Here is a 53,880-nt window from a genome sequence, read left to right on the forward strand (position 1 = left end):
CTTCCTGCTCGCCTTCACCTTTTCCTTCGACGATTTCATCGTCGCCTTCTTCGTCGCCGGTGCGCAGACGACGCTGCCGATCTACGTCTTCGCGTCGATCCGGCGTGGTGTGACGCCGGAAATCAATGCCATCGCGACGATCGTGCTCGTCGCCTCTGTCGTGCTTGTGGTGCTTGCCCAATGGCAGCTGCGCCAACGCAAACCGCCAAACTGAAAGTCGCATCATGATCCTCAAAGACCGCATCGCCGTGGTGACGGGCGCCGGCTCCGGCATCGGGCGCGCTGGCGCCATGATCATGGGCGGGCAAGGCGCGATGGTCGTCATCGCCGACAGGGACCGGGCCAGCGGGGAGGCAACAGCTTGCGACATCCGTGCGGCGGGCGGCCGGGCCGAGGCGATCGCCACCGATGTCGCGGATGATGCGGCAGTCGAGCAGCTAATTGCCGGTACGCTCGACAGGCACGGGCGCATCGACATCCTGCACAATCACGCCGGCATCCAGGTCGGAGGTACGCTGACCGAAGTCGAGGTCGACGGCATGGACGCTTCCTGGCGGGTCAACGTCCGGGCGCAGTTCCTGGCGGCCAGGCTGGTGATGCCGTCGATGATCGCACAGGGCGGCGGCGTCATCCTCAACACGGCCTCCAATTCCGGCGTGTTCTACGACCGCGAAATGATTGCCTATGCCACCTCCAAACATGCCGTGGTGGCGATGACGCGGCAGATGTCGCTCGACTATGCCCGGCACAATGTCCGCGTCAACGCCCTCTGCCCGGGCTGGGTCGATACGCCGTTCAACGAACCGTTCATCGCCCAGATGGGCGGGCGCGAGGCGATCGAAAACTATGTCCGCACCAAGATCCCGATGGGGCGCTGGGCGAGCGCCGAAGAGATCGCCGAGGCGATCCTGTTCCTCGTCTCCGACCGGTCATCCTTCATGACCGGCCAGGCGCTGGTGATCGACGGCGGTGAAAGCATCGGCTGAGCCGATTTGTTTGTCAGCGCAATTCGGAACGGAAAACCGCTAAGCACTTTTTCTGGAACTGCACTCCGTCTCGGCCTTCAGCCAGTCGGCGAAGATCGTCATTGCCTGCGAGTTCTGGCGCCTGCGCCGCACTGAGAGCCAGTATCGGCCGACATCGACCGTGCAGTCGAAGGGCTGCACCAGCTCAGCCGAGCGGAGTTCGCGGCTGAACATTGAAACCGGCAACAGCGCCACGCCGGCGCCCTGGACGGCAGCGTTAGCCATGGTGACCGATGAGTCGAAGACGATGCCTTTGATCGGCGGGCAATGGCGCCCTGCCGCCTCGAACCAGCGCAACCATTCGTCTTCCCGGTAGGAACACAGCAGCGTTTCGCGCGCCAGGTCCGAGGGGTCGCGCAGACGCGCCGCGATGTCGGGCGTGCAGGCCGGCGAGAAGCCGCCGGGCAGCAGCGGCGTGTTCTCGGTGCCTTGCCAGGAGCCGTCGCCGAAGCGGATGGCGAAGTCGAGACCGTCGGCTGCGAGATTGACCCGGTTGTTGTTGGTCGAGATGCGCAGTTCGATGTCCGGATAGGCCTGGTGAAATGCCGGCAATCTGGCGATCAGCCAGCCCGAGGCGAAAGTGCCGACGACACCGACGGTGACGATGTCGTTGAAGCGGCCGCCCTCGAAGCGGTCGAGCGTGACGCTGATTCTGTTGAAGGCATCGCTCAGCACGGGCAGCAGGGCTTCGCCTTCCTCGCTCAAGGCGAGGCCGTGCGGCAATCGGCGAAAAAGCCTGACGCCAAGGACCTCTTCAAGGCCCTTGATCTGATGGCTGACGGCGGCCTGGGTGACGCGCAGCTCGAGGCCGGCGCCGGTGAAGCTGAGATGCCTTGCGGAGGCCTCGAAGGCGCGCAAGCCATTCAGCGGGAGGTGCGATCGCTTCATCAATCCCAGCCCTAGTTTTTCTTATGTCGGGGGCGATGTTTACTCGTTTGCGACGGCGTCGGATCCGGTCCAGTTCTGCCGTGCGGGGCAACAGAGAGTGTGGACATGACAAGCAGACGCAGTTTCATCAGTGGTCTCGCGGTGGTCTTGACGGCCCCCGTCACCCTTGGCGCAATCGCGAAGGCGGCAACGAGCCCGACAAAATTTGATGAGGTCTTGCCGAAAATAAGGCGGATCGAGGCGAAAAGCGGTGGTCGGCTCGGCGTGGCCTGCCGGATCTCCGGAACGACGGCACAATTCGGCTATCGCGAGAACGAGCTGTTTCCAATGTGCAGCACCTTCAAGGCCCTCGCAGCGGCGTTCGTGTTGCATCGCGTCGATGGCGGCATCGAGCAGCTCGACCGCAACGTCAAGATCCCGCACGACGCTGTCATCGCGAATTCTCCGACGACCAAGAAACATGCTGGCAGCGAAATGACGGTAGCACAGCTCTGCGAGGCCGCCGTGACAGTCAGCGACAACGGGGCGGCCAATCTCTTGCTGGAGTCCTTTGGCGGGCCGGCGCAACTGACGTCCTATCTGCGTTCGATCGGCGACAAGGTGGCCAGGCTGGACCGGATCGAGCCGGAGCTGAACGAGTCGCTGCCGGGCGACGCGCGCGACACGACCTCACCGCTGGCCATGGCCAACAATTTCGAACGGCTGACGATCGGCAATAGCCTGTCGGAGAAGAGCCGGGCGCAGCTTGTCGAGTGGCTGGTGGCCAACAAGACCGGCGACGAGCGCATCCGGGCAGCGCTGCCGAAAGGCTGGACATCCGGCGACAAGACCGGAACCGGCGCGCGCGGCAGCACCAATGATGCGGCCGTGATCTGGCCGACCCTAGGCAATCCGATCCTGATGTCGGTTTATCTGACCGGCACGAAACAGGGCCTGGCCAAGCGCAACGCGGTGATTGCTTCTGTCTCGCGGGCATTGGTCGAAGCGATCGAAGTGTAAATCATTGTGTCGAGCGGCGCGGCGTTGTCGCGCGCTCATCTCAGACGTGCTTGCGGCCGCCGGTTTCGCGGAACCAGCTGTCGGGATAGGGATACCACCAGTCCTGGATAGCCGGCTTGTGGTCGATGATGACCATCTTCGAGCGGCGGAAGGCGTCGAGCCCCTGGCGTCCAAGCTCGCGGCCGAGGCCCGACGCCTTCCAGCCGCCGAAGGGCAGGGCGTCATTGTCGATCAGCGGGTTGTTGACCCAGACCATGCCGGCCTCGAGCCTCTCCGCCGCCTCATGCGCCTCGGCCAGATCGGTGGTGAACACCGAGGCGCCGAGCCCGAATGGGCTGTCATTGGCAAGCCGGATCGCCTCGTCGAAATCCTTGACCCGGCAGATGGCGGCGACCGGGCCAAAGCACTCCTCACGCACGATCGCCATGTCAGGGGTGACGCCGGTGAGGATGGTCGGCTCGTAGAACCAGCCGGTGTTGTGCGCTGGCGGAATGCGGCCGCCGGTGACTGCAACGGCGCCGTTGGCAATAGCGTCGTCCACCAAGCGCATGACCTTGGCCCTCGCACCTTCGCTGACCAGCGGGCCGATCTCGGTCTTGTCCAGCCCGTTGCCGATGCGCAGCGCGCGTGTCCTTTCGGCGAACAGGTCGACAAACCGGTCATGCACGGCGTCGACGACGAAGAAGCGCTCGGCCGAGGTGCAGACCTGGCCGGTGAGATGGAAGGCGGCGGTGACGCTGCCGGCCGCCGCGATCTCGAGCGGGGCGTGTTGGCTGATGATCAGCGGATCGCTGCCGCCGGCCTCGATGACGCATGGCTTCATGCGTTCGGCGCAGGCTACGGCCACCGCCTTGCCGGCAGCGACCGATCCGGTGAAGGCGACGGCATGGGTGCGCTCCGAGGCGATCAGCGCCTGCGCGGTTGCCGCGCCGCCGGGCAGGCAGGAGACCAGCCCTTCCGGCAAGGAGCGGAACACGGTCATGTAGTCCAGTGTCGACAGCGTCGTCGCTTCGGCCGGCTTGATGACGCAGGCATTGCCGGCGGCCAGCGAGGCGGCGACGGTCCAGCACATCAGCAGGATCGGGAAATTGTAGGGCATGATGTGCACCGACACGCCATAGGGCTCGTAGCGCGCATACTGGAACGAACCGGCCTGCGTCGTGCCGGCGATCTTGCCGGCGTCGTCGCGCGCCATCTCGGCATAGTAGCGGAAGATCGGCGCGCAGTTGGCGATCTCGCCGATCGCTTCCGGATAAGGCTTACCCATCTCACGCACCATCAGTTCGGCGCAGCGCGTGAAGTCGGCCGCCTCGATGGCGTTGGCGACGGCATGCAGATGCTTGGCCCGGCTCTTGGCGTCGAGCTTTTTCCAGGCGGCCTGCGCCTTGGTGGCCGCGGTGAGCACGGCATCGATCTCGCTGTCGCCGGCGGGCGCGATGACGCCGACCGTTTCCAGCGTCGCCGGATCGATCACCGGTTTATTCGCGCCGGCCATCGGCCGGTAATCCGGGTTGATGAAGAAAGCCGGCCGGTCAGGGGAGAAATGCATGGACATCCTCTCGGACCCGCTCAGCGGATCATGTAGACCTTCTTGATCGTCTCATGGACGGTGCAGACGCCTTTCCAGTCCTGCGGAAAAAACGCTGCTGTGTCCGGCTCGATCTCGATGATTTCGCCCGACTGATGGACGTAGGTGCAGCGGCCTTCGAGGAAGTGGCAGAACTCGTCGCGGGTGACGTGGCAATGCCATTTGCCCGGCGTGCAGACCCATAGGCCGCACTCGGAGCGACCTTCCGGCCCCTTGTACAGAAGCTTGCCCGAGGTGCGGGATTCGCCCTCGATCATTGTCGGGATAACGCCCCAGTCGACGAGGTCGGTAATAGTGAGTGGGGATTTCATGATGGGCGTGGTCATGTCGATTTCCTTGGAATGGGTGCTCACCGGCACATGAAGGCCTTGGTCAGCGTTTCGGTGATGATGGAGATGCCGGTCCAGCCGGCGGGGAAGAACACAAGCGTGCCGGCCTCGATCGGAATCTGCTCGCCATTCTCATGGACATAGCTGCCGCGTCCCGACAGGAAATGACAGAACTCGTCGGCAGGGAAGGTGACTTTTCGGGTGCCTGACGTGCACGACCACAGGCCGCATTCACTCGATCCGTCCGGGTTCTGTGACAGGATCTTGCCAGAGGCACGTGGCGAGCCGGCAAGCGTGTTGCTGCCCGCCCCCCAGTCCTCCAGGTTCACGGTCGAGGCCTTCGGCCAATGCGGTGTCGGCATGTCGTCAAACTCCCGTGTACCTTTGCTTGAGCATGATCTCTGGACAAACAGTTTCCGTTTGTCCGAGAAAACCGGCTCCCACTTTTCGGGATCATGCTTTCAGGCCAGCATGTAGACGTTGCGCATTGTCTCATGGACCGTGCACTCACCCGCCCAGCCGGCCGGGAACATGACCACGGTTCCCGCGGAGACTTCTATCACTTCGCCGACATTCGACCGGTAGGTCGCGCGGCCGGCGACAAAATGGCACAATTCGTCGCGCGGGATCGCCAACCGCCAGCGCCCGGGCGTGCAGACCCAGATGCCGCATTCCGGCTGGTTGTTCGGCCCCTTGTGCACCAGCCGGCCGGTGGAATGCGAAGCGCCCTCCAGCGCATCCGGCTGAGCGCCCCAGTCGACGAGATCGGTGCGGGTCGAGGCCTGGTGGAGATGTGGGGCGGAGGAGGTCACAGCAATCTCTCCAACAACCCAGCAGCCTTTTCCGGACCGTTCTGCGCGTGCATCTGTGCCGAGGTCTTCGCCAGTTTGGCCTTCATTTTCGGATCCGTCAGGCAGGTTTCGATCTTCGCGATCAGATCGGCATCGCTCCAGTCGTAGCGCGGCATGCCGAAGCCGTGGCCGGTTTCCTCGACGCGGGTGGCGTTGTCGTGGCCGTCCCAGACATAGGGCATGATGATCGCCGGCTTGCCGAAATAGAGGCACTCGGTGAACGAGTTGTTGCCGCCATGGTGGATCACCGCATCGACCTGCGGGATGACCGAGGGCTGCGGGAACCAGCTCTCGACAATGATGTTGCCGGGCACGTCCGTGTACTGGTCCTTGTAGCCGCCGACATTGACCAGCGCGCGGTAGCGCGTCTTGCCCAATGTCGCGATGATGCGCTTCAACAGGTCGACATCGCCGGCGCCCAGGCTGCCGAAGGAAACATAGAGCAGCGGCCCGTCATTGTTCTCAGCGAAGGTCGGCACCGTGTAGGGCTTTTCCTGACGCACGCAGCCTTCGAGATACTGGAACTTTGCCGGGTCGAGCGGATGGCCGCGCTTGAACTTCGCCGCCTCGGGATAAAGCAGCAGGTTGAGATAAGGCGAGGCCTCGAAGAACTGGCCGATTGGATAGGGCGCCTCGCTGTTGGCGGTGAGGAAGGTGTTGAAGTCGTCATGGATCGGCTTGATCACCGCGTTGAAATGGTCGCGGTAGCGCTGGTGCCCGGCATGGTCGTTCTCGCCGCAGCCGGAGAGATGCGGCGGGATGTCCTCATCCTCGATCTCGTTTTCCGAGCAGGAGATGACGCGCACCCACGGCTTGCCGAACTGCTTGATCGCCGGAAACAGGATGACGTTGTCGACGCAGATCACGTCCGGCTTGATGGCGGCGAGAACGCTCGGCAGATCCTTCTGCGCCCATTTGGCGCTGTCGACGATCGCCGTCCAGCAATCCTTGACGTAATTGCCGACCTGGTCGTAGGGCGATTTGCGGAAGTTCGGGATGTGGCCGTTGATGAAATCCTCCCAGAACTTGGCCATCTGCTCCGGCGGCATCGGCTCGGACAGGTTCACCGGATGGGCCTCGAAGCCGTAGCCCTTGTAGACATCGACGAAGCCGGGATCGGACAGGAACACGGCCTTGTGTCCACGCGCCTCGATCGCCTGGGCGATGCCGACGGAATTGAGCGCCGGGCCGTAGGCCGCTTCGGGAAAAAACGCGATCGTCTTCTGCGCCATCAGGCTTCTCCTTCAATCTGCGAAAATTCTGACATCGGCGGCGTCCCAGCCGAGTTCGACCTGGTCGCCCGACGAGACCGGTCGGCGGTCGGCGGCATCAGCGGTGACCCGAACCAGGAACGGCTTTGGCGACAGCGGGGTGCGGACATGCAGCTGCAGGTCGAGCCCCTGATAGGCCATCGCCTCGATAGTGCCGGTGGTTTGATTGGCGGTCTCACCCGAGGGGAACAGCCGGATGCGCTCGGGCCGCACCGACGCGACAGCGGACGCACCGGGCGAAAGCGAGGCCGGAACCTTGCCGGCGATCCGAGTGCCATTGCCTGCCATGACGCCATCGGCGGCGGCCTTGCCCGGCACGAAGTTCATCACGCCGATGAAGTCGGCGACGAAACGGTCGGCGGGATGCTCGTAGACCGCGTGCGGGGTGTCGCATTGCAGCAGCTTGCCGTCCTTGAGCACCGCCATGCGGTCGGCCATGACAAGCGATTCCTCCTGGTCGTGGGTGACGATGACGAAGGTGATGCCAACCTCGTGCTGCAGGCGTTTCAATTCCAATTGCATGGCGCCGCGCAGCTTCTTGTCGAGCGCGCCGAGCGGCTCGTCGAGCAACAGCAACCGGGGCCGCTTGACCAGCGCCCGGGCGAGCGCGACGCGCTGCTTCTGGCCGCCCGACAATTGCTCCGGCTTGCGGTCGGCGAAGGGGACGAGCTCGGTTGTCGACAGGATGGCATCGACGCGGGAGCGGATTTCGCTAGCCGGCAAACGCTCCATCTCCAGCCCATAGGACACATTGGCCCGGACGCTCATATGCGGAAACAGCGCGTAGGACTGGAACATCAGATTGACCGGCCGTTTGTTGGGCGGGGTCCTGGCGATATCGTGCCCATCGAGCAGGATGCGGCCGCCACTGGGCGTCTCGAAGCCGGCCAGCATGCGCAGCAGCGTGGTCTTGCCGCAGCCGGAAGGGCCAAGCAGGGCGAAGAACTCGTTCTCGCGGATGTCGAGGGAAATGCCGTCGACGGCGCTCACCCGGCCGAAATTCTTCGACACCTTGTCGATGGCCAGCAGCGTGCGCGGTTCGCTCATTGGCCGATAATCCCGCGGTTGAGCCGCTGCGACAGGGTCAGCGCGGTGATGCTGACCGCCATGACGATGGTCGCCAGGGCGTTGATCTCCGGTGTGATGCCGAAACGGATCATCGCATAGATCTGCATCGGCAGCGTCGTCGAGGCGCGGCCGGCGCCGGCGGTGAAAAAGGCGATGATGAACTCGTCGACCGACAGCGTGAAGGCAAGCAACGCGCCGGCGATCACCGCCGGCAGGATGACCGGCAACGTCACCCGCCGGAAAGTGGTGATGGCGGAGGCGCCAAGGTCGGCCGAGGCCTCGACGATCGACCAGTCGAAGCTCTTCAACCTCGCGCGCACCACCGAGCAGACGAAGGCGAGGTTGAAGACGACATGAGCCAGGATGATGGTGTGCAGGCCCATGGTCAGGTTGAGCATGGAGAAGAACGAGAGCAGCGCGATCGCCAGCACGATGTCGGGGATGATCATCGGCGCGAAGATCAGCGCTTCGAGGCCCTTGCCGTACTGCCGGCGCATCTCGACGCCGATCGCCAGCAGGGTGCCGAGCAGAGTGGCGATGGCGGTCGAGACCAGCGCCACGATCAGCGTGTTGAGCGCGGCGGAGAGGATGGCGGAATTGCCGGCCAGCGAGGCATACCATTTCAGCGAAAAGCCGGACCATGCCGTCGGCAGTCCGCCTTCGTTGAAGGACAGCGCCACCAGCACGGCAATCGGAATGTAGAGGAAGGCGAAGACCAGGCTCAGCACGAGCCAGAGCGTGCGCCGCGTGGCGGGAGAGCGCTCAGCCATCGGCGCCTCCGCTCACTTGCGCGGCTCGGCCCGAGACGCGGTCGGCGGCCAAGGCCTGTGCCATCAGCACCAGGAGCATGATGGCGATCAGCGCCATGGCCAGTGCAGCGCCGAATGGCCAGTCATTGGCGGTCAGGAACTGGTCGTAGACGAGATTGCCGATCATCTGGAAGCGGCCGCCACCGAGCAGCGCCGGCGTGACGAAATTGCCGATCGACAGTACGAAGACGAAGACGGCGCCGGCGGCGATGCCGGGCACGGTCAGCGGCAGGATGACCCGGCGAAAAGTGGTCATGGCCGATGCGCCGAGGTCACGCGAGGCTTCGGCAAGCTCCGGGTTGAGCCGCGACAGCGGCGCGTAGCAGGCGAGGATGTCGAACGGCAGGTAGTTGTAGACCAGGCCAGCGATGACGGCGCCCTCGGTATAGAGCATCGATGGCGGCTCGCCGGTGTAGCCGAACCAGCGCAGCAACTGGGTGATGAGGCCCTCGCGGTTGAGCAGCACGATCCAGGCATAGGTGCGGATCAGGTAGTTGGACCAGAACGGCAATACGGCGAAGAACAGGAACACCGGCTGCAGCCGGCGCGGTGCGGCTGATAAGGCGTAGGCGGCGGCATAGCCGATCACCACCGCAATCAGCGTCGCCGTGCCGGCGATGCGCGCCGAGTTGAGGAAGATGCCGGCATAGAGCGGGTCGAAGACCAGCCCGAAATTCTCCAGCGTGAAGGTGTATTCGATGCCCCCATAGATGCCGCGCCGGAAGAAGGCGAGCGCCAGCACCAGCGCGCACGGCACCACCATCAGCGCGGTCAGCCAGACCAGCGCAGGGGCCATCAGCAAGGAGGAGCGAAGTCGGGTCTGGGACAATTTTCGGGTACCGCTCAGGGCCAGCGGCAGAAGCGCCGCCAGCCGTGATGTCTGATTTGAGGCCGTTTACTGCGCGGCCTTGATCTCGCTGACGATCTTCGAATAGTCGCGCTGGGCGTCGCCGACATCCCGCAGCTGCTCGAACTTGACGAGGTCGGCCACCGGCATCGCCATGTTGGGGAATTTTGCCAGGAAATCGGCCGGCAGGCTTTCCATGGCCGGCTTGTTCGGCACCTTGTAGTCGATGTTTTGCGCCGCCCAGGCGTGGTTCTTGGCGTCGAGCATGAAATTGATGAACTGGAAGGCGGCGTCCTTGTTGGCGGAGGCCTTCATCACCACCATGGTGTCGACCCACAGGTCGGAGCCTTCCTTGGGGATGACGTACTTGATCTCGGGCTTTTCGGCGATGCCGTAATTGCACCAGCCGTCCCATGCCTGCACCATCAGCGCCTCGCCGGAAACCAGCTTCGAATAGAAGGTGGTGTCGTCATAGGCGAGCAGGGTCTTCTTGGCCGAGATCAGCAGGTCCTTGACCTCGGCCATCTTGGCCGGATCGGTCTCATTGACGGAAAAGCCCTTGTCGAGCTGGCCGGCGGCCAGCAGCCAGCGATCGGTCGCCAGCATGGTGGTCTTGCCCTTCAGCTCATCGGACGGGGCGAGCAGGTCGCTCCAGCTGGTCGGCGCGACCTTAACCAGGTCCGAGCGATAGCAGAGGCCTGTCGTGCCCCAGGTGTAAGGCACGGAAAATGTGTTGCCGACATCGTGCGGAAGGTTTGTCGCTTCCGGATAGAGATTGGCGAGGTTGGGAACCTTGGCGTGGTCGATCGGCTCGGTCAGGCCGAGCTTGCTCAACACTTCGGCGAAGGGCGAGGAGACGAAGACCACGTCATAGCCCTTGCCGCCGGCGGCGATGAGCTTGCCCATGATCTCCTCATTGGTGGCATGAACAACCACCTCGCCGGAAACCCCGGTCGCGGTCTTGAAGGCGGCCATGGCGTCGGGCGCCATGTAGCCGTCCCAGTTGGAAATGACGAGGTCGGCAGCCATCGCCGGCGCCGACAGCGCCAGGGCAAGGCCGAGTGCGATTGACGGCATCTTCAGCGAACGGTGCCGCAGGAAGGTCGTGGCGGTCATGACAGGTTCCCCATTCTGGTTGATCGTCGAGTTCATTCGCCGGACCAACGCTGCGACCTGTGCCGCCGCCTCGATCCTGTTCCCTCGGTCTTTTTTTTGGCCGATTGTCCTGACAGTACTATTGCAGAAAAAAGTACGTCAATCCATAATTTGCCAAGCGACCGAGGAATCTGGCCGATTGCGTCCGCGCGGCCGATCGGTCAAAGCGTATAGGCCACGTCCGTTCACGAGCATTGTCATGCAAGCCGCAGCCCGACGACCCCGCACCAACCATCTCGACCTGGCGCAGCGCATCCTGGATGTGGCGCGGCAGCGCGGCTTCGAGCCCGGCGCACGGCTGCCGGAGCAGCAGATCGCCTCGCTGTGCAACGTCTCGCGCACGCCGGTGCGGGCGGCGCTCAGCCTGCTTGCGGAACAGGGCGTCGTGCGTTGGGAGGCGGCATCGGGCTATCATCTGGCCATCGACCTCACCGCGCAGGCGGCCGTTGCCACGGAATTGCCTGCAACCGAGGAGGACGAGCTTGCCGAGGCGATCCTGCGCGATCGGTCGGCGCGGCGGCTGGACCAGACTGTAACCGTCGCGGGACTGATGCGGCGGTACGATGCTGGGCGAAAGACGGTACTAAAAGCGCTCAACAAACTGACGGAAGAGAATCTGCTGGACCGTGCGCCCGGGCAGTCCTGGCTTTTCCGCCGCGCGCCGGATGATCCGGAGGCGCAGGGCGAAAGCTATGAGTACCGCTTGCTGCTGGAGCCCGCAGCCATCCTGACGCCCGGCTTCCGGCTGGACGGCGCACGCGCCGCCGCCTTGCGCCAGGGCATGGAAGCGCTGTCGGCGCTGCCCGACGCCGCCTTCGACACACGCGAGTTCCAGCGGCTGGACATCGATTTTCACGGCATGCTGGCCGAGGGCTGCGCCAACCGCTTCGTGGCCGACGCGCTGGCCGATCACCTCAGGCTGCGCCGGCTGCCGGGCATCTATGCCGGCGTCAACGTCTTCCGGCTGCGGCAGTCGCTGCGCGAACACCTGAATATACTCGACCATCTTGAAAGCCGGCAGTATGAGGTGGCTGCCGATCTGCTTCGCATTCACCTGCGGCTCTCCCGCAACCAGCGACCGCAAGCGGCCAGTCGCGGGGCTCCCGCCCTGTTCGGCATGATCAGCCGGCCGGAATGACGAGGATTGATTGACGCGTAAAGCCAGCCCGACCATCGCGCTGTTTCCCGAAGCCAGTTTCGGCGCGGCGTTGAATTGCGTCGGCATTGCGCAGGCGCTGCGGGCGAAAGGCGCCCGGCCTGTCTTCATCTGCCATGCCGGCTTTTCCGGTGTCTTTGCCGACTATGGTTTTCAGGAATATCAGCTGCCGACCGACGAGCCGCTGAGCGACAGCGAGCGCCAGAGCTACTGGCAGGCTTTCGTTCGCAGGCATCTGCCGCATTTCAGGCTGAGCCCCGTCGACCAGCTCGAAACCTATGTCGCGCCGACCTGGCAGGCGATCGTCGACACCGCGGTCAATGCCGAGGCGCCGCTGCGGCAATTGCTGGCGCGGCTGAAACCGGACGCGGTGGTGCTCGACAATGTCATCATGTTCCCGGCGATCGCTGCGGCCGGCTGTCCGTGGGTGCGTGTCGTTTCCTGCGCCGAGACCGAGCTTCCGGACGCGCAGGTGCCGCCCTATCTGTCGGGTCTTGGCACTGACGACCCGCAACGCGCGACGTTCGAGGCCCGCTATCTCAAGGCCTCGGCGCCGGCGCATGACCGCTTCAACCGCTTCCGGGCGGATGCCGGCCTGGCGCCGCTGCCGAAGGGCTTGTTCCTCGAAGCCTCGCCTGACCTCAACCTGCTGCTGACGCCGACGATCGTGCGCCGCGAGCGCGCCGAACCGCTCGATCCAGCCCGCTTCGTCTATCTCGAAGGCTGCGTGCGTTCGGAAGGCCCGTTCCAGGTGCCGGTGTTTCCGCGCAATGGCGGACCGCTGGTCTATGTCAGTTTCGGCAGTCTCGGCGCCATGGATGTCGGACTGATCGAGCGCATGCTGGCCGTGTTCGACAGGCTGCCGGCGCGGTTCATCGTCAATGCCGGCGGCTTGCGCGACGCCTATCGCGCGGTGCCGGACAATGTCTATCTCGACGCCTGGTTTCCGCAGCCCTCGGTGGTGGCGAAGTCCGACCTGTTCATCCACCACGGCGGCAACAACAGCTTTTGCGAGGCGCTGCGCTTCGGCGTGCCGTCGCTGATCATGCCCTATTGCTGGGATGGGCATGACAATGCGCGGCGCGCCGAGGAGACCGGCGTCGGCAACCATATCGGCCGTGATGGCTGGACAGAAGGAGTATTGGAGAGAGTCATTCTCGGCCTGCTGGCCGATGACGCCATGCGCGGCCGCCTCAGGGACAATGCAGCCCATATGGCGCTGACCCCTGGAACGGACGTGGCCGCGCAAGCCATACTCTCTCTGATACGGACATGAACGAAATGCTTGATAAAAACGCGAATACCTCGCTCTCCAGCGGTAACGATCCCAAGGCCTGGCTAGCCCAGCACGGCATCAACGAGGTCGAGTGCCTGGTGCCCGACATGAACGGCGTCCTGCGCGGCAAGGCCTTGCCAACGGCCAAGTTCCTCAAAGCGCTGGAAGATCGCGCGCTCTATCTGCCGAGCAGCGCTTTTCTGGTCAGCATCGACGGCCGCTATTCCGGGTCGATCGACGAGGGTTTTGCCTATTCGGACCCGGACATGCGCATGGTGCCTGATGTTTCGACGCTGTGCCTGGCGCCTGGCGCCGGTGCGGGCAAGGCCTATGTCTTTGCCGATGCCTTCCACATGGACGAGCGGCCATGGATGGCTTCGCCGCGTCATGTGCTGAGAGCCGTGCTCGATCTCTATCGCCAGCGTGGCTGGCGGGCGGTGGTGGCGCCGGAGCTCGAATTCTATCTGACCGCGCCCAATCCCGATCCCGACCGGCCGCTGACCGCACCGGTTGGCGGCAATGGCCGCACGGAGACCGTGCAGCATCCCTATGACATGGCCGCGCTCGAGGAATTCGAGCCGGTGATCCGCCGCATCTATGATTATGCCGCAGCAGCAGGGCTGCCGCTCGACACGCTGATCCATGAATCGGGCACCGCGCAGCTGGAGATCAATTTCCTGCATGGCGATGCGCTGCCGCTGGCCGACAAGGTGCTGCTGTTCAAACGGCTGACGCGCCAGGCCGCGCAGCAAAGCGGCATGCACGCCACCTTCATGGCCAAGCCGATCGCGGCGCAGGCTGGCAGCTCGATGCATCTGCACATGTCTGTCATCGACGAGGCCGGCAACACGCTGTTTGCCGGCACTGATGATGCCGACACCGAAATGTTCGGCCATTTCATCGGCGGCCTGCAGACATATGTCCCCGAGATCATGCCGTTGTTTGCGCCGAATGTGAACTCGTTCCGTCGCATCCGCCCAAACCACAGCGCGCCTGCCAACATCGAATGGTCGCATGACAACCGCTCCTGCGGCCTGCGCGTGCCGGCCGGTGGCCGCGCCGCGCGGCGGATCGAGAACCGCTTGCCGGGTGCGGATTCCAACCCCTATCTGGCGATCGCCGGCTCGCTTCTCGCAGGCTATCTCGGTGTCGAGCAGAAGCTCGCGCGCTCGGCCGAGGCGTCGGGCAATGCCTACAAGATCAAGAGCACGCTGCCGAAAACCATGGAGGAGGCGCTGGATCGTTTCACCGCTTGCGACGCGGTGCGGGAACTGCTCGGCGAGGACTTCTTCCAGACCTATCTGCGCGTCAAGAGTGTCGAACTCGACCTGTTCCAGGGCGTGGTGACGAGCTGGGAACGCGACCACCTGCTGCTGAAGGTGTGATGATGGGCTTCAATTCCGAGGGCTTCAATTCCGGCCTGGATATCGGCAAATCCTATTATGTCGCGACGGCAAATCCGTCGCCGGACCATCCCGCCCTGCAGGGGGATGTCGACGCCGACCTGGTGGTGGTCGGCGGCGGCTGCACCGGCCTGTCGGCGGCCCTTCACGCCGCCGAACGCGGGTTGAAGGTGGTACTGCTCGAAGGCGGCAAGATCGGCTGGGGCGCATCGGGGCGCAATGGCGGCCAGATGATCCCCGGCCTGCGCAAGGGCGCCAAAGGCCTGGTCAAGCTCTACGGACCTGAACGGGCGAAAGCGTTGTTCGACCTCGCCTTCGAGGCGCGCGGGCTGGTGCTCGACATCATCGAGCGCCACGCCATCGATTGCGACCTCAGGCTGACGGGCCATCTGGTCGGCGCGGTCAACGGCTCCGATCTCAAGGATATCGAGGAAGACGCCGAGTGCCTCGCCACGGTGATGAAGTTCCCGCATGCCGAAATCCTGTCGGCGGCGGAGGCACGCGGCAAGGTCGACACGCCCTATCACGGCGCGATGTACGAGCCGCTTGGCGGCCACATGCATCCGCTGAATTACACGCTCGGCCTTGCCCGCGCCGCGGTCGCGGCGGGCGTTATCATCCACGAGAATTCGGTTGCCGTGGGGCTGGAGCGGGAGCCTTCGATCAAGGTCTCGACGGCCAACGGGTCGGTCCGGGCAAAGCATGTCGTGCTGGCCGGCGATGCGCTGCTCAATGGGTTGGAGCCGCGCGTCAACAGCCGCATCATGCCGGTCGGCAACTACATCGTCGCCACCGAGCCGCTGGAAGGCAAACGCAATGTCATCCCGGCCAATGTCGCGGTGTCCGACACCCGCTTCGTCGTCAACTATTACCGGATGTCGGCGGACGGACGTCTGCTGTTCGGCGGCGGCGAGCGCTACACGCCGTCGCCGCCGGCCGACATTGCCGGCTTCGTGCGGCCGCATATGGAAAAGACCTTTCCGCAACTGCAGGGCTGCCGAATCGATCACGCCTGGGGCGGGCTGGTGTCGGTAACGACGTCGCGGCTGCCGCATGTCGGGCACTATGGCGAGGTCTATTTCGCGCATGGCTATTCCGGCAAGGGCGTCATCCTGTCGACACTGTCGGGCAAGCTGCTGGCCGAGGCGATCACCGGCGACGCCTCGCGGCTCGACCTGTTCTCGACGCTGACGCCTATGCCGTTCCCCGGCGGCACGGCGCTGCGCGGACCGCTCTATGTGCTCGGCATGCTCTGGTACGCGATGCGCGACCGCATCAAGCATTGAAAGTGCGAGATGCAACCCCGATGACTTAGACGACGAAGAAATCCTCGATGCGCTGCCTGGCCTCAAGCAGCGCCGGCAGGATTTCCCGTTCCATCTCCGCGACGGTGAAGCGGGCCGACTGGGTCGAGACGTTGATGGCCGCGACCGTGCGTTGCGCGCGGTCGCGGATCGGCACGGCGATCGAGCGCAGGCCGAGCTCCAGCTCCTCGTCGACGATGGCAAAGCCGTCCGTCTTCGCCTTGCCGATGGCGGCAGCCAGCAGATGCCGGTCGGTGATCGTTTTCGGCGTTCGTCTCTCGATCGTCGCCTGGCCGAGAAATGTGTCCAATTCCCCGGACGTCAGGCCGGCAAGCAGGATGCGCCCCATCGAGGTGCAATGGGCCGGCAGCCTGGTGCCGACATCGAGCGACACGCTGAGAATGCGCCGGCCGGGAATGCGGGCGACATAGACGACATCCTGCCCCGACAGGATGGCCGCCGAACAGGCCTCGTTCAGGTGCGTCGCCACGGCGCGCATGATGGGGGCAGCGAAGCTCCACAGCGAGGCGCCGCCGAGCCAGGTGCGGGCGACCGTCAGCAGGCGCGGCGACAGGGAGAACACGCGCCCGGCTTGGGTGGCGTAGCCGGTGGCGACAAGCGTCAGCAGGAATCGACGGGCGCCGGCGCGGGTCAGTCCCGCTTCCTCCGCCATTTCCGTCAGCGTCATGCCGGCGGGGTGCCGGGCCAGGATCTCCATGACGGCAAGGCCGCGCTCGAGCGAGCCGACATGGTCGCGGGAAGCAGCCTCTTGGTCCATCTCACCTCCATGGGCGTCATCGGCGCCCGGATTGACTCAACGCCATCACTTGGCGTAGAAAGTATCGCATACAAAACAAATGTTCGCAATACGAACATTTCGAACCTGGAGCCCAAGCGATGGTCAAGTTCCTGCCGCTCAAACAGGCCGTGGCCGAGAACCTGAACGATGGTGACTCGGTCGCCTTCGAGGGCTTCACGCACCTGATTCCGACTGCTGCGGCGCATGAGGCAATCCGCCAGGGGTTTCGCGACCTAACCTTGATCCGGATGACGCCGGACCTGATCTACGACCAGATGATCGGCATGGGCATGGCGAAGAAGATCGTCTTCTCCTATGTCGGCAATCCCGGGGTCGGCCTGCTGCGGCGTGCCCGCGACGCCATCGAGAACGGCTTTCCCAGATCGATCGAGATCGAGGAACACAGCCATGCCGGCATGGCCAATGCCTATGAGGCGGGTGCGGCTGGCCTGCCCTGCGCGGTGTTTCGCGGCTATCGCGGCGCTGGGCTGGCGGCGGTCAATCCGAACATCAAATCGATCACCTGCCCGTTCACCGGCGAGGTGCTGGCGGCCGTCCCCTCGATCCGGCCTGACGTCACCTTCATTCATGCGCAGAAGGCTGACAGGAAAGGCAATGTGCTGGTCGAAGGCATCATCGGCATCCAGAAGGAAGCCGTGCTGGCGGCTAGTCGAGCGGTGGTGACGGTGGAGGAAGTCGTCGACAATTTCGACGATCTGCACCCCAATTTGACGGTGCTGCCGCGCTGGACGATCGCGGCGATATCAGTCGTGCCCGGCGGTTCGCACCCGTCCTACGCGCATGGTTATTATGCGCGTGACAATGCGGCCTATCTGGAATGGGACGAGATCGCCGCCGACCGGGAAAAATTCCAGGCGTGGATGCAGGCGAACGTCATTGACAAGAGCGCCGACGACTTTGCAGGCCGTGTCGATCATCTGAGGAAAGCGGCATGAGCGACAATCCAGGCTTCAGCCCCAACGAGATGATGACCATCGCCGCCAGCCGCGAGCTAGGGAATGACGATGTCTGCTTCGTCGGCATCGGCGCGCCATCCGCAGCCTGCAATGTGGCGCGGCTGACGCATGCGCCGGACATTACCTTGATCTACGAGAGCGGCACGATCGGCACCGCGCCTGACGTGCTGCCGCTCTCGATCGGCGATGGCGAATTGTGCGAAACCGCGGTCACCACCGTCGCGGTGCCGGAAATGTTCCGCTACTGGCTGCAGGGCGGCCGCATCTCGATCGGCTTCCTCGGCGCGGCGCAACTCGACAAGTTCGGCAACATCAACACCACCGTCATCGGCGACTATTTCCATCCCAAGACCCGGCTGCCCGGCGGCGGCGGCGCGCCGGAGATCGCAACGTCGTCGAAGGAGATCTACATCACCATGGCGCAGACCAGGCGCGGCATGGTCGAGAAGATCGACTTCTTCACCTCCTTCGGCCATGGCGACGGTGGTGACCATCGCCAGCGGCTTGGCATCGACACCGCTGGCCCAACCTTGCTGATCACCGACCTCGCCATCTGGAAGCCGGACCCGGTGACCAAGGAATTCACTGTGATGTCGCTGCATCCAGGTGTCACGCGCCAGCAGGTGCAGGAGACCTGTGGCTGGATCGTAAAGTTCGCGGAGGCGCTTGACGAAACACCGGCGCCAAGCGAACTCGAACTCACGACATTGCGCGACCTGCAGGCCCGCACCAAGGCGGCGCATGAGGGAAGCGGAAAAGCAAAGGCTGCATGACATGGCCGAGGCCTATATCTGCGACTACATCCGCACGCCGATCGGCCGCTTCGGCGGCTCGCTGGCCTCGGTGCGTGCCGACGATCTCGGCGCCATACCCTTGAGAGCATTGGTCGAGCGCAATCCCGGCATCGACTGGCAAGCGGTCGACGATGTCATCTATGGCTGCGCCAACCAGGCCGGCGAGGACAACCGCAACGTGGCGCGCATGGCGCTGCTGCTGGCCGGGCTGCCGAAGGAGATCCCGGGCTCGACCGTCAATCGCCTGTGCGGCTCGGGCATGGATGCGCTGACCATTGCGGCACGGGCCATCAAGGCCGGCGAGGCGGAACTGATGGTCGCCGGCGGCGTCGAATCGATGAGCCGGGCACCCTTCGTCATGCCCAAGGCCGACGCGGCGTTTTCGCGCAACGCCGAGATCTATGACACCACCATCGGCTGGCGTTTCGTCAATCCGCTGATGAAGAAGCAATACGGCGTCGATTCGATGCCGGAGACCGGCGAGAACGTCGCCGAGGATTTTTCGGTGTCACGCGCCGACCAGGATGCCTTTGCCGTGCGCAGCCAGGACAAGGCTGTCGCGGCACAAGCCAATGGCCGGCTGGCCAAGGAAATCACGCCGGTGACGATCCCGCAGCGCAAAGGCGATCCGGTGGTCGTCTCCAAGGACGAGCATCCTCGCGCCGGCACCACGATCGAGGCGTTGGCCAAATTGCCGACGCCGTTCCGGCAAGGCGGCACGGTGACTGCCGGCAATGCCTCCGGCGTCAATGACGGGGCGGCGGCGTTGATCGTTGCTTCTGAAGCGGCCGTCAAGAAATATGGCCTGACGCCAATCGCCCGCATCCTTGGCGGTGCTGCCGCCGGAGTGGCGCCGCGCATCATGGGCATCGGCCCGGCGCCGGCGACGCAGAGGCTCTGCGCGCGGCTTGGCCTGACCCCAAAACAGTTCGATGTCATCGAGCTCAACGAAGCCTTTGCCTCGCAAGGCATCGCCGTGCTGCGCCAGCTCGGCATTGCCGAGGATGCTGAGCACGTCAATCCGAATGGCGGCGCCATTGCGCTCGGCCATCCCTTGGGCATGTCGGGCGCCCGCATATCCGGCACCGCGGCGCTGGAGCTTCGCGAACGCGGCGGCCGCTATGCGCTGGCGACCATGTGCATCGGCGTCGGCCAGGGCATAGCGATCGCGCTCGAACGGGTTTGATCGGCAGCTCTTCTTGGTCGGCCAAGATCGAGGCTGATTCAGGCGCGGTCAAATTTGACCGTGTGGACAAAAGTCCGGACCCGTTCCATAGTTTCCTGTCTGACATTTTCACGAACGGCCGGCTCGACACGGCTGTCGAACAGAGGGGAATGCAATGGAAAATCCGAAGAATAGATTCCAGATAAAACGCGAAGGGCTTTCGCGCCGCAACGTGCTTGAACTGGGCGCGTTTGGCCTGGTTGCGGCGATGCTGCCGGGCGCCGCCTTCGCCAAGGACAAGAAGCTGAAGGTGGCGGCGATCTTCGCCACGCCGATCGAGGAGCCATGGGACAACCAGATCCATGTCGCCCTGCAGAAGGCCGAGAAGGAACTCGGCATCGAATACAAATGGTCGGAAAAAGTGCAGACCGCCGATTTCAGCCGCGTCATGCGCGAATATGCGCAAGGCGGCTACCAGCTGGTGCTGGGCGATGCCTTCGCGGCCGAGCGTGAATCGCGCCGCACCGCCAAGCAGTTCCCGAAGACCGCCTTCCTGTTCGGCTCCGGCGCCGGTCCGGCCGAGCCGAATTTCGGCGTCTTCGACAACTGGATCCATGAGCCGGCCTATCTGTCCGGCATGATCGCCGGCAAGATGTCGAAGTCGGGCACGATCGGCGCCGTCGCGGCGATGGGCATTCCGGAAGTGAACCGGCTGGTCAACGCCTTCTTCGCCGGCGCCAAGGAGGTCAATCCCAACATCAAGAAGAAGGTCGCCTTCATCGGTTCCTTCTTCGATCCGCCGAAGGCCAAGGAAGCGGCCGTCGCCCAGATCGACGCCGGTGTCGACGTCATCTATGCCGAGCGTTTCGGCGTCATCGAAGCGGCGGTGGACAAGAAGATCCTCGCCATCTCCAACATGTCCGACCAGTCGAGCCTCGGCCCCGACACGGTCATCACCGGCCCGGTCTGGGACATGTATCCGACGGTCGAACAGGCGATCAAGCTGGTCAAGGCCGGCGTCTTCACGGCGCAGGACTATGGCGATTTCTCGCGCATGGCCAAGGGCGGCTCGCATCTCGCGCCCTACCACAAGTTCGACAAGACGCTGCCCGCCGACGTCAAGGATCTGGTCGAGAAGAAGAAGGCCGAAATCCTCGAAGGCAATTTCCGCGTCGACGTCGACGAGAACACGCCGGTTTCGGATTGAATTCTTTAACCCTCCCCCTTGTGGGGGTGAGCAGCCGGTTCGCCGCAGGCGAATTCATCGTGCCGGTGGCACGATGAAAGGCCAGCGAACGCCGGGACGCTGCAGAGCAGCGGGGACCCGGCAACTCAACGCCCGGCCCTTCGCAGGCTCAGGGCGTTCGAAGCTCGAGAAGCCAAGCAATTGGCTTTTCGTCCGCTGCGCGGACCGCTTCTCACCCCCACAAGGGGAGGGTGAAGAGTCGCGCCAACACCATCAGGATTCCGCCTTGCCCGCCCCACTCATCGAAATGCGCGGCATCACCAAGAGCTTCGGCGCCGTCAAGGCGAACGAGGCTGTCGATCTTACCGTCGCGCCGGGCGAGATCCTCGGCCTGCTGGGAGAGAATGGCGCCGGCAAGACGACGCTGATGAACGTGCTGTTCGGTGCCTATGCGCCCGACGCCGGCGAGATCCTGATCCAAGGCCAGCCGGTGCGGATCACCAGTTCGGCCGATGCGCTGGCCGCCGGTATCGGCATGGTGCACCAGCATTTCCATCTGGCGCCAAGGCTCACGGTGCTGGAGAACCTGCTCATAGGCATTCCCGGCAGATCGGGCCGGATCGACCGCGCCGGCGGGCTGGTCCGGCTGTTGGAAATCGGCCGCCAGCATGGGCTGACGCTCGATCCCGACCTGCCGGTATCGGCGCTGTCAGTCGGCGAGCAGCAGCGGCTTGAGATCGTCAAGGCGCTGTTTCGCGGTGCCAGGCTCTTGATCCTCGACGAGCCGACGGCGGTGCTGGCGCCGAGCGAAGTCGACGGACTGTTTTCGGCGTTGCGGTCGATGGCGGCGCAGGGTCTTGGCATCATCTTCATCTCGCACAAGCTCAACGAGGTGCGGGCGCTGACGCATCGCTGCACGGTGCTGCGGCTCGGCCGCGTCGCCGGCCGTGTCGACGACCCGGCCAACACGACGTCGGCCGCAATGGCGCAACTGATGTGCGGGCATGAGATCGTGCCGCCGGCGAGGGGGCCGTCGACGCCTGGTACGGCGGTGCTGACGCTCGATGGCATTTCGACATCGCAGCATTCGGGCACGGCGCTGCGCGACGTGTCGCTTTCCGTCCGCGCCGGCGAGATCCTCGGCATTGCCGGTGTCTCGGGCAATGGCCAGCGGGCGCTTGCGGAAGTGATCTCGGGCACGCGTGTGCCCGATGCAGGCCGGATGACGATCGCCGGCCAGAAAGTGTCTGGGTATTCGCCGCGCGAGGTTCAGGCGCTCGGCCTCGGCCGCATCCCGGAAGACCGCATGACGACGGGTCTGGTCACCAATCTGCCGCTCGCCGATTCGATGGTGCTGCCGCGCATCGGCACGGCGGCGTTCAGCAACAAAGGCCTGCTCAAGCCGGATGCGATCCGTGCCTTCGCCGAGGCGCAGATCAAGGCCTATGACATTCGCTGCCCCGGTCCGATGACCCGCGCAGGGGCACTGTCCGGCGGCAATCTGCAGAAGGCGCTGCTGGCGCGCGAACTCGCCTTCGATCCGAAGGTGCTGATCGTGTCGCAGCCGACGCGTGGGCTCGACATCGGTGCTGCCCGCTTCATCCACGAAAAGTTCCTCGACATGCGCGCCAAGGGCTGCGGCATCATCGTCATCGGTGAGGATCTGGAAGAGCTGCTGGTGCTCTGCGACCGCATCGCGGTGATGTATGAGGGCCGCATCGCCGGCACGCTCGACAGCGCCGATGCGACTGTGGCACGGCTCGGGCTGATGATGACCGGCGCGGAGGGCCACAGCTGATGTTCCGCCTGGAAGTCCGCACCTCGGCGCCCGCCTGGTTCAACCTGGCCCTGCCGCTGCTGGCGATCGCGGCGACGCTTGTCCTGTGCAGCGGCCTGATCGCGCTGGCCGGCGCCGGCGTCCTCGAAGCCTATGGTGTGATGTTCACCGCTTCGCTCGGCGACAGCTACGCCATCACCGAAACGATGGTGCGTGCCGCGCCGATGATCTTCACCGGGCTGGCGGTGGCCGTCGCCTTCCGGGCAAAATTCTGGAATATCGGCGCCGAGGGACAGTTGCTGGCCGGCGCGGTCGCCGGTTGCTTTGTCGGCGCCATACCGATGCCGGGGCCGCTCGCCATGCTGTTGATGGCAGTTGCCGGGGCCGCCGCAGGCGCTGCCGTCGCCCTGGTGCCAGCGACGCTGCGGGTGAAATTCAAGGTCGATGACGTGGTCAGCTCGCTGCTGCTCAACTCGGTCATCTACTATGCGCTGATGGCGCTGATCGAAGGGCCGTGGAAGGATAGTTTCAGCGGCTATCCGATCTCGCCGCCGATCGAGGATTCGGCGAACTTTCCGGTCCTGCTCGAAGGCACGCGACTGCATCTCGGTGTTGTCGTGGCGCTGCTGGCGGCGCCATTGATCTGGTTCCTGATCGTGCGCACGACGCTCGGCTTCAGGATCAGGGTCACCGGTGAGAATCCCGAAGCGGCTAGATATGGCGGCATCCACGTCGAGCGGGTGCTGATCTCGACCGCGCTGCTGTCCGGCGCGCTCGCCGGGCTGGCCGGGGTCGGCGAAGTCGGCGGCGTGCATTTCCAGGTGATGAGCGACATCTCGCCGGGCTACGGCTATTCGGGCATCGTCGTCGCCATGCTGGCGCGGCTCAATCCGTTGGGCGTGGTGCCGGCGGCGATCTTCTTGGCCGCGGTGATGACCGGCGCCGAGGCGATGTCGCGCGCGACCGGCGTGCCAGCCTTCCTCAGTGATGTCATCCAGGGCACGGCGCTGCTCGCCATGCTGGTGGCACTGCTGTTCACCGCCTATCGCATCCGCCGCGTCGGAGCCGCCCGATGAGCGCGGTGTTCGAACAGATCTTTCAGGTCGGCTTCCTCGCCGCCATCATCCGCATCGCCACGCCGCTGGCGTTTGCGACGCTCGGCGAAATGTTCTCCGAGCGCGCCGGCGTGCTCAATCTCGGCATCGAAGGCATCATGCTGCTCTCGGCAATGACCGGCTTCACAGCCACCAGCCTCAGCGGCAGCCTGTGGCTCGGCGTGCTGGCGGCGGTGCTGACGGGAATGTTGATGGGCGCGCTGCATGCACTGTTCACGGTGGCGCTGGGCCTCAGCCAGCATGTCTGCGGCATTGGTGTCACGCTGTTCTCGTCGGGGCTCGCCTATTTTCTCTACCGGCTGATCTTCGGCCAGCAATCGGTGCCGCCTAGCATCAAGGGGTTCGAGACGCTGCCGATCCCGGTGCTTTCCAGCATTCCGGTGCTTGGGCCGGCGGTGTTCAACCAGTTTGCACTGGTCTACATGGCGATCCTGGCCATCCCGCTGGCCGCCTTCGTGCTCTACCGCACGCCATGGGGTCTGTCGGTGCGCATGGTCGGCGAGAATCCGCGTGCCGCCGATTCGGCCGGCGTCAGCGTCATTGCGACCCGTTTCCAGGCGGTGATCCTCGGCGGTGCGCTGATGGGGCTGGCCGGTGCCTTCCTGTCGATGGCGCAGTTCAACGCCTTCACCTTTGGCGTGGTGTCGGGGCGCGGCTGGGTGGCGATCGCGCTGGTCGTCTTCGGCCGCTGGGATCCGTGGCGCTCGGCGGGGGCGGCGCTGCTGTTCGCCTTTGTCGATGCCTTGCAGTTGCGCATGCAGGCGAGCGGGCTCGGGCATATCCCCTACGAGGCGTTCCTGATGCTGCCTTTCATCTTCACCATTGTCGCCATGGCCGTGATGTCGCGCAATGCGGTGGCGCCATCAGCGCTGCTCAAGCCGTTTCGACGCGAGGAGCGCTGACAGCCAGGGCTGTCAGCGTCCGGCTGATCACATCGCGGTAAAGCCATTGTCGACGAACAGATGCGTGCCGTTGACGAAGCTGGCCTCGTCGCTGGCCAGGTAGAGCGCTGCCTTGGCCACCTCTTCCGGCTCGCCGATGCGGCCCTGCTGCGCCGCCAGTGCCGCGTCGGAGACGTCGACGCCGAGCCGGCCGAGATCGGCAACCTCGCGCAGGCCGTGCGGTGTGCGGATGAAGCCTGGGCAGACCGCATTGCAGCGGATATTGCGGTCGCGGAACTCGACGGCGATGGCGCGGGCGAACATATGGCAGGCGCCCTTGGTGGTGTCGTAGAGCACCTCCATCGGCGTCGCCGCCACCGCCGAGATCGACGAGGTGCAGACGATCGAACCGCCGCCGGCTGATATCATGCCGGGCAGCACCGCGCGCGTCATCAGGAACATCGAGCGCACATTGACGGCATGCAGCCAGTCCCATTCCTGCACCGTCGTCTCCAGGAAGGGTTTGATGACGATCGTGCCGGCATGGTTGAACAGCACGGTGACCGGGCCGAGTTTTTCGGTCGCGCCTTTCACGGCCGCCTCGACCTGGGCTTCATCGGACACGTCGGCCACCCAATATTCGGCTATATGCCCCCGCGCGCGGATCGCCGCCGCGGTTGCGGCAGCTGCTTCCTCATTGCGATCGATGATCGCCACTTTGGCGCCTTCCGCGGCGAACAGCTCCGAGGCCGCGCCGCCCATTCCCGTTGCACCGCCTGAAATGATGGCGACCTTGCCGGCCAGTCTCGTGCCCATTTTTCTGCTCCCCCTGTTGGACGATTTCCCATGCGCTCACTGGGCGATGCTATCCCGCCCGCTCCGGGCGGCCAATGCACGAATTGGGTGCAGCGGGGACAAGGCCATAGGTCCATTCAAGGCCGGGAGCAACGCGGGCAGGCCATGTGGATCGGTGGCCAAAACACACCATCTAAGCAATCTTCTGCCAATTTCCGGCTCGATATCAGAAAATCTTTCTGCCTATCGCCAAAAAATAGCAATCGACAAAGTCTACAAGTTTTATAGATTAACCAGCGAGACGGAGGTCGATATGTCCTATATCCAGAACGCCCAGACGGACCGCAGCGGCCAGAGGCTGGCCAATGCCCAGGCCTTTCGCCCGGCCTATGCCGGTGCCTTCGCCTATCTCGTCTTTGCCCTTGCGTTCGTGTTCACCGGGGCAGTTGTTCTGGGCCTCATTCCCTGAGTCGTCAGATCGACCGGGGTTAGCCGCCCACCGCTTTCAGGTAATCGGAGTTGAATGAACCGGACCGCCGGTGCGCCTGCGCGCGGCTGGGGATCCGAATTTCACCGCATCAATGATTCCAGTGATGGAGGAGATGGCAATGCCGATCGAGTTCACGCATGTTCCCGGAAAGACTCATCCCGCTGGGGCCGCCGTTCCCTTTTTCTACGACTTTGCCGAGACCGCGACCAAGCTCGGGCTGATCGAGGACGGCGGTTTCCGCAAGATCGTCGTCGACGATACGGCCGGGCTGCTGACCAATATGGATCTCGCTGCCCAGGTGCTCGAGCGCACGTCGTCGCTGGAAGTCGTGCTCACCCACTGGGCAGGTGTGGTCGAACCGACGGTGGCGGCCCGCCAACTGGCGTCGATCGACAGGAAAAGCGGTGGACGGCTGGCGCTCAGGATGATCAGCGAACCGCTCAACGACGACGATGCCGAAACGCGCCCGGTCGGGCACACCGTCATCTGGCAGCGCATCGATGAATATCTGGTGCTGCTGAAGCGACTGTGGTTGAACGACCGGCCGTTCGACCATGAAGGCGCGTTCTACAGCATCAAGGGCGGCTATGTGCCGCGCAAGGGTCCGCACGGTGCCGACCTGGTCATCCGCATGGGCGGGCAGTCCGGAACGGCGCTCGAGGTGGCCGGCCGGCATGCCGATGTCTTCGAACTGGCGCCAGGCTCGATCGACGAAGTCCGGCAGTTGATGGAGCGGGTGCGCGGCGCCGCCGCCGAGCACGGCCGGGCCGGCAAACTGCGCTTTGCGCTTCCGGTCAGGATCCACCAGAGTGCTTCCGCCACCAGCCACAAGGCGGTCGATGTTGCCGGGCCGCCGGCCCAGGCCGCCCTGTCGCTGCTTGCCTATGCGGCTCTCGGGATCGATGAATTCATGATTGTCGGCGTCGACTCGCCGCGCGAGATCGCGACCGTCGGCCGTGAAACGATCGCCCTGCTGCGCAATTCGCTGGCGCGTCGCGAAACCGACGCCTTCCAGCCCGGGGCGTTTGCGTCCCGCTCGAGTCTGGAGACGCGCGCCGCGGGCTGAGGCTTTCGTCAGCCTTTTGCTGTTTCCGGCATGTCGCCAAGCCGCGACAGGGCTTCGATGACGGCGGCGGACTCGGCCAGCGTGCCGAACACGCCGTCCTCGACCGTCACCATGTGCAACGCCGCCTCGTGCGCTTGTCTGTCGCCGCTGGCACAGGCATCGGAAATCGTCAGGCACTGAAAGTTGCGGTCGCAGGCCTCGCGCAGCGTGGTGTGGACGCAGACATCCGTCGTGCATCCGGAAAACATCAGATGCGTGATGCCTTGCGCGCGCAGGACAAGCTCGAAATCCGTATAGGTGAAGGCGCTGTTGCAGGTCTTGTCGACGATGATGTCCTGCGGCGCCATATCGATCTCCGGAACGATCTGAAACCCAGGGCCCGAGCGAAGCAGGATTTCGGTGCCTTCGAGACCGGCGCGCTTGCGGCGCCATTTCTCGTAAGGCGTCATGTCGGCCATGTCGGCCCGATAGCCCTGCCTTGTGTGGATGACCCTGACGCCGGCCTTGCGCGCGGCGGCGATCAGCCGGCTCACGGTCGGCAGGATCGCCCTCAGCGGCGAGGGGTCATATCCCTGCCTGGCGAAATAGCCCGTCGTCGACAGGAAATCCTGCTGCAGGTCGATGACGACAAGCGCGGTGTTTTCGGCCACCAGCCTGCCGTCATAGGGAAAGTCGAAGGGCGTCGCCTTGATCATCTTTGGCTCCCAGTTTTCGGACCGGCACTCGAGTTTGCCCTGACGCAATTCCGGACGGGAAACCGTTTCACACTTTTCCTGGAATTGCTCCAGCCACTTTGCATCAACCCGACGACACCAGATGCTGGGCGTGCAGCCGCCGGCAGATGCCGCCGGCGCGGATCCGAATTCGCGTCGATATGACGGTCGCGACGAATTGTTGATTGTTGCAGTCATCTTCAATGTTGACTAGTAGGTCATGTTTTATAGTCAACCCGGGCATCGGCCTGCCGAAACCAGAATCTGGAAATACGAGCGGCCGCACTGGAGAGAAGCCCATGACCGTGGCGGGAGTTGATGCCCAGACTGCCTTCCATATCGACGCGGTGCGCTTTGCCGTCGGCGAGCGGACGCTGCTCGGTCCGGTTTCGCTCGAACTGGAGCGCTCGCGCGTCTACGGGCTGATCGGCCATAACGGGTCGGGCAAGTCGACGCTGATCAAGCTGATGGCGCGCCAGCAACCGGCAAGCTCAGGCGCCATCACTTTCGCCAAGCGACCGCTGCTGCAATGGGGCGCCCGCGAACTCGCCCGTGCGCTGGCCTATCTGCCGCAGACGACGCCGGCGGCGACCGGTCTTACGGTGCGCGAACTGGCGACGCTCGGGCGCTATCCCTGGCATGGCGCGCTTGGCCGTTTCCGCGCGGAGGACAGGCAGCATGTCGACGAGGCGCTGGTCCTGACCGACATGGAGGGTTTCGCGGACAGGCTGGTGGACGAATTGTCCGGCGGCGAGCGCCAGCGCGCCTGGCTCGCCATGCTGGTGGCGCAGAACGCCGGCGTCATGCTGCTCGACGAGCCGATCTCGGCGCTCGACATCGCCCATCAGGTCGAGGTGCTCGGGCTGGTCAGGGATCTCAGCCGCAAACGCGACCTTTGCGTCGTCGTCGTGCTGCACGATCCCAACATGGCGGCGCGCTATTGCGACGAGCTGATCGCGCTGAAGGACGGCAAGCTGCTGACACGCGGCACGCCCGGCGAAATCATGCGCAGCGATGTGCTGAAAGGCATCTTCGGCGTGGAGATGGGCGTGTTCGCGCACCCCGTCACCGGCCAACCCGTCGGCTATGTGCAGTGACGAGATGTGGCGGGGAATAGAAGGCGGCTGGCCGCTGTGAGAACAAGGAAGAAGCTGTTGTCGAGAAATGGTTTGTTGGCGGCTTTGGTCGCATCCGTGATCCTGTCGGCCGGCAGTGCGACGGCCCAGGAGCAACCGACCGGTGCCGCGCCAGCCATGTCGGCACCCGCTGCTCCCGCCGCGCCGGCAGTCGCCCCGCTCGCGCAACAGCAACCCGGCACCCAGCCGAACACGACAGCGCCGGCCGAGGCCGGACCTTCGATGGCGATGGAACTGACCTTGCCGCATGATCTGTCGCCGTGGGGCATGTTCATGGCGGCCGATATCATCGTCAAGGCGGTGATGATCGGACTGGCCTTCGCCTCCCTCGTCACCTGGACGATATGGCTGGCCAAATCGCTTGAGATTTTCGCCGGCAAGCTGCGCATCCGTCGCGCCGTGCGGGCGATCGGCGATGCCGCCACGCTGAAGCAGGCCAGCCGTGCGCTCGACCGCAGCGGCGGCCCCGGCGCGCTGCTGGTGCGGGCGGCCGAGGAAGAGACCGCGCTTTCGACCGGTGCGCTCGATCATGTCTCGGGCGACGGGCTGAAGGAGAGGGTCACCTCGCGCCTGTCACGCATCGAGGCGGCGGCGTCGCGGCGCATGTCGCGCGGCACCGGCGTGCTGGCAACGATCGGCTCGACCGCGCCTTTCGTTGGCCTGTTCGGCACCGTCTGGGGCATCATGAACGCCTTCATCGGCATCTCGCAGGCGCAGACTACCAATCTCGCAGTGGTGGCGCCCGGTATCGCCGAGGCGCTGCTGGCCACGGCGATGGGCCTCGTCGCAGCGATACCGGCTGTCGTCATCTACAACGTCTTTGCCCGCTCGATAGCCGGCTACCGGCAGATCGTCGCCGATGCCTCGGCGGGCATCGAGCGGCTGGTCAGCCGTGATCTCGACTTCCGCACCGTCGCGCCGGCAACGGCGATGGCCGCGGAATGATGACGGCGGACTAGCGGAGCAACGCCATGGCAAGCAGAATCCGACAGACCATGGATGACGATCTCGAGGAAAGCCACGAGATCAATGTCACCCCGTTCATCGATGTCATTCTGGTGCTGCTGATCATCTTCATGGTCGCCGCACCGCTGGCGACGGTGGATGTCAATGTCGATCTGCCGGGCTCGACCGCAACGCCCGCGCCGCGGCCGGAAACACCGTTGTTCCTGACCCTGAAGGACGATCTGACGCTGGCGATCGGCAACGATACCGTACCACGCCCGATTTTTGCCGCGACGCTGGACGGCAGGACAAAGGGCGACAAACAGACGCGCATCTTCCTGCGCGCCGACAAGGTGGTCGCCTATGGCGACCTGATGGAGGCGATGAACCTGCTGCGCGGAGCGGGCTATCTGAAGATCGCGCTGGTCGGCCTGGAGACGGTTCCCGCGGCCGATGCTCCGGCGCCCGCCACCAGCGGAGCGGTGGCACCATGACGCCGGCGGCCGCCTTGCCCACAGCCGAGTTGTCGCGCTTCAGCTGGCGCGACCTTGGCTTGTGGGCGGGTGCGGCCGCGCTGGTCCTTGGAGGCCATGTCGCAGTCGCCTATGCCGTGCAGAATTTCAGCATGGTCAACGAAGCCGACGGCGGCCAGCCACCGGCCCAGGTGATCGAGATGGCGCCGATGGTGGTGATGCCGGCCGTCCAGGAACAGGTTGCCGCGCTGGACGCGGTGACATCAGATCAGACCGAGCCGACGCCCGAAGACCCGGTCGAGAAGGCGGAACCGGTTGTCGACCACCCGGAAGCCGTCCCACCCGACGAGACCGAACCCACCCGGACCGAGATGGCTCAACAGGTCGACCAGCCGCCGCCGGACGAGGTCGTCCCGGATATTGTCGAGGCTGTTGCGCCCGACGTGGTCATTCCTTTGCCGCAGTCGAAACCAGTCGAGCCGCCCAAGGACAAGAAACCGGTCGAAGCCAGGGCGAAGAAGCCTGTCGACAAGCCCAAGCCGCGGCCCAAGAAGGAGAAGGCGGCGCCGCCGAAGACGGCAAGTGTCGCCAGCGCCGATGCAAAGCCGGCTGTGAAGACGGCCGCGCCGAAGGCGGCGGAACCGACGTCGCGATCCGGCGACTCCAGCAAATGGGATTCCCGTCTGGGGGCCTGGATCAAGCGGCACACGCGCTATCCCAGTTCGGCCAAGGCTCGAGGCGTGGAAGGCAAACCGTATGTCGCCTTCACGGTCGACTCGTCCGGCCGGGTCCTGTCTGCCAGGCTCACCCGTTCCTCCGGGGATGCCGACCTCGACCGTGCGGCACTGGCCGTGCTGCAAGGCGCCACCGTGCCGGCACCGCCGCCGGAACTCGGCGCGCGCCAAAGCCGCACAGCGCCGTTCGTGTTCAGCCTACGCAACTAAGATCTGTTGATATTGAGGTGCGGCCGGCCTACGAACGGCTGATACCTGCGCTTCCGGTGCTCACGTACCCAAAAGTACGCTCCGCTCCGGTTCTCGGAACCCGCCATTCTCGGCTCGGCCTGACCAGAATCTGAACAGACCTTGGAGCAGACTCGGTCGATCAATAGCTCAGCGACTGGCACAGAGCCTCGACCTGTTCGATATAGAATCGGCATTTCGTGCGCAGGATGCTGAGGTTCGGATCATCGGCACCGTTGATCTCGATGGTCTGCATCATGAAATCGAAGTGAGCGTGAAAGGCATCCACAGCGCCCCAGAGACTGTCGGCCTGGCAGCTGTCGGCAATCGCCATCGAGACGAGCTGGCGGGCCTCGACCCGCGCGGCGTCAGGCGATGACGGTCGCCTGCAATCAAGGTGTCGAGCCGGCTGAAAAGGTTCTCCCTGGCGTCGACGCTCTTGATGTTGACGATCATATTCATCGCAAGGTCCCCTCGGGCAATTGCCGGAAAAAGTGCGCGGCGGTTTTCCGCCTGGAATTGCGTAAAAACAAACGGTTAGAGCGGGTTCGGCGATTCAATCAAACACTGAAACGCCTTGGGCCTATGCGACCGGATGCCGGTCCTGCGGGCAGGAAATGATCAAGGCCGGAATGGCGGTCGTATCGGTCGGCCTGCCCTTGATGATGTTGGCGACCTCGGCATCGGCCTGTTCGAACCAGTAGATCATGTCGGGGCGGCCAAGATCCGTGGCGGCCTTTTTCAGCAGCGGCAGCAGGCTTTGCAACGCGCACAGTGTCTCCCAGCGGTTTGGCCGGAAGGTCGAGCCTGCCACCGCGCATGCGGCTGACGATTGCATGCCGCTACGCTCTCCTCGCATGAGCGCGATGGTCTTTCGCCTGCGTCTTGGGGTGCAGAGGGTTGCCGCTGAGCTGCGCATGCCTGGCCGGCCGTGCGCCGCGAAGGACGTCGAAGGCTTCGGCATAGGCCATGCCCAGCAGATAGGAGATCATGGGAAAACGGCTTGCTTCGGCCATCTGCACGAGCTCATTGGTCATCGACGAAATGTATTGAAGGCTATCGATCTCGGACTGACGTAAGGATTGATTTGGCACGTGCTGCTCCTGTCTTCTGGTTGGCCTCAAGGAAGGCGTTACTGAACATACTGAGCCGACTAATTGATCGATTGGCCCGCCGAAGACGGGCTTGTTTGCGGGGTTGAGATGGTCAAGGCATAGATCGGGCGCCGACAAGCGAACCGCTCGCCGGCGCTGAACGATTTCAGCGCTTGTTGTAGTGCATGCCCTGCGAAAAGAAGACGGTCTGCGTGCCGGCGGCAATCGTCAGCTTCGGAGCGGTGTTCACTTTCTTGGCCATATTCATCCCTTTCCTGACCCCATCGGGATCCGCTGAAAGACCCCCAAAAACGGGATCCACGACAAGAAAGGTAAGGTCGAAAGAGTTAATGGTTTGTTAAAATTGCAGTAATTCTGTGCTCTAACGACGACCTGGTGAATTATATTTCCTGACGCTAAAGTGTAAAATATCGATTTTATTCAGATACGGAGTAGACAATCGTTGGCATACGCTCTTTCGGTATATTCTTATTCTTATTTAGCGTAAGCGGGCCCATGGCCAAGGGGTTAGCCCAGCCCGTCCCGGGTGAGGCCGACCACCAGCTGGTCGACATCAGGATCGTCGAGCCTGATGACATGCGCCATGCCGATGGCATCCCTGGGGCGGATGTTGGCTATGTCGCGCCGCATGATGACGGACACGAATGCCGGCCCGGCCTCCGTCAGAAGCATGGCCTTGCCTGTCAGCACCGGTTCGGAGATGGGAGCCCATTGCACGGAGATCAGCGACGGCTCGCCGGTCTGGCGGCGATTGATGCCGCTGAAATAGATCCAGTTCAGACGCGAGATCGCCACCCCATAGTGGTTGCCGCGCGCCCGCGCCCAGGTCGATCCCCGCCGTTCCGACCAGCCGGTGACCCTTCTGAAGGTGACCAACTCGGCTTCGCGCCGCACGAAGGTCACCGATCGCATCAAGAGATCAGGGCGGGCCGGGATCGAAAAATAGGTGAAATAGGTGCCTCCCGCGATCGATGGACTGGGAGGGCGGATCATCTGGTTGAACAGGCTCTCGGAAATCGGCGGCAGCCCGCGCCCCCTGGCTTCGGGCACGCCGGGATCCCGGTACAATTCGGCTTCGTCGATCCGGAAGTAGTCGCATATCAGCTTGGCAGTGGCCTTGTTCGGAACCGTCTGCCCTTGCAGGTAGCGTTCGAACTGCGTGCGGTTGATGCCCAACTCACGACATACCGCACTTACCGAGGCGTGATCCTTGCAGAGGCGTCTAAGGTTTGCAGCGAGATTCTCGCGAATTGACACGTCTTTGCTTCCGCAGGCGAATTTTCATTTCGATTCGAAAATCCATATAGCGTCTTCGGTCGCCCCCGCCGAAACGCCGTTGTCGCAACGCACAGAAAAAACTGATTTGGTAACGTCAATCTAATGGGGCAGCTTCCAAAGAAAATGGAAACAATCGCCGGGAGGCTTCGGTCATAAGTCCAATTGACAACAGTTTTAGCCGGATAACGCCAGACAAGGGCGCAGTATTGCGCCGCGGCCTTCGAAGGCGCGCTGGCACAACAAATATCGCCCGCAGGCGAGCCATGGCGAACGTCGCGCTTTCCTCTTGGCGTGGAGAGCAGAAAATCGATTATTCCACTGGTGGAGCTGAGGAGGATCGAACTCCTGACCTCGTCATTGCGAACGACGCGCTCTCCCAGCTGAGCTACAGCCCCGTCCAGCGGATGGGCGCATTTATCGGGCGCCGCGCTTTCCTGTCAAGGCGGCGTTTTGCCGAAATCCATGGTCGCCAGGCGTCGGGCCGGCGCGCGCGGGAAGGCGGCCCTTGCCGGTTTCGCCCGCAATGGCTACATGTCGGCAACAATCGGAGACCGGCATGATCGCCCTCATTCAAACAATCGTCATGGCGCTTGACCTCTACTGGTGGGTCATCATCGCCTCGGCGATCTTCTCCTGGCTCTACGCCTTCAACGTCGTCAACTCGCGCAATCAGTTCGTCGGCAGCATCGGCAACATGCTCTACCGGCTGACCGAGCCGGCGTTGCGGCCGATTCGCCGTTTCATGCCGGACCTTGGCGGCATCGACATTTCGCCGATCATCCTGCTGCTGATCCTGTTTTTCCTTCGGCAGTTCCTGCTGACCACCGTGCTGTCGCTGGTCGTCTGAGGCAGCCAACCTGTGAGCGCGCCGTTTTGCCCGCGCGAAAACGGTGTCGATCTGTTTGTGCGGCTGACGCCAAGGGCTGCGCTGGACAGGCTCGAAGGCGTCGAGACCGCGGCAGACGGGCGAAGCCACCTGAAGGCCCGCGTCCGCGCCGTGCCGGAAAACGGTGCCGCCAACAAAGCACTCGAAAAGTTGATCGCCAAGGCGCTGGGCGTGCCGGCGTCCGCCGTGTCGATTGTCGCCGGCGGCACCGCCCGGCTGAAGACCGTGCGCATTGTAGGCGATCCGGCGATGCTGGCGAAAGGCATCGAGGCGCTTGGCCTGCAGTCCTGATGCCTTCGATGCAGGTTCAATCCCCCAGCGGCAGGCGGGGATCGTCGACCTTCAACGTGTTCACGCTCTGCTTGATGCGGCGCAAATTTTCCAGAACCCTCGGTCCGCGCGTCTCGGCGACCGACGTGACGATCATGTCGACGATCGACAGCAGCGCATAGCGCGACGATGTCGGCTTGTAGATGTTGCCATCCTCGAGCGACTGGAAATGGATGACCGTGTCGGCCGCTTTGGCGAGTGCCGAGTCCGGCGAGGTGATGGCGATGGTGGTGGCGCCATATTGCTGGGCGACCTGCACCGCATCGATGACCGATCGCGCATAGCCGGAAACCGAAAAGGCGATCAGCGTGGTGTCTGTCGTGGCTACGGCGGCGTACATGCGTTGCAACTGTCCGTCGATCTGCGCCAGCACCGACACACCCAGCCTGAACAGCCGGTTCTGCATTTCGGTCGCCATCATCGACGAAATACCACCCGATCCGATGCACAGCACGTTGCCGGAAACGGCAATCCGCGCGGCGACGGCGACCAGCGTCGTCATGTCGAGGTTTTCGCTGGCGCGCTGGATGGCGGCAATCGCGGCTTCGGTGATGGCGGAAGCAATACGCTGTTCGCGGGCGTCGCGACTCAACGGCTCCGGCGACAGATACTGGCCGCCGATGGCGATGGCTTGCGCCAGATAGAATTTGAAATCGCGCAGGCCCTCGCAACCGAGGTTGCGGCAGAACCGGGTCACCGTCGGCTCGCTGACACCGACGCGCGCGGCAATTTCCGAAATCGCCGCCTTGGAGACGAGATCGAGGTCGGCAAGCACGAAGGCCGCCAGCTTGCGATCCGACTTCGTGCCGTCCTGCGACATCAGTTGCAGGCGCGTGATGATGTCGGTCGGCGTTTTCATATCCGTGTTTTCATACGGGCAGGCCCGTTGCCTTGTCGAACAGGTGGATGTTGCCGGGATCGACGCTCACCGGCAGCACGTCGCCCGGCCTGACCGGCACCCTGTCGCGGAACACGGCACGCACCGTATCGGTGCCGATGGCGCCATAGACATGGGTTTCGGAGCCGGTTGGCTCGACGACATCCACCTTGATGGCCATCGCGTCGACAGCCTCACCGATGACAAAATGCTCGGGCCGGATGCCGGCCTCCACCGCGCTGCCCGCCGGCACCTGTCTGCCGGCAAGCGCAAGCCGTCCGCCGCCGGCCGACTCGAACCAGGTTTTCTCTGGCGTTGCCTTGAGCGAACCGGACACAAAGCTCATCGACGGGGAGCCGAGGAAGCTGGCGACGAACTTGTTGGCCGGCCGGTCATAGAGCTCCAGCGGCGCGCCGACCTGCTGGATCTTGCCGAGGTTCATCACCACGATCCGGTCGGCCATGGTCATGGCTTCGATCTGGTCGTGGGTGACATAGACGATCGTCGATTTCAGCCGCTGGTGCAGCGCCTTGATCTCGACGCGCATCTGCACGCGCAATTGCGCGTCGAGGTTGGACAAGGGCTCGTCGAACAGGAACACCGACGGTTCGCGCACGATGGCGCGGCCCATGGCAACACGCTGGCGCTGGCCGCCCGACAGTTGGCGGGGATAGCGGTCGAGATAGGAAAAGAGATTGAGGACGCCGGACGCTTTCTTGACCTTTTCGTCTACCACTGCGCGCGCTTCGCCACGGATCTTCGGGCCAAAGCCGATATTGTCCGATGCCTTCAGATGCGGGAACAGCGCATAGGACTGGAACACCATGGCGATGTTGCGCTGCTGCGGCGGCAATCCGTTGGCGCGCACGCCGCCGATCATGAGGTCGCCGGAGGTGATCATCTCCAGCCCGGCCAGCATGCGCAGCAAGGTCGACTTGCCGCAGCCGGATGGCCCGACCAACACGACGAACTCGCCGCTCTTGATATCGAGGCTGACGTTCTCGAGGATCTTGTGCTGCCCGAAGGATTTCGACAGGTCGCGGAACTCGACGTCGGTCATGGTCACGCTCCCAGAATGTCGTCGATGAACGGCAGGCAACCGGCCGTCAGTCCCGCGTCCACCGGCATCACCACGCCTGTTACGCCCGATGCGCGATCGGACGCAAGGAAGGCGACGGCTTCGGCCACTTCCGAAGCGTTGACGATGCGGCCGAGCGGATAGAGCCGCTGCAGCTTGCCGAGGATTTCGGGATCCTTGGCCAAGCGATGATCCCAGGCGGCGGTGCGGATCGATCCGGGGCAGACGACATTGGCGCGCAAGCCGCTGCGGCCGAGCTCGACGGCGATCGCCTTGGCATAGGCGTTGATGCCGGCCTTGGCCGCCGCATAGGCGGGATTGCCGAAATGCGCGATGGCGTTGACCGAAGAGATGAAGACGACGCTGCCGGAGCCGCTGCCAGCCATCGCCTTGACCAGCGGATCAGCGAACGTCATCACGCCGGTCAGGTTGAGGTTGAGTTCCTGCTCGATCTTGTCGGAGGTGAGCGCGGAAAGCGTCTCGGCGCGTGTCCAGCCGGCATTGTTGATCAGAATGTCGGGCACGCCATCACTGTCGAGGATCGCGCCGATTGCCGCGTCTATCGTAGCCCGGTCGAGAAGGTCGAAGACGTGGCGGGAGGCAAGGTGCGGGCTCTTCAACGCTTCGCTGGACTGGTCGCAGCCGATGACCCTGGCGCCCCTTTGCGCCATCAGCGTCACGATGGCCGTGCCGAGACCGCCGCCGGCACCGGTCACCACGACAGTCTTGCCTTCGAACTCGGCCCTGCCTTCGAACTTGGCCCTGCCTTCGAACTTGGGTCGCGAAACCACCGTGCGTCATCCTTCGGGAGCTCTGACAGTCGCATCAGGCCTAGCCCACGAAATGTAATTAAGCAACAGAATAATCTGCTTGCAAGCCTTCAAATCATCGATAATGTAGGAAAGTCACATAAATCTTCTGCGCTGGTCGCGAAGAGGCGCGCAAGCGCGAAATCAAAATGGGAGACATCAAATGAGCCTTGCAAAATGGACTGTCGGCCTGATGGCCGGAATGAGCATGCTGGCATTTGCGGCGCAGGCAAATGCGGGCGAGGTGCGCGTCACCGTCGCCGAGTACAGCGCCAAGACTGGCCCTTATTTCGAAAGCGTCAAGAAGGAATTCGAGGCGGCCAACCCCGGCATCACCGTCAAGTTCGAAGTGGTGCCGTGGGAGGTGCTGCTGCAGAAGCTGACCACCGACATCACCGCGGGCACCAATGCCGATCTGTCGATCATAGGCACGCGCTGGCTGATCGACTTCGTCCAGCAGGATGTCGCCGAGCCGCTCGACAGCTACATCACCCCGGACTTCAAGGGCCGCTTCATCGACACCTTCCTGTCGCCCTCGATCATGGAGGGCAAGACCTACGGCCTGCCGATCGCGGCCTCGGCGCGCGCGCTGTACTACAACAAGGAGCTGTTCGAGAAGGCCGGCATCGCCAATCCGCCGGCCAACTGGACCGAGCTGCAGGAAGACGCGCGCAAGATCAAGGCGCTCGGGTCCGGCACCTTCGGTTTCGGCCTGCAGGGCAAGGAGATCGAGACCGACGTCTATTACTATTATGCGATGTGGTCCCAGGGCACCGAGATCCTCAACAAGGACGGCACCTCCGGCCTCGGCACGCCGGGCGCGCTTGAAGCCGCCAAGCTCTACAAGTCGATGATCGACGAAGGCCTGACCGAGCCCGGTGTCACCTCCAACAACCGCGAGGATGTGCAGAACCTGTTCAAGCAGGGCAAGGTCGGCATGATGATCACCGCACCCTTCCTGTCCAACCAGATCAAGGACGAGGCGCCGAGCCTGAAATATGGCGTGGCGGCCATTCCGGCCGGACCGACCGGTGCGCGGGGCACCTATGGCGTCACCGACTCCATCATCATGTTCAAGAATTCCAAGAACAAGGACGAGGCCTGGAAGCTGCTCGATTTCCTGTTCACCACCGAGCAGCGTGCCAAGTTCACGCAAGGCGAAGGCTTCCTGCCGGTGAACAAGGAAGAAGCCAAAATGGACTACTATGTGAACAACGCCGATCTGGCGGCGTTCACCGCGCTGCTGCCTGATGCCCGCTTCGCGCCGATCATCCCCGGCTGGGAAGAAGTCGCCCAGATCACCTCCGACGCCATGCAGAAGATCTATCTCGGCGGCGATCCCGAGGCAGGGTTGAAAGACGCGGCGGCCAAGGCCAACGCTGTGCTCAAGAAATAGGGCGTATCTCCCTGCGCCCGTGGCGCGCCCCATTCAGGCGGGGCGCGCCACACCTTGATTTCCACCTGGAGCCGGATGATTTCAGGTCGAATCGACCTGAAATCTGAATCCGCCTCTAAATCAAGAGATAGAGCATGATGTCGTCCGAAATCCGCTTCACACTTTTCGGCATCATGCTTTAGAGCGACCGATAGGGGCGTCGCTCAATCAGAACCTTCAGATCCACCGCGCCGAGGCGCAGGTCAGCCGATGCAAAATCGCTTCTTGCCCTATCTCCTGACCTTGCCCAGCCTGTTCCTGGCGGCTGTCGTCATCTTCTGGCCGGTGTGGGACCTGGTCCAGATCTCGACGCATGAAGTCAGCCGCTTCGGCCAGCTTCGCGAATTCAACGACTTTGCCAATTTCGCTAGCCTGCTTGCCGATCCCGATTTCATGGCCGCGCTCTGGCGCACCGGCCAGTGGACGGTGCTGGTCGTCGGCGGCGCGCTGCTGCTGTCAATCCCGGTGGCGATGATCCTCAACACCGATTTCTATGGCCGCGGCATTGCCCGTGTCATCATCATGCTGCCCTGGGCGGTGTCGCTGACCATGACCGCTGTGGTCTGGCGCTGGGCACTGAGCGGCGAAAGCGGCATGCTGAATTCGGCGCTGATCGGCCTCGGCCTCATCGATCACAACATCCAGTGGCTGGCGAGCGCCGAGACCGCCTTTCCGATGCAGGTGCTGATCGGCATCCTGGTGACGGTGCCGTTCACGACGACGATCTTCCTCGGCGGCCTGTCGTCGATCCCGGACGACCTCTACGAGGCGGCGGCGCTCGAAGGCGCGACACCGCTGCAGCAGTTCCGCGAGATCACCTTTCCGCTGCTGAAGCCGTTCATCAACATCGCCATCGTGCTCAACACAATCTACGTCTTCAATTCCTTCCCGATCATCTGGGTGATGACGCAGGGCGGGCCGGCCAATTCGACCGACATCCTGGTCACCCACCTCTACAAGCTGGCCTTTCGCATCGGCAAACTGGGCGAAGCATCGGCGGTGTCGCTGGTGATGTTCGCCATATTGCTGGTCTTCACCATGATCTATGTGCGGTTGGCAATGCGGGAGCAACGCGCATGACGAGTAAGCTGAGGCGTTCGATCATTGCATGGCTGCTGCTGGCGCCGCTGATCGTGGTGACGATCTTTCCCTTCGCGGTGATGTTCCTGACCGCGGTCAAGCCAAGGCAGGAAGTGTTGTCGCCAACCTGGTGGCCGAGTGAATTCCGCTGGTCGAATTTCTCCGACATGTGGGTGGCGACCGGCTTCGGCCGGGCACTGCTCAATTCGCTCTACGTGTCTGTCATCGCCACCGTCGGCGCCATCCTGATCTCGGTTCCGGCCGCCTATGCGATGTCGCGCTTCCGCTTTGCCGGCTACGGCGCCTTGCGCCAGTTTCTGCTGATCTCGCAGATGATCTCGCCGATCGTGCTGGTGCTTGGCCTGTTTCGGCTGATGGCGGCCTGGGGCCTGGTCGAGAGCACCACGGCGCTCGGCTTCATCTACATGGCCTTCAACGTCGCCTTCACGGTGTGGATGCTGCAGAGCTATTTCGACACCATCCCGCGCGATCTCGAAGAGGCGGCCTGGATGGAGGGTGCCGGCCGCTGGCTGACCCTGCGCAAGGTGTTCCTGCCGCTCTGCCTGCCGGCGATCGCGGTGACCGCGATCTTCACCTTCATCAATGCCTGGAACGAATTCGTCGTGGCGCTGACCATGCTGCGCAGCCAGGAAAGCTACACGCTGCCGATCCAGGTGTTTTCGCTGGTCGCCGGCCGCTACACCATCGAATGGCACCACGTCATGGCGGCGACGCTGCTGGCGACCCTGCCGGTGGCCATCCTGTTCATCTGGCTGCAGCGCTACCTCGTCAGGGGGCTGGCGCTCGGGGCGGTCAAGTAACCGCTCTATCTCTTTATTTTGACGCAATTCCGGACGGAAAACCGTTGCACACTTTTCCTGGAATTGCTCTAGGCCCACGGAGCTTTCATGCGCATCTTCACCGCCTCGCTGGCGACGGAAACCAACACCTTCTCGCCTGTGCCGACCGACCGGGCCTCGTTCGAGATGGCCTTCTATGCCGGACCCGGCAAACATCCGGAAACGCCGACGCTGTGCTCGTCGCCGATGGTCGCCCTGCGCCGGCGCGCGGCGGCCGAAGGCCTGACCGTCATCGAGGGTACCGCCACCTGGGCGGAGCCCGGCGGCCTGGTGCAGCGGCAGACCTATGAGGCGCTGCGCGACGAGATCCTCGGCCAGCTCAAGGCGGCACTGCCGGTCGACGCGGTCATCCTCGGCCTGCACGGCGCCATGGTGGCGCAAGGCTATGACGATTGCGAAGGCGACCTGCTCGAGCGGGTTCGCGAGATGGTCGGGCCGAAGGTCGTGATCGCGTCGGAATTCGATCCGCACAGCCATCTGACACCGAAACGTGTGGCGGCGTCAGACATCATGGCCTACTTCCTCGAATTCCCGCACACCGATTTCTACGAACGCGGTGAACATGTCGTCGCGCTTGGCCTCGCCGCGGCGCGTGGTGAGATCAAGCCTGTCATCTCGACCTTCGACTGCCGCATGATCCAGGTGCTGCCGACCAGCCGCGAGCCGATGCGCTCCTTCGTCGACCGCATCAAGGCGCTGCACGGCAAGGATGGCGTGCTGTCGATCTCGGTCATCCATGGCTTCATGGCGGCCGACGTGGCTGAAATGGGCACGCGCCTCCTGGTGGTCACCGACAACGACAAGGCCAAGGGCGATGCGCTGGCGGAGCAGCTGGGGCGGGAACTCTACGCGCTGCGCGAAAAGACGGCGATGACCATGCTGAGTGCCGCCGACGGCATCGATCGGGCGCTGGCTGTGCGCGCTGACAATCCGGGCAGGCCGGTGGTCATCGCCGACATCTGGGACAATCCGGGCGGCGGCGTGCCTGGCGACGGCACCGTCGTGCTGCGCCAGATGCTGGCGCGCGGCCTGAACAGTGTCGGTATGGCGACGATCTGGGATCCGATCGCAGTCACCTTCTGCCTGGCGGCAGGCGAGGGCGCCGTCATCGACCTGCGTTTCGGCGGCAAGGCAGGGCCGCAGGCCGGCGAGCCGATCGACGCGCGCGTGCGGGTGTTGAAGGCTGTTGCCGAGGGTTGGCAGAGTTTCGGACCAAGCCGGGTGACGCTCGGGCCAACAGCGCTGGTGCGCATCGAAGGCACCGAGGTCGACATCATCCTCAACACCAATCGCACGCAGACCTTCGAACCGGATATCTTTTCCAATATCGGCATCGATCCGATGAGCAAGGACGTGCTGCTGATCAAGTCGACCAATCATTTCTACGCCGGCTTCGAGCCGATCGCCGCCGAGATCATCTATGTCTCGGCGCCGAGTTCGTATCCGAGCAATCCGGCGGTGACCAATTACACCAAGCTGACGCGGCCGATCTGGCCGCGGGTGGCTGATCCGTGGAAGGTGTGAGGCTGGATTACACCAGCCCGCGCTTGACCATCATCGCGTCCGGCGAAGGCATCTTGCCACGGAAGGCCGTGTAGAGCTCTTCCGGGTCCTTCGAGCCACCGGCGGCGTAGATGTTCTTGCGCAGCCGCTCGGCCAGCGCCGGATTGAACGGGTCGCCCGTCTCCTCGAAGGCGGCGAAGGCGTCGGCGTCGAGCACTTCCGACCACATGTAGGAGTAATAGCCGGCCGAATAGCCGTCGCCGGAAAACACATGGCCGAAATGCGGGGTGCGATGGCGCATCGCGATGGTGTCCGGCATATCAAGCTTTTCAAGCGTTTCGGCTTCGAAACGAAGTGGCGCTTCAGGCGCATCCGGCCGCGCGTGATAGGCCATGTCGATCAGCGCCGAAGCGGTGAATTCGACCGTGGCGAAGCCGGCGCCGAAAGTCCGCGCAGCCAGCATCTTGTCGAGCAGCGCCTTCGGCATCGGTTTGCCGGTCTTCACATGCAGCGCATGCTTTTCCAGAACCGCCGGCACGGTCAGCCAGTGCTCGTAGAGCTGCGAGGGCAATTCGACGAAATCGCGGCTGACCGAAGTTCCCGAGACCGATGGCCAGGTGACGTCGGTCAGCATGCCGTGCAGGGCGTGGCCGAACTCGTGGAACAGCGTTTTTGCCTCATCGACGGACAGCAGAGCCGGCTCGCCCGCCGGTGGCTTGGCGAAGTTCATGACGTTGTAGATCACCGGCTTCGAGCCGTGGCCAAGCTTGTAGCCGGACTTGAGCGCGCTCATCCAGGCGCCGGAGCGCTTGGACGGCCGTGCGAAATAGTCGGCAAGGAACAGGCCGCGCTCGCTGCCGTCGGCATTTTTCACCACGAACACGCGCGCGTCGGGATGCCATATGGCAATGCCTTGCTTTTCCTCGAAAGTGATGCCGAACAGTTTGGTTGCCACGTCGAAGCAGGCTTCGATGATCCGGTCGAGCTGCAGGTAAGGCTTCAATTCGGCCTCGTCGAAGGCGAATTTTTCGGCGCGCAGTTTCTCCTGGTAGAAGCGCCAGTCCCAGGCGGCGAATTTTTCATTGCTGCCGGCTTCGGTCGCCAGCCGCTGCAGTTCGGTCTGGTCGGCGGCCGCCTTTTCCAGCGCCTTTTCCCAGACCGGATCAAGCAGTGCGTGCACTGCTTTCGGGGTCTTGGCCATGGTGTCGTCGAGCTTCAGGGCGGCGAAGGAGCCGTAGCCGAGCAGTTTTGCCTTTTCGGCGCGCAGCTTCAGCATGTCGCGCACAACGGATGAGTTGTCGGTGGCGCCGCCGTTCTGGCCGCGCATGGTGAAGGCGCGGAAAGCGATCTCGCGCAGGTCGCGGCGTTCGGAGAAGGTCGAGAACGGCTCGTAGATCGAGCGCGACAAGGTGACGGCATAGCGCCCCTTCTGGCCGCGCATCTCGGCGGCCTCGGCCATCGAGCTCTTCAAAAAATCCGGCAGACCGGCGAGGTCGGCTTCGTCGAGGAACAGCGCCCAGTCGCGCTCGTCGGCAAGGACATTCTGGCCGAAGGTCGTGCCAAGCGAAGACAAGTCCTCGCTGATCTTTGCCAGCCGCTTCTTGCCGTCGGCGTCAAGCTTGGCGCCGGAGCGAACAAACCCCTTCCAGGTCTTCTCCAGCACCCGCAGCGTCTCGGCGTCGAGTTTCAGGCTCTCGCGGCGCTGGTAGAGATCGTCGATGCGGGCAAACAGCCTCTCGTTCATCGAGATCGCCGAGAAATGCCTGGACATCTTTGGCGAGATGTCGCGCTCCAGCGCCTGGATCGTCTCATTAGTGTAGGCGCCGGCGCGGCACCAAAAGATCGACGAGACACGATCGAGCGCTTCGCCGCCGAGTTCCAGCGCCTGCAGCGTGTTTTCGACGGTCGGCGCATCCTTGTTGCCGGCGATCGCTTCGATTTCGGCTTCATGCGCCTTCAGTGCCGCGTCGAAGACCGGGGAGAAGTCGTCGTCGCCGATGCGGGTGAAATCGGGCAGGCTCAGCGGCCCTTGCCACGCGGTCAGCGGATGGGCGGCGAGGTCGACGGCTTTCGTGGAAGGCATGGACTGTCTTTCGAATGTTGGCAGCGAAGGAAAGGGCGGGTCACCCCGATGTAGGGCGCAGATTTGCCGCACGCAACCGTGCCGTCGTTCAGGATCGTGTCAGTAGCCGTCGCAATTTTCGGCGATCGCCGCTTGCGAGCTGGCGGTGATGCGGTTGTCGGTCACCGCGAAGGTTTCCTGCATCAGCATGTCGTTGTTGGGGAAGTCGTAGCAGGCGATCACCGTGGTGACGCCGCCTTCGCTCTTTTCGATCCGGTGCCGGATCTCCGCACCCGCGACGGCGCCTTGCCATTCGTCGATCGAGGCGATGAATTCCTGCTTGCTTTGCACGATGCCGAGGTCTTCCAGCTTTATGCGGACGTCATCGGCGAGCAGGTCGGACAGTTCGGTGCGGTCGGCGACCAGCAGTGCTGAATACCAGCGGCTGATGAGGGCGCCATCGTCGGCGCGGACAGGAATGATCGAAAACAGCAACGCTGCCGCGACGAAAGTGACCGAACGGCGATCTCCCATCATGCGCTGCCTCCATCTTCCCGTTTGACCGCGATCTTACCCGAAAAACCGGTTCCCACTTTTCGCCGCTGTCCTTCGGTTCGGAATCATCGTCTATGTCATCTCCGGCCGTTCGAAATCGCCGGTCTCCTTGTTCATCACCCAGAGTTCGCCGGTCGAGATGTCGAACCAGGCGCCGTGCAGCGACAGCCGCCCCTTGCCTTCGAGGATCGAGACGCAAGGAAAGGTCCGGAGATTGGCGATGGAATAGCGGATCGAAATACGCTCCAGCGCGGTCTGCCGCTCCGACGCCGTCATGAAGGTGCTGGAGGACACGGTCTCGGCCGCTGGCGCGATCAGGCTCATCCATTTGCCGATGAAGTCGCCTGGAGACAGCGGTGCGGAATTGGTGTCGAGCGCGGCGCGGATGCCGCCGCAGCGGCCATGGCCCATGACGACGATGTTTTTCACCTTGAGACTCTGCACGGCGAATTCGAGTGCGGCAGAGGTTGAATGGAACTCGCCGTCCGGCGCGTAGGGCGGCACCAGATTGCCGACATTGCGGAGCACGAACAGTTCGCCGGGCCCGGCGTCGAAGATCGCTTCGGGAGCCGCGCGGGAGTCGCAACAGGCGACGATCATCGTTTCTGGCGCCTGGCCTTCGCGGGCAAGCTCGCGATAGCGTCCGCTCTCGGTGAGATAGCGGCCGGTCATGAAATTGCGGTAGCCGGCGAGAAGGTGGTCGGGGAGATGAGGCATGGGCGGCGTCTGGAGCCTTTCCGGGTTGGATGCGGCAGCTCGTTGCGGTCTAGAGCGGTTCACCGTTTCACGGAAAAGCCGAACCGTTCTATCTGTTTGCTTCGACGCAATTCCGGACGGAAAACCGTTTCACACTTTTCCTGGAATTGCTCAAAAGAGGCTCTAACGGCAAAAGCCTGTTGCGGGCAATGCCGAATTGCAGATGGCTGCCCGGCAATCGCCGTGCAAGATGCGTGGCTGGACTTGTCTCTTGACGCAATTCCGGACGGAAAACCGTCTCGCACTTTCCTGGACTTGCCCAGGTTCACGCCCAGATGGCGACGGGGATCCCGAAACTGTCGCGGCCCGGCGGGTCGGGAAACGGCCGCGCTTCACCGCCGGCGATACGACCGGCAATCAGCATCATCGCCGCCGCGTCAAGAAAATCGTCGGCGGCGGCACCGCGCGGCGGCGCCTGATCGAGAAAGCCCATCTCATAGCCGTGCCGGTTTAGCAGCGCCTTGCGTTCCGTCATGCCGGCCGGATTGATGCTGCCCTTGATCTTCTTGGGCAACTGCATGGCCTGATCGCCGTTCAGCCGGCAGAAAGCGACTTCCGGATGCGATTCGAAGACGCGGCTGCGCAATTCGGGATGTGCGATCAACAAGGTGTCGATCTCGCGGATCTTCGAAAAGATACCAAATGCCTGGATCGAAACGCCGCGCGGCGGGTCGGATGTGGTCTTGGCCACCTCGCTTGCCCGGCGATGCGCGGCGTACCACGCTTCGATGGTGGTAAAGTCGTTGGTGTCGGCATAGAGCGCGGCGCGGGACGGGATCGAGAAGACGCTGGATTGTCGCTGCCCGAGCAGCGGCCGCACCAGCGCCTCCGGCCCGCGTCCGCCCTTTTGTGAAAACTCGGGCAGGCCGATCGGCATGTCGACAGCGATGACCGCGTCAGCCGGGAGCGATGCAAGCAGGGCGACGAAGCTCGCGAAGACATTGACGGAAGGTGCCATGCAGGAGCTACGAGGTGTCGAACCGGGATCGCGCCGCACGGCGATCCAGCCGGCCTTGCAGCCATCGACGCCGACAAGCATGGCGGCCGCGGCTGGAGTCACGCCCGGCGGTCCCGCCCCGGATGCGTGAGGTGGCGAAGCTGTACCATCGCCATCGGGTGCGACAGGCTCTGCGCATCGGTTTCGAGCTGCAGTTCGTCGCCGCCGCGCTTGGCGGTGCGCGCCAGGATCTCGTAGACCGCCGCCGTCGTCGACTGCAGCGCCTTGATCGGCGGCTGGCCGGAGAGGATGCGCGCCAGGTACACGGCCGCCGTCAGGTCGCCGAGACCATTCGGCGGCTTGTCGATCAGGCGGTGCTCGGCCAGCAGCACCTGGTTGCCGTCGAGCAGAAGATTGCCGGTGCCGCCGGTCATCATCGAGGGCGCCGAGGTGACCAGCATGGTCGATGGGCCGGCGTGGAGCGCCGCCGCGATCACTGATTTGAGGTCTGGCAAAGGGGCTCCGGCCATCCATTCCAGTTCGTAGCGGTTGGGCGTGGCGATATCGGCGATCGGCATCAGCCGGTCGCGCAGGGCAGCAGCAGTCGGTTCCGGCACATACAGGCCACCCGAATCGCCCATCACCGGATCGCAGATAAAGACGGCATCGGGCGTCCTAGCCTTCACCGCGGCAACCAGCGAGGCAACGGCCTCGGCCTGGCCGGCCTCGCCGAGATAGCCCGACAGCACGGCGCCGACCTCGCCCAGCCATGGCGCGCGCTCGAGATCGGCCATCAGCGCCTTGAACTGGTCGAGCGGCGGCACGATCCGCGTTGCCCGCCCATGGCCTGGATGCCAGGGCAGAACGACGGTGGGCACCGCCCATACCGGAAAGCCCAGCGTCTCCAGCGCAAAGACAGCGGCTCGGTTGCCGACCGAGCCGCGCGCGACATGGCTGGAAATGACGATGACCGCACGCGGCGCGTCGGTTTGTTCGGCGCTCATTGTTCGTTGATTCCTAACTGCCCCGGATGACGTAAAGCACGAGCCAGACCATCAGGCCCAGCGTCAGCAGCAGGCCGATTGTCCGGCCAATGCGCGTGCCCCAAATTTCGATCGGGTCGGCACGGTCGGCATCGGCCGCGGTGACGTGGTCGCGCACGCCTTTCGTGGTTCGCCCCACAAACGAATTGCCGGCCGGATCCGTCTCGTGCGCGATGCGTTCGAGGATACGGCGCGATTCCCTGTCGCTGTCCTGGCGTTCCGCCATGATGATGTCCCGTTTTGCCCGGACCTTATCGCGTTCGCGCGGCCAATCACAGGGCCTTGCGATTGCATGCGGCATGCCAGGTGGGCTGCGCGGCCGAGGCCGTTTTCTTGCGCGCCGATTGTGGTAATGCTTCGCATGCAACTTCTACCGAGGGACCCCATCATGTTTGCCCAGCGCCTTGCTCCACCGTCCATATTCCGCACGCTGCCCGCCTTCCTGATGATGGCGATCGTGTTGCCGCTGCTTGCCGGCTGTGGCTACAACACCATCCCGACGGCGGAGGAAAACGCCAAGGCGGCATGGAGCGAGGTGCTGAACCAGTATCAGCGCCGCGCCGACCTGATCCCCAACCTCGTCGAGACGGTCAAGGGCTATGCGGCGCACGAAAAGGACACGCTCGACGCGGTGGTTGAAGCGCGCGCCAAGGCAACGCAGATAACGGTGACGCCGGAAACGCTGAAAGACCCGGAAGCCCTCAAGAAGTTCCAGGATGCCCAGGCGGGGCTGACAAGCGCGTTGTCACGGCTGATCGCGGTGTCGGAAGCCTATCCGGATCTCAAGGCCAACCAGAATTTCCTGGCGCTGCAGGCGCAACTCGAGGGCACCGAAAACCGCATCGCGGTGGCGCGGCGCGATTACATCCAGGCGGTGAAGGACTACAATCTGACGCTGAGGACCTTCCCCTCGGTGCTGTGGGCGACCTTCTGGTTCCGCAGCAACCAGCCCTTCGCCAACTTCACCATCGACGACGACAAGCTGCAGACGCCGAAGGTCGATTTCGGCACGAAGCAGGGCGGGTGAGCGGCGAAGCCGGCAAATCTCCTAGTATCGCATCCTGACGAGACGGACCGCAGGCGTGTCCACACCCCCCTTTGTCCCGCCGGACATCTCCCCCTCAAGGGGGGAGATTGGCTGTCGCCTCCGCTTTCGCCAATCTTGGGGGGCGCGACGGATCGCCAACCTTGCCTTGCTGTATGCCATTCTAGGCTTTCTCTTCCTTCCTCTCGCTCTCGCCGCCGACCTGCCCGCCCTGACCGGGCGTGTCGTCGACAATGCGGGCATCATCGACCCCGCCACCAAGGCGGCGCTGACGCAAAGACTTGCCGATTTCGAGACCAAGGGCTCCGACCAGATCGTCGTCGCCACCATCAATAGCCTCGATGGTGAAGAGATCGAGCCCTACGCCAACCGGCTGTTCCGCTTCTGGAAACTTGGCCAGGCGAAGGAAAACAACGGCGTCCTGCTGCTGGTGGCCAAGAACGACCGCAAGATGCGCATCGAGGTCGGCTATGGGCTGGAAGGCACGCTGACCGACCTGCATACCAAGCTGATCATCGAAAACGACATGGTGCCGGCGTTCCGCGCCGGCGATTTCTCCGGCGGCATCAGCAAAGCCGTCGACGACATGGTCATGGTGCTGGAAGGCAATCCGGAGGAGTTGGTGGCGCGGGGCGAGCGCAACCAGCAGCCGCCCTTCAACACCGACGATCTGTTCTTCGCGGTGTTCATCGGCATCTGGGCGATCATCTTCTTCGGCAGCATGGCGGTTTCCGTTCTGCCGCCGATCTTCGGCCAGAAGCTTGGTCCCGGCCGCTATCGCTGGCTCGGCATGACCTTCGAACCACACCGGCGGTCCTCCGGTGGCGGCTGGTCGTCGGGCAGTTCCGGCGGTGGCTGGTCTTCGGGTGGCAGCGGCGGCGGCTTTTCCGGCGGCGGCGGTTCGTCCGGCGGCGGCGGTTCTTCGGGAAGCTGGTGATGGCATGACGATACGCAGCATCGATCCGACGACACCCAGCCGCCCGGCTGCGGCGATCGGCGCTGCCTTGATCGTATTGGCTGCCGTGCTGTTCTGCTGTTTCACGGCCCTTGCCGCCGAACTGCCGGCGCTGACGGGCCGTGTCGTCGACAATGCCGGCATCATCGACCCCGCCACCAAGGCGGCGCTGACGCAAAAACTCGCCGATTTCGAGACAAAGGGCTCCGACCAGATCGTCGTAGCGACCATCAATAGCCTCGATGGCGAAGGGATCGAACCTTACGCCAACCGGCTGTTCCGCTTCTGGAAACTCGGCCAGGCCGGCGAGAACAATGGCGTGCTTTTGCTGGTGGCCAAGAACGACCGCAAGATGCGCATTGAGGTCGGCTATGGGCTGGAAGGCACGCTGACCGACCTGCACACCAAGCTGATCATCGAAAACGACATGGTGCCGGCCTTCCGCGCCGGCGATTTCTCCGGCGGCATCAGCAAGGCCGTCGACGACATGGTCTTGGTGCTGGAAGGCAATCCGGAGGAGCTGGAAGCGCGCGGTCACCGCAATCCCACCGACAACAGCACTCCCATCGACCCTATCGTCGCGGTGTTCCTGATCCTGTGGGGGACAATGTTCTTCGGCGGGTTGGCGATGGCGTTCCTGCCGCCGATGTTCGGCACGAAGCTGTCGCCGGGCGTGTACAAATGGCTGGGCATGACATTCCGTTACGGCCGCGGACCGAGCGGATCGTCGGGCAGCGGTTGGACGACGGGTTCGTCGTCGGGCAGCGGCTGGTCGTCGGGAAGTTCGGGCAGTGGCTGGTCGTCGGGTTCGAGCAGCAGTGGCGGGTTTTCCGGCGGCGGCGGTTCGTCCGGTGGTGGTGGTTCTTCAGGAAGCTGGTGAGACAAGATCATGGTGACACGACCGATCAGTCCAGAAGATCATGAGCGCATCGCCGCGGCGATCCGCGCTGCCGAAGCCAGGACCGATGGCGAGATCTACTGCGTCGTGGCGCATGCCAGCGATGGCTATTTCTTCCCGGCCGCCTTCATGGCGACGGCAGGCATGCTGATCGTCAGCCTTGCCGTCGGCTACGGACTGGAGGCCTGGTGGCTGTCGATCCGGCTGCCGCACTTCGTCATCGCCCAGCTGCTGGCGCTGGCCTGTGTCATGGCCTTGTTATGGGCGCTGCCCGGCCTGCGCATCCATCTGGTGCCGAGGCGGCTGCGTTATCAGGCGGCGCACGCCAATGCGATCAAGCAGTTCCTTGCCCGCAACGTCCACCGCACGACGGCGCGCACCGGCGTGCTGGTCTTCGTCTCGATCGCCGAGCACTACGCCGAGGTGGTCGCCGACTCGGGCATCGATGCCAAGGTCGGCCAGCATGTCTGGGATGGCGTCGTCCGCGACTTGACCGCGCATGCCGGCGACGACCGGCTTGCCGATGGCTTCGTCAAGGCGATCGAATCGGTGGGGGCGGTGCTGGCCGAGCATTTCCCGGTCACCTCGGGCGACGCCAACGAACTCGACGACCATCTCGTCGAGATCTGAGCCTTTCCAAGACGGAATCGAAGGCACCTCATTGAGGCGATGATCGCCTGTGAGAAAGCGATCGGCGGGCTGCCCTGACTCTTGCAATCGGGCGATGCGGGTTTATGGTTAACAAATCATGAATACGCTCACGATCGACATCCGGAAGGCCGAGCCGCGCGACGCTGGCGACATCGCCGAGGTGCACCTGCAGGCCTGGCGCGGCGCCTATTCAGGCATCATTCCGCACCGTACCCTAACGTCGATGATCAACCGCCGCGGCGCCGACTGGTGGGCGAATGCCATCCGCCGCGCCGCCACCGTTCTGGTGGTCGAGATCGGCGGCCAGATCGCCGGCTATGCGACGATCGGCAAGAACCGCGCCCGGGAACTGCGGCAGCAGGGCGAAATCTACGAATTGTACCTGCGCCCGGAATATCAGGGTATCGGGCTCGGCAGCCGTTTGTTCGCGGCGGCCAGGGCGCGTCTGGCCGATCACGGGCTGAAGGGCATGGTGGTGTGGGCGCTGGAAGACAACCAGAACGCACTCGCCTTCTATGCCGGCGCCGGCGGCCGTGATGTTGCCGAGGGTGTCGAAATCTTCGAGCAGAAGGCGCTGAAGAAGGTCGCTTTCGTCTGGGAGTGACAGCCCGGCCTTCCGGCCACCACGCCCGCCGACCGTGTCCAGCACCATTCGCCGCATTGCGCAGCGCCGCAGCGCCCGCTATCGATCGTTTCATCGATAAGAGGGACAAAGCCATGCGCATTGAAGCCATAGCCAGCGGAAAGAATCCGCCTGAGGACGTCAACGTCATCATCGAGGTGCCGATCGGTGGCGAGCCGATCAAGTACGAGATGGACAAGGAGGCCGGCACGCTGTTCGTCGATCGCTTCCTGCACACCTCGATGCGCTACCCCGGCAATTACGGCTTCGTGCCGCACACGTTGTCGGGTGATGGCGATCCCATAGACGTGCTGATCTGCAACACGCGCGCATTGGTGCCGGGCTGCGTCATCAATGTCAGGCCGATCGGCGTGCTGATCATGGAAGACAATGCCGGCCAGGACGAAAAGATCATCGCCGTGCCGTCGCCGAAGTTGACGCTGCGCTACGAGAACGTCACCGAATATACCCAGCTGCCCGACATCACGCGCCAGCAGGTGCAGCACTTCTTCGAGCACTATAAGGATCTCGAGCCCGGCAAATGGGTCAAGATCGAAGGCTGGCACGATTCCAAATATGCCAAGAAGATGATCGTCGACGCGATCGAGCGGGCGAAGGCGAGCAAGTAGCCCGACTGGTCAGTTGTCGACGCGGCCGAAAGCCGGCACGTTGCCGATGACGGTGTGCTTGTCCTTGCCGCAGGCGAAGGTGCGGGCTTTCTCGTCGGCGAGTTTGCGCGCCTGATCGTTGGCGGCGGGATTGCCGGTGGCCAGCACCAGGCCGACCGTGCAGCCGTCGCGCGCGTCCATCTGGCCGACCTTGGCGACGAGCAGCACCTCGGTCGGCTTGTTCTGATCCTCAGGATTGCTGATCGAGCGGCGGTGGATCACGGCAAACGGCACGGCCTTTTCGCCATTGGTCTCGATGCGCCACTCGACCTTGGCTCCGGAGGAATTGAAGCCGGAAAAACTCTCCCAGACTGATGTCATGTCGCCGCCCGGCGGAAATCCATAGAACAGCGATTCACGGGCATCGTCATAGGCGACCAGCACGGGATAGCCGCGATAGCCGGAACAGGCGAGATCGGCCCAGTCGCCGTCGCCTTCCTCGGCCTGCGCGTAGGTCACGCAGTCCTTCTTCCAATCGAGATCGCTATAGGCGCTTGAGATGCCGTCGGCATGGGCCGCCTGACACAGGCCGGCGAGGGCAAGCGGGATCAGAATGGCACGCATGGCGGACGATCTCCGTTGCAACCCACCGAAGCGTAGCGCCAAACGCTATTTCTTCAAGCTCGCTTCGATCAGCAGGTCGGCATTGCGGGCGACCGACTGCGCTGGGCCGCCGAGCCCGAACAACTGGCCGCTGATATAGGCGCCTTCGATCAGGAGCAGCAGGCCGTCGCCCAGCGTGTCAGGGTCTTGCGCTCCCATCACAACCGCCATGGCGCGCAGCCGTCGGCGCAACTCCTGCTTGTTGGCCTCGCTGACCACGCGGGCCGGATGGCTGTGTTCGGGGTACTCGACCGCCGCGTTGGTCATGCCGCAGCCGCGATATTCCGCCACTTGCGTGCGCTTGCCGATGCGGGTCAGGAAAGCCTTGATCTGGGCGCGCGGGTCGCCGGGATGGGTGGCGACCGCCTCATCGAAACGCTCCCAGTATTCCAGGTCATATTGCCTGAGATAGGAAGCCGCCAGCTCATCCTTGGACGGAAAGCTGCGATAGAGGCTGGGCTTGGTGACGCCGGCCCGCCTGACGATCTCGTCGACGCCGATCGCCCGGATGCCGCGCCGGTAAAACAGGTCGTAGGCGACATCGAGGATCTTCTTGGCGGCTTTCGGCGGCGACGCATGACCGTCGCTGAT

Annotated in this window: 60 protein-coding genes and 1 tRNA gene (2 of these 61 running past the window's edge); 32 read left to right on the forward strand and 29 right to left on the reverse strand. The window is 63.8% G+C overall.

Going from position 1 to position 53,880, the window contains the following annotated elements; translation table 11 throughout:
* A protein-coding gene (locus tag ACFSOZ_RS06085; RefSeq protein WP_379094702.1) for an ABC transporter permease crosses the window boundary here: on the forward strand, positions 1-214 show its 3' end. 599 nt of this gene lie to the left of the window's left edge; the window shows 214 of its 813 coding nt (coding positions 600-813); its start codon lies off the left edge, out of view; it ends in the stop codon at positions 212-214.
* A 10-nt stretch (positions 215-224) separates the two neighbouring features.
* Positions 225-986 (forward strand): SDR family NAD(P)-dependent oxidoreductase, encoded by a 762-nt coding sequence (locus tag ACFSOZ_RS06090; RefSeq protein ID WP_379094704.1) that lies wholly within the window; start codon positions 225-227, stop codon positions 984-986.
* 39 nt (positions 987-1,025) lie between these two features.
* Here the strand turns inward: ACFSOZ_RS06090 and ACFSOZ_RS06095 are convergent, their stop codons facing one another.
* On the reverse strand, positions 1,026-1,913 hold the full coding sequence (locus ACFSOZ_RS06095; RefSeq protein ID WP_379094706.1) for a LysR family transcriptional regulator: 888 nt from the start codon (positions 1,911-1,913) through the stop codon (positions 1,026-1,028).
* A 105-nt stretch (positions 1,914-2,018) separates the two neighbouring features.
* Here ACFSOZ_RS06095 and bla point away from each other — a divergent pair, with 105 nt between their 5' ends.
* Positions 2,019-2,912 (forward strand): class A beta-lactamase, encoded by an 894-nt coding sequence (bla, locus tag ACFSOZ_RS06100; protein WP_379094708.1) that lies wholly within the window; start codon positions 2,019-2,021, stop codon positions 2,910-2,912.
* Between the two features lie 40 nt (positions 2,913-2,952).
* On the opposite strand, the gene ACFSOZ_RS06105 is transcribed toward bla, so the two are convergent.
* From ACFSOZ_RS06105 to ACFSOZ_RS06145, 9 genes are all read right to left on the reverse strand, one after another.
* Complete coding sequence (locus tag ACFSOZ_RS06105; protein WP_379094710.1) at positions 2,953-4,461, reverse strand: aldehyde dehydrogenase family protein; 1,509 nt, start codon at positions 4,459-4,461, stop codon at positions 2,953-2,955.
* A 20-nt stretch (positions 4,462-4,481) separates the two neighbouring features.
* Positions 4,482-4,826 carry a cupin domain-containing protein gene (locus ACFSOZ_RS06110; protein ID WP_379094712.1) on the reverse strand — a complete coding sequence of 115 codons (345 nt, stop codon included), beginning with the start codon at positions 4,824-4,826 and terminating at the stop codon, positions 4,482-4,484.
* 23 nt (positions 4,827-4,849) lie between these two features.
* Positions 4,850-5,191: a cupin domain-containing protein gene (locus ACFSOZ_RS06115; RefSeq protein ID WP_379094714.1), complete on the reverse strand. Its 342-nt coding sequence runs from the start codon at positions 5,189-5,191 to the stop codon at positions 4,850-4,852.
* 99 nt (positions 5,192-5,290) lie between these two features.
* A complete protein-coding gene (locus tag ACFSOZ_RS06120) occupies positions 5,291-5,641 on the reverse strand; it encodes a cupin domain-containing protein (RefSeq protein ID WP_379094716.1) in 351 nt (116 codons plus the stop codon).
* Positions 5,638-6,912 (reverse strand): glycosyltransferase, encoded by a 1,275-nt coding sequence (locus ACFSOZ_RS06125; protein ID WP_379094718.1) that lies wholly within the window; start codon positions 6,910-6,912, stop codon positions 5,638-5,640. The genes ACFSOZ_RS06120 and ACFSOZ_RS06125 overlap by 4 nt, the downstream gene beginning before the upstream one ends.
* 12 nt (positions 6,913-6,924) lie before the next feature.
* On the reverse strand, positions 6,925-7,998 hold the full coding sequence (locus ACFSOZ_RS06130; protein WP_379094720.1) for an ABC transporter ATP-binding protein: 1,074 nt from the start codon (positions 7,996-7,998) through the stop codon (positions 6,925-6,927).
* Positions 7,995-8,789, reverse strand: coding sequence for an ABC transporter permease (locus tag ACFSOZ_RS06135; protein ID WP_379094722.1), 795 nt, complete (start codon positions 8,787-8,789; stop codon positions 7,995-7,997). Before ACFSOZ_RS06135 ends, ACFSOZ_RS06130 begins: the two co-directional genes overlap by 4 nt.
* Positions 8,782-9,624, reverse strand: coding sequence for an ABC transporter permease (locus ACFSOZ_RS06140; protein ID WP_379094990.1), 843 nt, complete (start codon positions 9,622-9,624; stop codon positions 8,782-8,784). The genes ACFSOZ_RS06135 and ACFSOZ_RS06140 overlap by 8 nt, the downstream gene beginning before the upstream one ends.
* 99 nt (positions 9,625-9,723) lie before the next feature.
* Positions 9,724-10,791: a polyamine ABC transporter substrate-binding protein gene (locus ACFSOZ_RS06145; RefSeq protein WP_379094724.1), complete on the reverse strand. Its 1,068-nt coding sequence runs from the start codon at positions 10,789-10,791 to the stop codon at positions 9,724-9,726.
* On the opposite strand from ACFSOZ_RS06145, the gene ACFSOZ_RS06150 reads away from it, so the two are divergent.
* The 4 genes from ACFSOZ_RS06150 to ACFSOZ_RS06165 are packed head-to-tail and all read left to right on the forward strand — an operon-like array spanning position 10,790 to position 15,951.
* Complete coding sequence (locus ACFSOZ_RS06150; RefSeq protein ID WP_379094993.1) at positions 10,790-11,968, forward strand: GntR family transcriptional regulator; 1,179 nt, start codon at positions 10,790-10,792, stop codon at positions 11,966-11,968. The genes ACFSOZ_RS06145 and ACFSOZ_RS06150 overlap by 2 nt on opposite strands.
* Positions 11,969-11,978: 10 nt before the next feature.
* Positions 11,979-13,262: a nucleotide disphospho-sugar-binding domain-containing protein gene (locus tag ACFSOZ_RS06155; RefSeq protein WP_379094726.1), complete on the forward strand. Its 1,284-nt coding sequence runs from the start codon at positions 11,979-11,981 to the stop codon at positions 13,260-13,262.
* Positions 13,263-13,267: 5 nt separating this feature from the next.
* The gene (locus ACFSOZ_RS06160) at positions 13,268-14,647 is read left to right on the forward strand and encodes a glutamine synthetase family protein (protein WP_379094728.1); all 1,380 of its coding nucleotides are present in this window, start codon (positions 13,268-13,270) and stop codon (positions 14,645-14,647) included.
* Complete coding sequence (locus ACFSOZ_RS06165) at positions 14,647-15,951, forward strand: NAD(P)/FAD-dependent oxidoreductase (protein ID WP_379094731.1); 1,305 nt, start codon at positions 14,647-14,649, stop codon at positions 15,949-15,951. The genes ACFSOZ_RS06160 and ACFSOZ_RS06165 overlap by 1 nt, the downstream gene beginning before the upstream one ends.
* Positions 15,952-15,976: 25 nt before the next feature.
* Here the strand turns inward: ACFSOZ_RS06165 and ACFSOZ_RS06170 are convergent, their stop codons facing one another.
* Positions 15,977-16,747, reverse strand: coding sequence for an IclR family transcriptional regulator domain-containing protein (locus ACFSOZ_RS06170; protein WP_379094734.1), 771 nt, complete (start codon positions 16,745-16,747; stop codon positions 15,977-15,979).
* Positions 16,748-16,866: 119 nt separating this feature from the next.
* Here ACFSOZ_RS06170 and ACFSOZ_RS06175 point away from each other — a divergent pair, with 119 nt between their 5' ends.
* The 7 genes from ACFSOZ_RS06175 (at position 16,867) to ACFSOZ_RS06205 (ending at position 24,684) form a co-directional block, all read left to right on the forward strand.
* On the forward strand, positions 16,867-17,724 hold the full coding sequence (locus ACFSOZ_RS06175) for a CoA transferase subunit A (RefSeq protein ID WP_379094737.1): 858 nt from the start codon (positions 16,867-16,869) through the stop codon (positions 17,722-17,724).
* Positions 17,721-18,518 carry a CoA-transferase subunit beta gene (locus ACFSOZ_RS06180; protein WP_379094739.1) on the forward strand — a complete coding sequence of 266 codons (798 nt, stop codon included), beginning with the start codon at positions 17,721-17,723 and terminating at the stop codon, positions 18,516-18,518. The genes ACFSOZ_RS06175 and ACFSOZ_RS06180 overlap by 4 nt, the downstream gene beginning before the upstream one ends.
* 1 nt (position 18,519) lies before the next feature.
* Positions 18,520-19,725, forward strand: a complete 1,206-nt coding sequence (gene pcaF / locus ACFSOZ_RS06185; RefSeq protein ID WP_379095000.1) for a 3-oxoadipyl-CoA thiolase — start codon at positions 18,520-18,522, stop codon at positions 19,723-19,725.
* 154 nt (positions 19,726-19,879) lie between these two features.
* A complete protein-coding gene (locus ACFSOZ_RS06190) occupies positions 19,880-20,911 on the forward strand; it encodes a BMP family protein (protein ID WP_379094742.1) in 1,032 nt (343 codons plus the stop codon).
* A gap of 265 nt (positions 20,912-21,176) precedes the next feature.
* Entirely contained in the window at positions 21,177-22,688 is a 1,512-nt protein-coding gene (locus ACFSOZ_RS06195) for an ABC transporter ATP-binding protein (protein WP_379094745.1), read from the forward strand.
* Entirely contained in the window at positions 22,688-23,743 is a 1,056-nt protein-coding gene (locus tag ACFSOZ_RS06200; protein ID WP_379094747.1) for an ABC transporter permease, read from the forward strand. The genes ACFSOZ_RS06195 and ACFSOZ_RS06200 overlap by 1 nt, the downstream gene beginning before the upstream one ends.
* Positions 23,740-24,684 carry an ABC transporter permease gene (locus ACFSOZ_RS06205; RefSeq protein ID WP_378921209.1) on the forward strand — a complete coding sequence of 315 codons (945 nt, stop codon included), beginning with the start codon at positions 23,740-23,742 and terminating at the stop codon, positions 24,682-24,684. Before ACFSOZ_RS06200 ends, ACFSOZ_RS06205 begins: the two co-directional genes overlap by 4 nt.
* 27 nt (positions 24,685-24,711) lie before the next feature.
* On the opposite strand, the gene ACFSOZ_RS06210 is transcribed toward ACFSOZ_RS06205, so the two are convergent.
* Positions 24,712-25,479: an SDR family NAD(P)-dependent oxidoreductase gene (locus ACFSOZ_RS06210; RefSeq protein ID WP_379094750.1), complete on the reverse strand. Its 768-nt coding sequence runs from the start codon at positions 25,477-25,479 to the stop codon at positions 24,712-24,714.
* Between the two features lie 292 nt (positions 25,480-25,771).
* On the opposite strand from ACFSOZ_RS06210, the gene ACFSOZ_RS06215 reads away from it, so the two are divergent.
* Complete coding sequence (locus tag ACFSOZ_RS06215) at positions 25,772-25,927, forward strand: hypothetical protein (RefSeq protein ID WP_111548454.1); 156 nt, start codon at positions 25,772-25,774, stop codon at positions 25,925-25,927.
* Between the two features lie 139 nt (positions 25,928-26,066).
* The gene (locus ACFSOZ_RS06220) at positions 26,067-27,014 is read left to right on the forward strand and encodes an LLM class flavin-dependent oxidoreductase (RefSeq protein ID WP_379094753.1); all 948 of its coding nucleotides are present in this window, start codon (positions 26,067-26,069) and stop codon (positions 27,012-27,014) included.
* Between the two features lie 8 nt (positions 27,015-27,022).
* Here the strand turns inward: ACFSOZ_RS06220 and ACFSOZ_RS06225 are convergent, their stop codons facing one another.
* Positions 27,023-27,709, reverse strand: coding sequence for a cysteine hydrolase family protein (locus tag ACFSOZ_RS06225; protein ID WP_379094756.1), 687 nt, complete (start codon positions 27,707-27,709; stop codon positions 27,023-27,025).
* A 317-nt stretch (positions 27,710-28,026) separates the two neighbouring features.
* Here ACFSOZ_RS06225 and ACFSOZ_RS06230 point away from each other — a divergent pair, with 317 nt between their 5' ends.
* The 4 genes from ACFSOZ_RS06230 to ACFSOZ_RS06245 are packed head-to-tail and all read left to right on the forward strand — an operon-like array spanning position 28,027 to position 31,225.
* Positions 28,027-28,824: an ATP-binding cassette domain-containing protein gene (locus tag ACFSOZ_RS06230; protein ID WP_379094759.1), complete on the forward strand. Its 798-nt coding sequence runs from the start codon at positions 28,027-28,029 to the stop codon at positions 28,822-28,824.
* A gap of 57 nt (positions 28,825-28,881) precedes the next feature.
* On the forward strand, positions 28,882-29,808 hold the full coding sequence (gene exbB / locus ACFSOZ_RS06235) for a tonB-system energizer ExbB (RefSeq protein ID WP_379094762.1): 927 nt from the start codon (positions 28,882-28,884) through the stop codon (positions 29,806-29,808).
* Positions 29,809-29,834: 26 nt separating this feature from the next.
* The gene (exbD, locus tag ACFSOZ_RS06240) at positions 29,835-30,302 is read left to right on the forward strand and encodes a TonB system transport protein ExbD (RefSeq protein WP_379094765.1); all 468 of its coding nucleotides are present in this window, start codon (positions 29,835-29,837) and stop codon (positions 30,300-30,302) included.
* Positions 30,299-31,225 (forward strand): TonB family protein, encoded by a 927-nt coding sequence (locus ACFSOZ_RS06245; protein WP_379094768.1) that lies wholly within the window; start codon positions 30,299-30,301, stop codon positions 31,223-31,225. Before exbD ends, ACFSOZ_RS06245 begins: the two co-directional genes overlap by 4 nt.
* Before the next feature lie 160 nt (positions 31,226-31,385).
* Here the strand turns inward: ACFSOZ_RS06245 and ACFSOZ_RS06250 are convergent, their stop codons facing one another.
* The 5 genes from ACFSOZ_RS06250 to ACFSOZ_RS06270 form a co-directional block, all read right to left on the reverse strand.
* Complete coding sequence (locus ACFSOZ_RS06250; RefSeq protein WP_379094771.1) at positions 31,386-31,577, reverse strand: hypothetical protein; 192 nt, start codon at positions 31,575-31,577, stop codon at positions 31,386-31,388.
* A gap of 249 nt (positions 31,578-31,826) precedes the next feature.
* Positions 31,827-32,081: a hypothetical protein gene (locus ACFSOZ_RS06255; protein WP_379094774.1), complete on the reverse strand. Its 255-nt coding sequence runs from the start codon at positions 32,079-32,081 to the stop codon at positions 31,827-31,829.
* A gap of 4 nt (positions 32,082-32,085) precedes the next feature.
* A complete protein-coding gene (locus tag ACFSOZ_RS06260; protein ID WP_379094777.1) occupies positions 32,086-32,337 on the reverse strand; it encodes a hypothetical protein in 252 nt (83 codons plus the stop codon).
* A 528-nt stretch (positions 32,338-32,865) separates the two neighbouring features.
* Positions 32,866-33,615 carry a helix-turn-helix domain-containing protein gene (locus ACFSOZ_RS06265; RefSeq protein ID WP_379094780.1) on the reverse strand — a complete coding sequence of 250 codons (750 nt, stop codon included), beginning with the start codon at positions 33,613-33,615 and terminating at the stop codon, positions 32,866-32,868.
* 340 nt (positions 33,616-33,955) lie between these two features.
* Positions 33,956-34,031, reverse strand: a tRNA-Ala gene (locus tag ACFSOZ_RS06270).
* Positions 34,032-34,192: 161 nt separating this feature from the next.
* Between ACFSOZ_RS06270 and ACFSOZ_RS06275 the strand changes: the two genes are divergently transcribed.
* Both ACFSOZ_RS06275 and ACFSOZ_RS06280 read left to right on the forward strand, forming a co-directional pair.
* Positions 34,193-34,483, forward strand: a complete 291-nt coding sequence (locus tag ACFSOZ_RS06275; RefSeq protein WP_091576245.1) for a YggT family protein — start codon at positions 34,193-34,195, stop codon at positions 34,481-34,483.
* 12 nt (positions 34,484-34,495) lie between these two features.
* Entirely contained in the window at positions 34,496-34,813 is a 318-nt protein-coding gene (locus tag ACFSOZ_RS06280) for a DUF167 family protein (RefSeq protein WP_379094783.1), read from the forward strand.
* A 16-nt stretch (positions 34,814-34,829) separates the two neighbouring features.
* Here the strand turns inward: ACFSOZ_RS06280 and ACFSOZ_RS06285 are convergent, their stop codons facing one another.
* Genes ACFSOZ_RS06285 through ACFSOZ_RS06295 form a run of 3 tightly spaced genes read right to left on the reverse strand, consistent with a single transcriptional unit; the run spans position 34,830 to position 37,598 of the window.
* Complete coding sequence (locus ACFSOZ_RS06285) at positions 34,830-35,711, reverse strand: MurR/RpiR family transcriptional regulator (RefSeq protein WP_379094786.1); 882 nt, start codon at positions 35,709-35,711, stop codon at positions 34,830-34,832.
* A gap of 10 nt (positions 35,712-35,721) precedes the next feature.
* Complete coding sequence (locus ACFSOZ_RS06290) at positions 35,722-36,789, reverse strand: ABC transporter ATP-binding protein (RefSeq protein ID WP_379094789.1); 1,068 nt, start codon at positions 36,787-36,789, stop codon at positions 35,722-35,724.
* A gap of 2 nt (positions 36,790-36,791) precedes the next feature.
* The gene (locus ACFSOZ_RS06295) at positions 36,792-37,598 is read right to left on the reverse strand and encodes an SDR family NAD(P)-dependent oxidoreductase (RefSeq protein WP_379094792.1); all 807 of its coding nucleotides are present in this window, start codon (positions 37,596-37,598) and stop codon (positions 36,792-36,794) included.
* Positions 37,599-37,779: 181 nt separating this feature from the next.
* On the opposite strand from ACFSOZ_RS06295, the gene ACFSOZ_RS06300 reads away from it, so the two are divergent.
* The 4 genes from ACFSOZ_RS06300 to ACFSOZ_RS06315 all read left to right on the forward strand — a co-directional run bounded on the left by ACFSOZ_RS06300 (position 37,780) and on the right by ACFSOZ_RS06315 (position 42,515).
* Entirely contained in the window at positions 37,780-39,012 is a 1,233-nt protein-coding gene (locus ACFSOZ_RS06300; protein ID WP_379094795.1) for an ABC transporter substrate-binding protein, read from the forward strand.
* A gap of 249 nt (positions 39,013-39,261) precedes the next feature.
* Positions 39,262-40,131, forward strand: coding sequence for a carbohydrate ABC transporter permease (locus ACFSOZ_RS06305; RefSeq protein WP_379094798.1), 870 nt, complete (start codon positions 39,262-39,264; stop codon positions 40,129-40,131).
* Complete coding sequence (locus ACFSOZ_RS06310) at positions 40,128-40,952, forward strand: carbohydrate ABC transporter permease (RefSeq protein WP_379094801.1); 825 nt, start codon at positions 40,128-40,130, stop codon at positions 40,950-40,952. Before ACFSOZ_RS06305 ends, ACFSOZ_RS06310 begins: the two co-directional genes overlap by 4 nt.
* 87 nt (positions 40,953-41,039) lie before the next feature.
* On the forward strand, positions 41,040-42,515 hold the full coding sequence (locus tag ACFSOZ_RS06315) for a M81 family metallopeptidase (RefSeq protein ID WP_379094804.1): 1,476 nt from the start codon (positions 41,040-41,042) through the stop codon (positions 42,513-42,515).
* A 7-nt stretch (positions 42,516-42,522) separates the two neighbouring features.
* Here the strand turns inward: ACFSOZ_RS06315 and ACFSOZ_RS06320 are convergent, their stop codons facing one another.
* From ACFSOZ_RS06320 to ACFSOZ_RS06345, 6 genes are all read right to left on the reverse strand, one after another.
* Positions 42,523-44,577 carry a M3 family metallopeptidase gene (locus ACFSOZ_RS06320; RefSeq protein ID WP_379094807.1) on the reverse strand — a complete coding sequence of 685 codons (2,055 nt, stop codon included), beginning with the start codon at positions 44,575-44,577 and terminating at the stop codon, positions 42,523-42,525.
* Positions 44,578-44,676: 99 nt separating this feature from the next.
* A complete protein-coding gene (locus tag ACFSOZ_RS06325; RefSeq protein WP_379094810.1) occupies positions 44,677-45,093 on the reverse strand; it encodes a nuclear transport factor 2 family protein in 417 nt (138 codons plus the stop codon).
* Between the two features lie 90 nt (positions 45,094-45,183).
* Positions 45,184-45,828, reverse strand: coding sequence for a carbonic anhydrase (locus tag ACFSOZ_RS06330; RefSeq protein ID WP_379094813.1), 645 nt, complete (start codon positions 45,826-45,828; stop codon positions 45,184-45,186).
* Positions 45,829-46,132: 304 nt separating this feature from the next.
* Positions 46,133-46,906 (reverse strand): DUF429 domain-containing protein, encoded by a 774-nt coding sequence (locus ACFSOZ_RS06335; protein WP_379095003.1) that lies wholly within the window; start codon positions 46,904-46,906, stop codon positions 46,133-46,135.
* Positions 46,907-46,923: 17 nt separating this feature from the next.
* The gene (pdxY, locus tag ACFSOZ_RS06340) at positions 46,924-47,808 is read right to left on the reverse strand and encodes a pyridoxal kinase PdxY (protein WP_379094816.1); all 885 of its coding nucleotides are present in this window, start codon (positions 47,806-47,808) and stop codon (positions 46,924-46,926) included.
* A 13-nt stretch (positions 47,809-47,821) separates the two neighbouring features.
* Entirely contained in the window at positions 47,822-48,073 is a 252-nt protein-coding gene (locus tag ACFSOZ_RS06345; RefSeq protein ID WP_379094819.1) for a hypothetical protein, read from the reverse strand.
* 162 nt (positions 48,074-48,235) lie between these two features.
* On the opposite strand from ACFSOZ_RS06345, the gene ACFSOZ_RS06350 reads away from it, so the two are divergent.
* The 6 genes from ACFSOZ_RS06350 to ppa all read left to right on the forward strand — a co-directional run bounded on the left by ACFSOZ_RS06350 (position 48,236) and on the right by ppa (position 52,647).
* Positions 48,236-48,874 (forward strand): LemA family protein, encoded by a 639-nt coding sequence (locus ACFSOZ_RS06350; protein WP_379094822.1) that lies wholly within the window; start codon positions 48,236-48,238, stop codon positions 48,872-48,874.
* A 166-nt stretch (positions 48,875-49,040) separates the two neighbouring features.
* Positions 49,041-49,829, forward strand: a complete 789-nt coding sequence (locus tag ACFSOZ_RS06355) for a TPM domain-containing protein (RefSeq protein ID WP_379094825.1) — start codon at positions 49,041-49,043, stop codon at positions 49,827-49,829.
* Between the two features lie 4 nt (positions 49,830-49,833).
* Positions 49,834-50,727, forward strand: a complete 894-nt coding sequence (locus ACFSOZ_RS06360; protein ID WP_379094828.1) for a TPM domain-containing protein — start codon at positions 49,834-49,836, stop codon at positions 50,725-50,727.
* A gap of 9 nt (positions 50,728-50,736) precedes the next feature.
* A complete protein-coding gene (locus ACFSOZ_RS06365; protein WP_379094831.1) occupies positions 50,737-51,375 on the forward strand; it encodes a TPM domain-containing protein in 639 nt (212 codons plus the stop codon).
* A gap of 118 nt (positions 51,376-51,493) precedes the next feature.
* Positions 51,494-52,000, forward strand: a complete 507-nt coding sequence (locus tag ACFSOZ_RS06370; protein ID WP_379094834.1) for a GNAT family N-acetyltransferase — start codon at positions 51,494-51,496, stop codon at positions 51,998-52,000.
* 113 nt (positions 52,001-52,113) lie between these two features.
* Positions 52,114-52,647, forward strand: a complete 534-nt coding sequence (ppa, locus tag ACFSOZ_RS06375) for an inorganic diphosphatase (protein WP_379094837.1) — start codon at positions 52,114-52,116, stop codon at positions 52,645-52,647.
* A gap of 9 nt (positions 52,648-52,656) precedes the next feature.
* Here ppa and ACFSOZ_RS06380 read toward each other — a convergent pair whose 3' ends face one another.
* Together ACFSOZ_RS06380 and ACFSOZ_RS06385 are read right to left on the reverse strand one after the other, a co-directional pair.
* Positions 52,657-53,250 (reverse strand): hypothetical protein, encoded by a 594-nt coding sequence (locus tag ACFSOZ_RS06380; RefSeq protein WP_379094840.1) that lies wholly within the window; start codon positions 53,248-53,250, stop codon positions 52,657-52,659.
* Between the two features lie 45 nt (positions 53,251-53,295).
* Positions 53,296-53,880 carry the 3' portion of a TetR/AcrR family transcriptional regulator gene (locus ACFSOZ_RS06385; RefSeq protein ID WP_379094842.1) on the reverse strand. It continues 30 nt past the right edge of the window, so 585 of the gene's 615 nt are visible here — the last part of the coding sequence; its start codon lies beyond the right edge, outside the window; its stop codon occupies positions 53,296-53,298.

Source organism: Mesorhizobium newzealandense, assembly GCF_042682145.1.
Classification (GTDB): Bacteria; Pseudomonadota; Alphaproteobacteria; order Rhizobiales; family Rhizobiaceae; genus Mesorhizobium; species Mesorhizobium newzealandense.

Excerpts from the sequence above, each read along its gene's own strand:
- ACFSOZ_RS06090 (WP_379094704.1), top strand. The coding sequence starts at position 225 with ATGATCCTCAAAGACCGCATCGCCGTGGTGACGGGCGCCGGCTCCGGC.
- ACFSOZ_RS06095 (WP_379094706.1), bottom strand. The coding sequence starts at position 1,913 with ATGAAGCGATCGCACCTCCCGCTGAATGGCTTGCGCGCCTTCGAGGCC.
- bla (WP_379094708.1), top strand. The coding sequence starts at position 2,019 with ATGACAAGCAGACGCAGTTTCATCAGTGGTCTCGCGGTGGTCTTGACG.
- ACFSOZ_RS06105 (WP_379094710.1), bottom strand. The coding sequence starts at position 4,461 with ATGCATTTCTCCCCTGACCGGCCGGCTTTCTTCATCAACCCGGATTAC.
- ACFSOZ_RS06110 (WP_379094712.1), bottom strand. The coding sequence starts at position 4,826 with ATGACCACGCCCATCATGAAATCCCCACTCACTATTACCGACCTCGTC.
- ACFSOZ_RS06115 (WP_379094714.1), bottom strand. The coding sequence starts at position 5,191 with ATGCCGACACCGCATTGGCCGAAGGCCTCGACCGTGAACCTGGAGGAC.
- ACFSOZ_RS06125 (WP_379094718.1), bottom strand. The coding sequence starts at position 6,912 with ATGGCGCAGAAGACGATCGCGTTTTTTCCCGAAGCGGCCTACGGCCCG.
- ACFSOZ_RS06130 (WP_379094720.1), bottom strand. The coding sequence starts at position 7,998 with ATGAGCGAACCGCGCACGCTGCTGGCCATCGACAAGGTGTCGAAGAAT.
- ACFSOZ_RS06135 (WP_379094722.1), bottom strand. The coding sequence starts at position 8,789 with ATGGCTGAGCGCTCTCCCGCCACGCGGCGCACGCTCTGGCTCGTGCTG.
- ACFSOZ_RS06140 (WP_379094990.1), bottom strand. The coding sequence starts at position 9,624 with ATGGCCCCTGCGCTGGTCTGGCTGACCGCGCTGATGGTGGTGCCGTGC.
- ACFSOZ_RS06150 (WP_379094993.1), top strand. The coding sequence starts at position 10,790 with ATGACAGGTTCCCCATTCTGGTTGATCGTCGAGTTCATTCGCCGGACC.
- ACFSOZ_RS06145 (WP_379094724.1), bottom strand. The coding sequence starts at position 10,791 with ATGACCGCCACGACCTTCCTGCGGCACCGTTCGCTGAAGATGCCGTCA.
- ACFSOZ_RS06160 (WP_379094728.1), top strand. The coding sequence starts at position 13,268 with ATGCTTGATAAAAACGCGAATACCTCGCTCTCCAGCGGTAACGATCCC.
- ACFSOZ_RS06165 (WP_379094731.1), top strand. The coding sequence starts at position 14,647 with ATGATGGGCTTCAATTCCGAGGGCTTCAATTCCGGCCTGGATATCGGC.
- ACFSOZ_RS06170 (WP_379094734.1), bottom strand. The coding sequence starts at position 16,747 with ATGGACCAAGAGGCTGCTTCCCGCGACCATGTCGGCTCGCTCGAGCGC.
- ACFSOZ_RS06175 (WP_379094737.1), top strand. The coding sequence starts at position 16,867 with ATGGTCAAGTTCCTGCCGCTCAAACAGGCCGTGGCCGAGAACCTGAAC.
- ACFSOZ_RS06180 (WP_379094739.1), top strand. The coding sequence starts at position 17,721 with ATGAGCGACAATCCAGGCTTCAGCCCCAACGAGATGATGACCATCGCC.
- pcaF (WP_379095000.1), top strand. The coding sequence starts at position 18,520 with ATGGCCGAGGCCTATATCTGCGACTACATCCGCACGCCGATCGGCCGC.
- ACFSOZ_RS06190 (WP_379094742.1), top strand. The coding sequence starts at position 19,880 with ATGGAAAATCCGAAGAATAGATTCCAGATAAAACGCGAAGGGCTTTCG.
- ACFSOZ_RS06200 (WP_379094747.1), top strand. The coding sequence starts at position 22,688 with ATGTTCCGCCTGGAAGTCCGCACCTCGGCGCCCGCCTGGTTCAACCTG.
- ACFSOZ_RS06205 (WP_378921209.1), top strand. The coding sequence starts at position 23,740 with ATGAGCGCGGTGTTCGAACAGATCTTTCAGGTCGGCTTCCTCGCCGCC.
- ACFSOZ_RS06210 (WP_379094750.1), bottom strand. The coding sequence starts at position 25,479 with ATGGGCACGAGACTGGCCGGCAAGGTCGCCATCATTTCAGGCGGTGCA.
- ACFSOZ_RS06215 (WP_111548454.1), top strand. The coding sequence starts at position 25,772 with ATGTCCTATATCCAGAACGCCCAGACGGACCGCAGCGGCCAGAGGCTG.
- ACFSOZ_RS06220 (WP_379094753.1), top strand. The coding sequence starts at position 26,067 with ATGCCGATCGAGTTCACGCATGTTCCCGGAAAGACTCATCCCGCTGGG.
- ACFSOZ_RS06225 (WP_379094756.1), bottom strand. The coding sequence starts at position 27,709 with ATGATCAAGGCGACGCCCTTCGACTTTCCCTATGACGGCAGGCTGGTG.
- ACFSOZ_RS06230 (WP_379094759.1), top strand. The coding sequence starts at position 28,027 with ATGACCGTGGCGGGAGTTGATGCCCAGACTGCCTTCCATATCGACGCG.
- exbD (WP_379094765.1), top strand. The coding sequence starts at position 29,835 with ATGGCAAGCAGAATCCGACAGACCATGGATGACGATCTCGAGGAAAGC.
- ACFSOZ_RS06245 (WP_379094768.1), top strand. The coding sequence starts at position 30,299 with ATGACGCCGGCGGCCGCCTTGCCCACAGCCGAGTTGTCGCGCTTCAGC.
- ACFSOZ_RS06250 (WP_379094771.1), bottom strand. The coding sequence starts at position 31,577 with ATGGCGATTGCCGACAGCTGCCAGGCCGACAGTCTCTGGGGCGCTGTG.
- ACFSOZ_RS06255 (WP_379094774.1), bottom strand. The coding sequence starts at position 32,081 with ATGCAATCGTCAGCCGCATGCGCGGTGGCAGGCTCGACCTTCCGGCCA.
- ACFSOZ_RS06275 (WP_091576245.1), top strand. The coding sequence starts at position 34,193 with ATGATCGCCCTCATTCAAACAATCGTCATGGCGCTTGACCTCTACTGG.
- ACFSOZ_RS06285 (WP_379094786.1), bottom strand. The coding sequence starts at position 35,711 with ATGAAAACGCCGACCGACATCATCACGCGCCTGCAACTGATGTCGCAG.
- ACFSOZ_RS06290 (WP_379094789.1), bottom strand. The coding sequence starts at position 36,789 with ATGACCGACGTCGAGTTCCGCGACCTGTCGAAATCCTTCGGGCAGCAC.
- ACFSOZ_RS06300 (WP_379094795.1), top strand. The coding sequence starts at position 37,780 with ATGAGCCTTGCAAAATGGACTGTCGGCCTGATGGCCGGAATGAGCATG.
- ACFSOZ_RS06305 (WP_379094798.1), top strand. The coding sequence starts at position 39,262 with ATGCAAAATCGCTTCTTGCCCTATCTCCTGACCTTGCCCAGCCTGTTC.
- ACFSOZ_RS06310 (WP_379094801.1), top strand. The coding sequence starts at position 40,128 with ATGACGAGTAAGCTGAGGCGTTCGATCATTGCATGGCTGCTGCTGGCG.
- ACFSOZ_RS06315 (WP_379094804.1), top strand. The coding sequence starts at position 41,040 with ATGCGCATCTTCACCGCCTCGCTGGCGACGGAAACCAACACCTTCTCG.
- ACFSOZ_RS06320 (WP_379094807.1), bottom strand. The coding sequence starts at position 44,577 with ATGCCTTCCACGAAAGCCGTCGACCTCGCCGCCCATCCGCTGACCGCG.
- ACFSOZ_RS06325 (WP_379094810.1), bottom strand. The coding sequence starts at position 45,093 with ATGATGGGAGATCGCCGTTCGGTCACTTTCGTCGCGGCAGCGTTGCTG.
- ACFSOZ_RS06330 (WP_379094813.1), bottom strand. The coding sequence starts at position 45,828 with ATGCCTCATCTCCCCGACCACCTTCTCGCCGGCTACCGCAATTTCATG.
- ACFSOZ_RS06335 (WP_379095003.1), bottom strand. The coding sequence starts at position 46,906 with ATGCTTGTCGGCGTCGATGGCTGCAAGGCCGGCTGGATCGCCGTGCGG.
- pdxY (WP_379094816.1), bottom strand. The coding sequence starts at position 47,808 with ATGAGCGCCGAACAAACCGACGCGCCGCGTGCGGTCATCGTCATTTCC.
- ACFSOZ_RS06345 (WP_379094819.1), bottom strand. The coding sequence starts at position 48,073 with ATGGCGGAACGCCAGGACAGCGACAGGGAATCGCGCCGTATCCTCGAA.
- ACFSOZ_RS06350 (WP_379094822.1), top strand. The coding sequence starts at position 48,236 with ATGTTTGCCCAGCGCCTTGCTCCACCGTCCATATTCCGCACGCTGCCC.
- ACFSOZ_RS06360 (WP_379094828.1), top strand. The coding sequence starts at position 49,834 with ATGACGATACGCAGCATCGATCCGACGACACCCAGCCGCCCGGCTGCG.
- ACFSOZ_RS06365 (WP_379094831.1), top strand. The coding sequence starts at position 50,737 with ATGGTGACACGACCGATCAGTCCAGAAGATCATGAGCGCATCGCCGCG.
- ACFSOZ_RS06370 (WP_379094834.1), top strand. The coding sequence starts at position 51,494 with ATGAATACGCTCACGATCGACATCCGGAAGGCCGAGCCGCGCGACGCT.
- ppa (WP_379094837.1), top strand. The coding sequence starts at position 52,114 with ATGCGCATTGAAGCCATAGCCAGCGGAAAGAATCCGCCTGAGGACGTC.
- ACFSOZ_RS06380 (WP_379094840.1), bottom strand. The coding sequence starts at position 53,250 with ATGCGTGCCATTCTGATCCCGCTTGCCCTCGCCGGCCTGTGTCAGGCG.